The organism is Marinobacter mangrovi, from assembly GCF_016798325.1.
GTDB lineage: Bacteria > Pseudomonadota > Gammaproteobacteria > Pseudomonadales > Oleiphilaceae > Marinobacter_A > Marinobacter_A mangrovi.
Genome location: NZ_JAERVO010000006.1, coordinates 56,824 through 114,494 on the forward strand (window position 1 = coordinate 56,824; position 57,671 = coordinate 114,494).

General features: G+C 62.7%; 52 protein-coding genes (2 of these 52 only partly in view). 25 read left to right on the forward strand and 27 right to left on the reverse strand.

Going from position 1 to position 57,671, the window contains the following annotated elements; translation table 11 throughout:
- From metK to JL474_RS16935, 6 genes are all read left to right on the forward strand, one after another.
- Nucleotides 1-254, forward strand: partial view of a methionine adenosyltransferase gene (gene metK, locus JL474_RS16910; RefSeq protein WP_203143011.1) — the 3' end only. Its footprint begins 937 nt before the window's first position; the window shows 254 of its 1,191 coding nt (coding positions 938-1,191); its start codon lies off the left edge, out of view; it ends in the stop codon at nt 252-254.
- 203 nt (nt 255-457) lie between these two features.
- Nucleotides 458-1,852 (forward strand): adenosylhomocysteinase, encoded by a 1,395-nt coding sequence (ahcY, locus tag JL474_RS16915; RefSeq protein ID WP_203143012.1) that lies wholly within the window; start codon nt 458-460, stop codon nt 1,850-1,852.
- A gap of 96 nt (nt 1,853-1,948) precedes the next feature.
- Nucleotides 1,949-2,818: a methylenetetrahydrofolate reductase [NAD(P)H] gene (gene metF / locus JL474_RS16920; protein WP_203143013.1), complete on the forward strand. Its 870-nt coding sequence runs from the start codon at nt 1,949-1,951 to the stop codon at nt 2,816-2,818.
- 233 nt (nt 2,819-3,051) lie between these two features.
- Entirely contained in the window at nt 3,052-3,810 is a 759-nt protein-coding gene (locus JL474_RS16925; protein WP_203143014.1) for a transporter substrate-binding domain-containing protein, read from the forward strand.
- A 72-nt stretch (nt 3,811-3,882) separates the two neighbouring features.
- Nucleotides 3,883-4,554, forward strand: a complete 672-nt coding sequence (locus JL474_RS16930; protein ID WP_123635061.1) for an amino acid ABC transporter permease — start codon at nt 3,883-3,885, stop codon at nt 4,552-4,554.
- A gap of 12 nt (nt 4,555-4,566) precedes the next feature.
- Nucleotides 4,567-5,313: an amino acid ABC transporter ATP-binding protein gene (locus JL474_RS16935; RefSeq protein ID WP_123635060.1), complete on the forward strand. Its 747-nt coding sequence runs from the start codon at nt 4,567-4,569 to the stop codon at nt 5,311-5,313.
- 339 nt (nt 5,314-5,652) lie between these two features.
- On the opposite strand, the gene JL474_RS16940 is transcribed toward JL474_RS16935, so the two are convergent.
- Nucleotides 5,653-6,144, reverse strand: coding sequence for a DUF2505 domain-containing protein (locus tag JL474_RS16940; RefSeq protein ID WP_203143015.1), 492 nt, complete (start codon nt 6,142-6,144; stop codon nt 5,653-5,655).
- A gap of 239 nt (nt 6,145-6,383) precedes the next feature.
- On the opposite strand from JL474_RS16940, the gene JL474_RS16945 reads away from it, so the two are divergent.
- From JL474_RS16945 to JL474_RS16970, 6 genes are all read left to right on the forward strand, one after another.
- The gene (locus JL474_RS16945) at nt 6,384-7,733 is read left to right on the forward strand and encodes an adenosylmethionine--8-amino-7-oxononanoate transaminase (protein WP_203143016.1); all 1,350 of its coding nucleotides are present in this window, start codon (nt 6,384-6,386) and stop codon (nt 7,731-7,733) included.
- 10 nt (nt 7,734-7,743) lie between these two features.
- Nucleotides 7,744-8,487 carry a 16S rRNA (uracil(1498)-N(3))-methyltransferase gene (locus tag JL474_RS16950; RefSeq protein WP_203143017.1) on the forward strand — a complete coding sequence of 248 codons (744 nt, stop codon included), beginning with the start codon at nt 7,744-7,746 and terminating at the stop codon, nt 8,485-8,487.
- A 146-nt stretch (nt 8,488-8,633) separates the two neighbouring features.
- Nucleotides 8,634-9,905 (forward strand): efflux RND transporter periplasmic adaptor subunit, encoded by a 1,272-nt coding sequence (locus tag JL474_RS16955; protein ID WP_203143018.1) that lies wholly within the window; start codon nt 8,634-8,636, stop codon nt 9,903-9,905.
- Nucleotides 9,898-13,047, forward strand: a complete 3,150-nt coding sequence (locus tag JL474_RS16960) for an efflux RND transporter permease subunit (RefSeq protein WP_203143019.1) — start codon at nt 9,898-9,900, stop codon at nt 13,045-13,047. The genes JL474_RS16955 and JL474_RS16960 overlap by 8 nt, the downstream gene beginning before the upstream one ends.
- 175 nt (nt 13,048-13,222) lie before the next feature.
- Nucleotides 13,223-14,452, forward strand: coding sequence for a DUF445 domain-containing protein (locus JL474_RS16965; protein WP_203143020.1), 1,230 nt, complete (start codon nt 13,223-13,225; stop codon nt 14,450-14,452).
- Nucleotides 14,453-14,653: 201 nt separating this feature from the next.
- Entirely contained in the window at nt 14,654-15,607 is a 954-nt protein-coding gene (locus JL474_RS16970; protein WP_236012337.1) for an HDOD domain-containing protein, read from the forward strand.
- 16 nt (nt 15,608-15,623) lie between these two features.
- On the opposite strand, the gene JL474_RS16975 is transcribed toward JL474_RS16970, so the two are convergent.
- Nucleotides 15,624-16,937, reverse strand: coding sequence for a YihY/virulence factor BrkB family protein (locus JL474_RS16975; RefSeq protein WP_203143165.1), 1,314 nt, complete (start codon nt 16,935-16,937; stop codon nt 15,624-15,626).
- Between the two features lie 276 nt (nt 16,938-17,213).
- On the reverse strand, nt 17,214-17,972 hold the full coding sequence (locus JL474_RS16980; RefSeq protein WP_203143022.1) for a transporter substrate-binding domain-containing protein: 759 nt from the start codon (nt 17,970-17,972) through the stop codon (nt 17,214-17,216).
- 582 nt (nt 17,973-18,554) lie between these two features.
- Between JL474_RS16980 and iadA the strand changes: the two genes are divergently transcribed.
- Entirely contained in the window at nt 18,555-19,724 is a 1,170-nt protein-coding gene (iadA, locus tag JL474_RS16985; RefSeq protein ID WP_203143023.1) for a beta-aspartyl-peptidase, read from the forward strand.
- Nucleotides 19,725-19,773: 49 nt separating this feature from the next.
- Here the strand turns inward: iadA and JL474_RS16990 are convergent, their stop codons facing one another.
- From JL474_RS16990 to JL474_RS17005, 4 genes are all read right to left on the reverse strand, one after another.
- Nucleotides 19,774-22,179 carry a fatty acid cis/trans isomerase gene (locus tag JL474_RS16990; RefSeq protein WP_203143024.1) on the reverse strand — a complete coding sequence of 802 codons (2,406 nt, stop codon included), beginning with the start codon at nt 22,177-22,179 and terminating at the stop codon, nt 19,774-19,776.
- A gap of 117 nt (nt 22,180-22,296) precedes the next feature.
- Nucleotides 22,297-23,325 carry an acyltransferase gene (locus tag JL474_RS16995; protein WP_203143025.1) on the reverse strand — a complete coding sequence of 343 codons (1,029 nt, stop codon included), beginning with the start codon at nt 23,323-23,325 and terminating at the stop codon, nt 22,297-22,299.
- Nucleotides 23,326-23,531: 206 nt separating this feature from the next.
- Nucleotides 23,532-23,912, reverse strand: coding sequence for a DUF952 domain-containing protein (locus tag JL474_RS17000; protein ID WP_203143026.1), 381 nt, complete (start codon nt 23,910-23,912; stop codon nt 23,532-23,534).
- 47 nt (nt 23,913-23,959) lie between these two features.
- A complete protein-coding gene (locus JL474_RS17005; RefSeq protein WP_203143027.1) occupies nt 23,960-24,529 on the reverse strand; it encodes an NADPH-dependent FMN reductase in 570 nt (189 codons plus the stop codon).
- A 111-nt stretch (nt 24,530-24,640) separates the two neighbouring features.
- Between JL474_RS17005 and soxR the strand changes: the two genes are divergently transcribed.
- Together soxR and JL474_RS17015 are read left to right on the forward strand one after the other, a co-directional pair.
- The gene (soxR, locus tag JL474_RS17010; protein WP_203143028.1) at nt 24,641-25,111 is read left to right on the forward strand and encodes a redox-sensitive transcriptional activator SoxR; all 471 of its coding nucleotides are present in this window, start codon (nt 24,641-24,643) and stop codon (nt 25,109-25,111) included.
- Nucleotides 25,112-25,196: 85 nt separating this feature from the next.
- Complete coding sequence (locus tag JL474_RS17015) at nt 25,197-25,859, forward strand: DsbA family oxidoreductase (protein ID WP_203143029.1); 663 nt, start codon at nt 25,197-25,199, stop codon at nt 25,857-25,859.
- Between the two features lie 45 nt (nt 25,860-25,904).
- Here the strand turns inward: JL474_RS17015 and JL474_RS17020 are convergent, their stop codons facing one another.
- Nucleotides 25,905-26,915 carry an AraC family transcriptional regulator gene (locus JL474_RS17020; protein ID WP_328797840.1) on the reverse strand — a complete coding sequence of 337 codons (1,011 nt, stop codon included), beginning with the start codon at nt 26,913-26,915 and terminating at the stop codon, nt 25,905-25,907.
- Nucleotides 26,916-27,474: 559 nt separating this feature from the next.
- Here JL474_RS17020 and JL474_RS17025 point away from each other — a divergent pair.
- From JL474_RS17025 to JL474_RS17035, 3 genes are all read left to right on the forward strand, one after another.
- Nucleotides 27,475-28,650: an efflux RND transporter periplasmic adaptor subunit gene (locus tag JL474_RS17025; RefSeq protein ID WP_203143030.1), complete on the forward strand. Its 1,176-nt coding sequence runs from the start codon at nt 27,475-27,477 to the stop codon at nt 28,648-28,650.
- 70 nt (nt 28,651-28,720) lie between these two features.
- A complete protein-coding gene (locus JL474_RS17030) occupies nt 28,721-31,897 on the forward strand; it encodes an efflux RND transporter permease subunit (protein WP_203143031.1) in 3,177 nt (1,058 codons plus the stop codon).
- A complete protein-coding gene (locus tag JL474_RS17035) occupies nt 31,890-33,332 on the forward strand; it encodes an efflux transporter outer membrane subunit (protein WP_203143032.1) in 1,443 nt (480 codons plus the stop codon). Before JL474_RS17030 ends, JL474_RS17035 begins: the two co-directional genes overlap by 8 nt.
- A 179-nt stretch (nt 33,333-33,511) precedes the next feature.
- Here JL474_RS17035 and eat read toward each other — a convergent pair whose 3' ends face one another.
- From eat to JL474_RS17050, 3 genes are read right to left on the reverse strand one after another with little or no spacing between them, the layout of a single operon-like run.
- Nucleotides 33,512-34,954: an ethanolamine permease gene (gene eat, locus JL474_RS17040; RefSeq protein WP_203143033.1), complete on the reverse strand. Its 1,443-nt coding sequence runs from the start codon at nt 34,952-34,954 to the stop codon at nt 33,512-33,514.
- 29 nt (nt 34,955-34,983) lie between these two features.
- Nucleotides 34,984-35,817: an ethanolamine ammonia-lyase subunit EutC gene (gene eutC / locus JL474_RS17045; protein ID WP_203143034.1), complete on the reverse strand. Its 834-nt coding sequence runs from the start codon at nt 35,815-35,817 to the stop codon at nt 34,984-34,986.
- Nucleotides 35,814-37,223 (reverse strand): ethanolamine ammonia-lyase subunit EutB, encoded by a 1,410-nt coding sequence (locus tag JL474_RS17050; protein ID WP_203143035.1) that lies wholly within the window; start codon nt 37,221-37,223, stop codon nt 35,814-35,816. The genes eutC and JL474_RS17050 overlap by 4 nt, the downstream gene beginning before the upstream one ends.
- 173 nt (nt 37,224-37,396) lie before the next feature.
- Between JL474_RS17050 and JL474_RS17055 the strand changes: the two genes are divergently transcribed.
- Both JL474_RS17055 and JL474_RS17060 read left to right on the forward strand, forming a co-directional pair.
- Nucleotides 37,397-38,395, forward strand: a complete 999-nt coding sequence (locus JL474_RS17055) for a helix-turn-helix domain-containing protein (protein ID WP_203143036.1) — start codon at nt 37,397-37,399, stop codon at nt 38,393-38,395.
- A gap of 92 nt (nt 38,396-38,487) precedes the next feature.
- Nucleotides 38,488-39,099: an FMN-binding negative transcriptional regulator gene (locus JL474_RS17060; protein ID WP_203143037.1), complete on the forward strand. Its 612-nt coding sequence runs from the start codon at nt 38,488-38,490 to the stop codon at nt 39,097-39,099.
- Between the two features lie 88 nt (nt 39,100-39,187).
- Here JL474_RS17060 and JL474_RS17065 read toward each other — a convergent pair whose 3' ends face one another.
- Nucleotides 39,188-39,490 carry an antibiotic biosynthesis monooxygenase family protein gene (locus JL474_RS17065; RefSeq protein WP_131483792.1) on the reverse strand — a complete coding sequence of 101 codons (303 nt, stop codon included), beginning with the start codon at nt 39,488-39,490 and terminating at the stop codon, nt 39,188-39,190.
- A gap of 227 nt (nt 39,491-39,717) precedes the next feature.
- Here JL474_RS17065 and JL474_RS17070 point away from each other — a divergent pair, with 227 nt between their 5' ends.
- Nucleotides 39,718-40,632 (forward strand): glutathione S-transferase family protein, encoded by a 915-nt coding sequence (locus JL474_RS17070; protein WP_203143038.1) that lies wholly within the window; start codon nt 39,718-39,720, stop codon nt 40,630-40,632.
- An 11-nt stretch (nt 40,633-40,643) separates the two neighbouring features.
- Here the strand turns inward: JL474_RS17070 and lpoB are convergent, their stop codons facing one another.
- From lpoB to JL474_RS17085, 3 genes are read right to left on the reverse strand one after another with little or no spacing between them, the layout of a single operon-like run.
- Complete coding sequence (gene lpoB / locus JL474_RS17075) at nt 40,644-41,258, reverse strand: penicillin-binding protein activator LpoB (RefSeq protein ID WP_223807931.1); 615 nt, start codon at nt 41,256-41,258, stop codon at nt 40,644-40,646.
- Nucleotides 41,255-41,659: a DUF1425 domain-containing protein gene (locus tag JL474_RS17080; protein WP_123635036.1), complete on the reverse strand. Its 405-nt coding sequence runs from the start codon at nt 41,657-41,659 to the stop codon at nt 41,255-41,257. Before JL474_RS17080 ends, lpoB begins: the two co-directional genes overlap by 4 nt.
- A gap of 12 nt (nt 41,660-41,671) precedes the next feature.
- On the reverse strand, nt 41,672-43,144 hold the full coding sequence (locus JL474_RS17085) for a COG3014 family protein (protein WP_236012338.1): 1,473 nt from the start codon (nt 43,142-43,144) through the stop codon (nt 41,672-41,674).
- 166 nt (nt 43,145-43,310) lie between these two features.
- Here JL474_RS17085 and JL474_RS17090 point away from each other — a divergent pair, with 166 nt between their 5' ends.
- A complete protein-coding gene (locus tag JL474_RS17090; protein WP_123635035.1) occupies nt 43,311-43,589 on the forward strand; it encodes a peptidylprolyl isomerase in 279 nt (92 codons plus the stop codon).
- A 125-nt stretch (nt 43,590-43,714) separates the two neighbouring features.
- On the opposite strand, the gene JL474_RS17095 is transcribed toward JL474_RS17090, so the two are convergent.
- The 4 genes from JL474_RS17095 to JL474_RS17110 form a co-directional block, all read right to left on the reverse strand.
- Complete coding sequence (locus tag JL474_RS17095; RefSeq protein ID WP_203143039.1) at nt 43,715-45,472, reverse strand: methyl-accepting chemotaxis protein; 1,758 nt, start codon at nt 45,470-45,472, stop codon at nt 43,715-43,717.
- A 5-nt stretch (nt 45,473-45,477) separates the two neighbouring features.
- Nucleotides 45,478-46,737 (reverse strand): maltose/maltodextrin ABC transporter substrate-binding protein MalE, encoded by a 1,260-nt coding sequence (gene malE / locus JL474_RS17100; protein WP_203143040.1) that lies wholly within the window; start codon nt 46,735-46,737, stop codon nt 45,478-45,480.
- Between the two features lie 327 nt (nt 46,738-47,064).
- Nucleotides 47,065-47,541: a hypothetical protein gene (locus JL474_RS17105; protein WP_203143041.1), complete on the reverse strand. Its 477-nt coding sequence runs from the start codon at nt 47,539-47,541 to the stop codon at nt 47,065-47,067.
- A gap of 204 nt (nt 47,542-47,745) precedes the next feature.
- The gene (locus tag JL474_RS17110; RefSeq protein ID WP_123635863.1) at nt 47,746-48,708 is read right to left on the reverse strand and encodes a D-2-hydroxyacid dehydrogenase; all 963 of its coding nucleotides are present in this window, start codon (nt 48,706-48,708) and stop codon (nt 47,746-47,748) included.
- 212 nt (nt 48,709-48,920) lie between these two features.
- Here JL474_RS17110 and tmpT point away from each other — a divergent pair, with 212 nt between their 5' ends.
- A complete protein-coding gene (gene tmpT, locus JL474_RS17115) occupies nt 48,921-49,583 on the forward strand; it encodes a thiopurine S-methyltransferase (RefSeq protein ID WP_203143042.1) in 663 nt (220 codons plus the stop codon).
- A 66-nt stretch (nt 49,584-49,649) separates the two neighbouring features.
- Here tmpT and JL474_RS17120 read toward each other — a convergent pair whose 3' ends face one another.
- Both JL474_RS17120 and JL474_RS17125 read right to left on the reverse strand, forming a co-directional pair.
- Nucleotides 49,650-50,057, reverse strand: a complete 408-nt coding sequence (locus tag JL474_RS17120) for a hypothetical protein (protein WP_203143043.1) — start codon at nt 50,055-50,057, stop codon at nt 49,650-49,652.
- 156 nt (nt 50,058-50,213) lie between these two features.
- Entirely contained in the window at nt 50,214-51,212 is a 999-nt protein-coding gene (locus JL474_RS17125; protein ID WP_203143044.1) for a GlxA family transcriptional regulator, read from the reverse strand.
- 124 nt (nt 51,213-51,336) lie between these two features.
- Here JL474_RS17125 and JL474_RS17130 point away from each other — a divergent pair, with 124 nt between their 5' ends.
- Nucleotides 51,337-52,239, forward strand: coding sequence for an alpha/beta hydrolase (locus JL474_RS17130; protein WP_203143045.1), 903 nt, complete (start codon nt 51,337-51,339; stop codon nt 52,237-52,239).
- Nucleotides 52,240-52,280: 41 nt separating this feature from the next.
- On the opposite strand, the gene JL474_RS17135 is transcribed toward JL474_RS17130, so the two are convergent.
- The 3 genes from JL474_RS17135 to JL474_RS17145 all read right to left on the reverse strand — a co-directional run bounded on the left by JL474_RS17135 (nt 52,281) and on the right by JL474_RS17145 (nt 56,330).
- Nucleotides 52,281-52,739: an ATPase gene (locus JL474_RS17135; RefSeq protein WP_123635868.1), complete on the reverse strand. Its 459-nt coding sequence runs from the start codon at nt 52,737-52,739 to the stop codon at nt 52,281-52,283.
- A gap of 139 nt (nt 52,740-52,878) precedes the next feature.
- Nucleotides 52,879-55,776, reverse strand: coding sequence for an FAD-binding and (Fe-S)-binding domain-containing protein (locus JL474_RS17140; protein ID WP_203143046.1), 2,898 nt, complete (start codon nt 55,774-55,776; stop codon nt 52,879-52,881).
- A 95-nt stretch (nt 55,777-55,871) separates the two neighbouring features.
- On the reverse strand, nt 55,872-56,330 hold the full coding sequence (locus JL474_RS17145; protein WP_203143047.1) for an ATPase: 459 nt from the start codon (nt 56,328-56,330) through the stop codon (nt 55,872-55,874).
- Nucleotides 56,331-56,475: 145 nt separating this feature from the next.
- On the opposite strand from JL474_RS17145, the gene JL474_RS17150 reads away from it, so the two are divergent.
- On the forward strand, nt 56,476-56,817 hold the full coding sequence (locus JL474_RS17150) for a hypothetical protein (RefSeq protein WP_203143048.1): 342 nt from the start codon (nt 56,476-56,478) through the stop codon (nt 56,815-56,817).
- Here the strand turns inward: JL474_RS17150 and JL474_RS17155 are convergent.
- The 3 genes from JL474_RS17155 to JL474_RS17165 all read right to left on the reverse strand — a co-directional run.
- Nucleotides 56,806-57,180: a hypothetical protein gene (locus JL474_RS17155; RefSeq protein ID WP_203143049.1), complete on the reverse strand. Its 375-nt coding sequence runs from the start codon at nt 57,178-57,180 to the stop codon at nt 56,806-56,808. The two genes, JL474_RS17150 and JL474_RS17155, sit on opposite strands and share 12 nt — an antisense overlap.
- Before the next feature lie 104 nt (nt 57,181-57,284).
- A complete protein-coding gene (locus JL474_RS17160; RefSeq protein WP_123635873.1) occupies nt 57,285-57,605 on the reverse strand; it encodes an antibiotic biosynthesis monooxygenase family protein in 321 nt (106 codons plus the stop codon).
- Nucleotides 57,606-57,669: 64 nt separating this feature from the next.
- Nucleotides 57,670-57,671 carry a 2-nt sliver of an ABC transporter permease gene (locus JL474_RS17165; RefSeq protein WP_203143050.1) on the reverse strand. The gene runs 745 nt beyond the window's last position, so just 2 of its 747 coding nucleotides fall inside the window; its start codon lies beyond the right edge, outside the window — the gene reads right to left on this strand; the stop codon is cut by the window's right edge — 2 of its three bases fall inside, at nt 57,670-57,671.

Below are 57,671 nucleotides of genomic sequence, written 5' to 3' on the forward strand. Positions count from 1 at the left end.
CCATCAACACCTTCGGCACCGGCAAGATCACGGAAGACAAGATTGTCCAGCTGGTCCGCCAGCACTTTGACCTGCGTCCGTATGCGATCACCCGCATGCTGGATCTGCTGCACCCGATGTACCGTGCCACTGCAGCCTATGGCCACTTCGGCCGCGAGCCGTATGAGATGACGGTCGGCGGCAAGACCTTCACCGCCTTCCCATGGGAGAAGACGGACAAGGCCGCCGCGCTGAAGGATGCTGCGGGTATCTGATTCCAGCGTCTGAGCAACGCCCTTTAAAGCCCCTCTCCCCTGGAGGGAGAGGGGTTTGGGGAGAGGGGGGAGCAGGCCACTCTGCCGTTCGAATCCCCCCTCTCCCCCGGCCGCTCTCCCTCCAGGGGAGAGGGGAGCCAACAACGAATCATCGCGTTGCGGCGATTGTCGCGGCAACGTCACCAGAACCAGGAGCACAGACAATGAGCACACCGGCTGAACAACTGAATTCAAACCAGGACTACAAGGTCCGTGACATTTCCCTGGCCGACTGGGGCCGCAAGGAAATCATGATCGCCGAGAGCGAGATGCCCGCGCTGATGGCCCTGCGCAACAAGTACAAGGGCGAGCAGCCGCTGGCCGGCGCCAAGATCATGGGCTGTATCCACATGACCATCCAGACCGCGGTATTGATCGAGACGCTGGTGGCGTTGGGTGCCGAGGTTCGCTGGTCTTCCTGCAATATCTTCTCCACCCAGGATCACGCCGCGGCGGCCATCGCCGCTCAGGGCATTCCGGTCTTTGCCTGGAAAGGCGAAACCGATGAAGAGTACGACTGGTGTCTCGAGCGCACCGTGGGTGCAGACGTGGACGGCTGGGAGCCGAACATGATCCTGGACGACGGCGGTGACCTGACTGCCCTGCTCCACGAGAAATACGCCGACATCCTGGCCAACTGCCACGGCGTTACCGAGGAGACCACCACCGGCGTGCATCGCCTGCAGGAAATGCTGCGCGAAGGCACCCTGAAAGTGCCGGCGATCAACGTCAACGACGCCATCACCAAATCCAAGAACGACAACAAGTACGGTTGTCGTCACAGCCTGAACGATGCGATCAAGCGCGCGACCGATCACCTGATGTCCGGCAAGAAGGCGCTGGTCATCGGTTACGGCGACGTCGGCAAGGGCTCAGCCGCTTCCCTGCGCCAGGAAGGCATGATCGTGAAGGTCACCGAGGCCGACCCGATCTGCGCCATGCAGGCGTGCATGGACGGTTTTGAAGTCGTCTCTCCTTATGTCGACGGCATCAACACAGGCACTGAGGCCGCCATCAACCGCGACCTGCTGCAGAACACCGACCTGCTGGTCACCACCACCGGTAACGTCAACGTCTGCGACGCCAACATGCTGAAGAACATCAAGGCGGGCGCCGTGGTCTGCAACATCGGCCACTTCGACAACGAGATCGACACCGCCTACATGCGCAAGAACTGGGAGTGGGAAGAGATCAAGCCGCAGGTGCACCTGATCCACCGTGACAAGGCCGCCGGCGACTACCTGATCCTGCTCTCCGAAGGCCGCCTGGTGAATCTGGGCAACGCCACCGGTCACCCGTCGCGGATCATGGACGGCTCCTTCGCCAACCAGGTCCTGGCGCAGATGCACCTGTTCGAGCGTCGTTTTGCCGACCTGCCGGAAGACGCCCGTGCGAAAGGCGTTTACGTCCAGGTTCTGCCCAAGCACCTCGACGAGGAAGTGGCCCGCGCCATGGTGGAAGGCTTCGGTGGCACCATCACCAAGCTGACGCCGCAGCAGGCCAAATACATCGGCGTTGATGTGGAAGGCCCGTACAAGCCGGACTCCTACAAGTACTGATCCGGTCCCACGGAGTGCGGGTGCTGCGGCGCCCGCCTGCCCAACAGTGAAGTACGGCGCGGCCGCGGGCTGCGCCGACAGTGACAGAGCAATCCCATGGAATCCCAGAAACAGTTCAAGCGACGCTTCAGCTTCGAGTTCTTCCCGCCCAAGACGGATCAGGGCAAGGAAAAACTCCAGGTCGTCCGCGACAAGCTGGCCGAAGTGAATCCCGACTTCTTCTCCGTAACCTTTGGCGCCGGCGGCTCGACTCGCGACCGCACCATCGACACGGTGCTCAGCCTGCATAAACAGGGCATCTCCACCGCTCCGCACCTGTCCTGCGTGGGCGGTTCCCGCGAGAGCATTGCCGAGCTGCTGGACCTGTACAAGGACAACGGCATCAACCGCATCGTCGCTCTGCGCGGTGACCTGCCCTCGGGCATGGGGGCAGCCGGCGAACTGCGCTACGCCAACGAACTGGTGAGCTTCATTCGCGAGCATTCCGGCGACACCTTCAACATCGAAGTGGCCGCCTACCCGGAGTTTCACCCCCAGGCGCGCAGTGCCGAGGAAGACCTGAAGAACTTCGCCCGCAAGGTGGACGCCGGCGCCAACAGTGCCATCACCCAGTACTTCTTCAACGCCGACAGCTATTTCTACTTCATCGACCGACTGGAGAAGATGGGCATCACCATTCCGGTCGTGCCGGGCATCATGCCCATCGTCAACTACACCAACCTGGCGCGCTTCTCGGAGATGTGCGGGGCCGAAATTCCCCGCTGGATCCGCAAACAGCTGGAAGCCTACGGCGACGACAGCGAGAGCATCCGCCAGTTCGGCGAGGAAATCGTCACGCGCATGTGTGAGAAGCTGCTGGACGCAGGCGCTCCCGGCCTGCACTTCTACACGCTGAACCAGGCCAACGCCAGCGTGAGCATCTGGAACAATCTGGGCCTGGCCCAGCGCGACAAGATCGCGTTCTGATCGTCGCTATCCTGCGCCCGGCCGGGTCTCCATGGCCGGGCAATTTTCCTGCCAGAAAACCCGTCAATACGACTTCAGTCGATGTCTTCAAAATTGACTTTCCATACCCTTTGCCGCCATGGTCTAAACTATTCTGATTGGGAGAAATCCCCGTCCATCGCGAGACTTGCGGTCTCGTGACGTCGTTGCCAAAAGCAAAATCAGATCCCCAAAAAAAGAAACCAGGAGGAACTATGAGCGCCAAATGGCTGAAGACCGTGAGTGCGACCCTCGCCCTGACCCTGGGCACCACAATGGTCAGCGCAGAGACCCTGCGCGCAGTGACCGACCCGAGCTTCGTCCCGTTCGAGATGATGGACCAGGATTCCGGCAAGATGGTCGGCTTCGACATGGACATCCTCGCTGAAGTCGCCAAGCGCGCGGGCTTCGACTACAAACTCAACACCATGGATTTCAACGGCATTATCCCGGCCCTGCAGACCGGTAACGTGGATATTGCCCTGGCCGGCATCACCATCACGAAAGAGCGTGAGCAGATCGTCGATTTCTCCGACCCGTACTACGATTCCGGTCTGCGCCTGCTGATCAAGAAAGGCGACGACTCCATCAAGACCGTCGACGACCTGGAAGGCAAGAAAGTCGGCACCAAGATCGGCAGTACCAGCTACGACTACCTGACCAAGAACATCGATGACGACGACGGCGTGACGCCGTATCCCGGCAGTGCCGACATGTACATGGCCCTGATGTCCGGCAGCGTTGACGCGGTGTTCTACGACGCCCCGAACGTGGGCTACTTCGCCCGCACCAAGGGCAAGGATCGCGTGACCACCGTTGGCCCGCTGTACGAAGGCCAGCAGTACGGCATCGCCCTGAAGAGTGGCAGCAAGTGGCTGGGCAAGGTCAACGACGCCCTGGCCAGCATGAAGGAAGACGGTACTTACAAGGACATCTACGAGAAGTGGTTCGGCCCGATGCCGGAGGACCAGTAAATCCAATGAAAACAGCGCAGGGTACCTCGCGGTACCCTGCGTTTTTTTGTTTAGACACTGGAGAAACGAACCGTGGCATCCGGCTTTGAATTCGATTGGAGCGCCGCCTTTGGCTCGGTGCCCTATCTGCTTAAAGGCATCCCCTATACCCTGCTGATCTCCTTTGGTGGCCTGCTGATCGGCTTCCTCATCGGGATTTTCATGGGTCTGGCCAGCCTCAGCCGCAACCGCCTGTTGCGCTGGCCCGCGACCGCCTACATCGAGATTTTCCGGGGCACCCCGATTCTCGTACAGGTCCTGTTCATCTTCTACGGTCTGCCGGACATCGTCGGCGGCCCGATCAACGCGCTGACCGCGGGCATCGCGGCGATTGCGCTGAACTCCGGCGCCTATATTTCCGAAGTGGTCCGCGGAGGCGTGCAGTCCATCGACAAGGGCCAGACGGAAGCCGGCGTATCGCTCGGCCTGTCCCGCTCACAGACCTTCTGGTCCGTAGTCTGGCCGCAGGCCCTGCGCCGCATGATTCCGCCGCTGGGCAACCAGGCGATTGTCAGCATCAAGGACACGTCCCTGTTCTCCGTCATCGGTGTGGGCGAACTGGTCCGTCAGGGCCAGATCTACATCGCGACCACCTTCACCGCGTTCGAGGTGTATTTCATGGTGGCCCTGCTGTACCTCGCCATCACCCTGACCCTGTCGTTCCTGCTGCGCTTTGCCGAGCGTCGCGGACTGGCATCGAGCTGACGGAGGCTGACCATGGAAAAGATCGTGCGCATGCAGCGCCTGAACAAGTATTTCGGCGATCACCATGTCCTCAAGGATATTGATCTTGAAGTCCAATCCGGCGAAGTGGTGGTGATCATCGGCGCCAGCGGCTCGGGCAAGTCGACGCTGATCCGCTGCGTTAACGGCCTGGAAGAGTATGAATCCGGCGAATTGGTGGTGGATCAGCAGCCGCTGGAGCCCAAGGGCGGCAACCAGAAGTCCCTCGCAGCCATCCGCAAGGAAGTCGGCATGGTGTTCCAGCAGTTCAACCTGTTCCCGCACCTGACGGTGAAGGAGAACATCATGCTGGCGCCGATGAAGGTGAAAAGCACCGACAAATCCGCCGCAGCGGACATCGCCATGAAGCTGCTGGACCGGGTCGGCATCGCCAACCAGGCGGAGAAGTACCCGACCCAGCTCTCTGGCGGCCAACAGCAACGGGTAGCGATTGCCCGTGCCCTGGCGATGGAACCACGCCTGATGCTGTTCGACGAGCCCACCTCGGCCCTGGACCCGGAGATGATCGGCGAAGTGCTGGACGTCATGCGGGAACTGGCCAAGGAAGGGATGACCATGATGGTCGTGACCCACGAAATGGGCTTTGCCCGGGAAGTGGCGGACCGCGTCATCTACATCCACGGCGGTCAGATCGTCGAGGAAGGCAAGCCGGAAGCGGTCTTCGACAACCCGCAGAACGAACGCACGCAGTCATTCCTGTCACGGGTGTTGAAGCACTGACGACCGCCTGTCGAGAAATCAAAGAAGGGAGCCGATCGGCTCCCTTCTTCGTTTCAGCACGAGATGTCATGGCAGCCCGGGGTGACGACACAATGTAGCCGACGCTTCAGCTTCGGAGCAGGCCGGAGGCCTGCCAGGTTCCGTTAACGCCGGGGATTCATCGAAGCCAGTGGGGGTCCACTGGTTTCAGGCGTGAGTCGACATGCCTGCGAACAGCGCAGCAAACGCGCTCTGTTCTGACATCATGGGCTTCGATCTGAACTTGTCGGATAGTTCCGGGGCCCTGGCGGGCCCTCCGAAGCTGAAGCGTCGGCTACACGCCCTTGCCAACCGGGAAATTCAGAGCATGCCCCGCGTGGCGTCGTATTCCTGTTCGATCTTGATGCGAGTGTCTTCCACCAGAAACTGAGCGATCTTCTTCCCCAGCAGCGGGATTTCGCAGCGTACGTCCAGCGACACGTGGTTGGTGCAGGCCTCGCCGCCCGCGCCCTTGAGCTGCATATTGCCCTGGATCTTGGCGGGCACGCCGTCGATCCTGACGCGGAATTCGCAGTGCCATTCACCCTGATCTTTGCGGAACCAGTGCTCTTCCTGGCGAACGGCATTCCACTCCCGGTGAAAACCGGCCAGGGCGCCGGGCACCTTGACCGACGTGGTCATTTCCCGCTCCACCACAATCTTGCCCGCTGTGTCGTCGCACTTGAGCTCACGAACCTGAACATTCCGGTGCCCCAGGCGATCGTTCTTGTCCTGGATGTGCTGCTCGTCAAAGAAGGCACCCAGCACGGTATCCAGACTCGCATCGTACGGGTGCACCACGTCAAACTTCATGCTGTGTCTCCTGTCTTATCGTTCGCTCCATCTTCCACGACGGCGACTGTCTGGCCATTGGCCGCGGGTGACCCGGGATGGGGCAGATTGGCCAGCATAGCCATATGGTTAATGCTGTGTACTGGCCCCCACCCCCTCGGCACCAGTATCATTGCGAATCCGAATTTTTCGTTGCCGGGGCCATAACAAAGGGACCGCTCACACGCCCCGCCTGCCCCGAGCCGTCAGAGGAGAGCACCATGCGCAACGCCGACATCGTCAAGCGGGACCTCAAGACCGTCTGGCACCCCTGTACCCAGATGAAAGATCACGAGAGCCTGCCGCTGATTCCCATCAAGCGCGGCGAAGGCGTCTGGCTGGAAGACTTTGAAGAGAATCGTTATATCGATGCGGTCAGCTCCTGGTGGGTCAACCTGTTCGGCCACGCCAACCCGCGGATCAACGCCGCCATTCGCGAGCAGACCGAGCAACTGGAACACGCCATGCTGGCCGGCTTCACCCACGAGCCGGTGGTCAATCTCTCCGAACGACTGATCGAAGTCACCCCTGACGGCCTGAGCAAGTGTTTCTACGCGGACAACGGTTCCTCCGCCATCGAGGCCGCGCTCAAGATGAGCTATCACTACTGGCGCAACCACGGCAAACCGGGCAAGAAAAACTTCGTCAACCTGGGCAACAGCTACCACGGCGAAACCCTGGGCGCCCTCGCCCTCGGTGACGTGCCGCTCTACAAGGACACCTACGAACCGCTGCTGATGGAAGTCATCACCGCGCCCTCGCCGGATGCGTTCAACCGCGAGGACGGCGAAAGCTGGGAGGACTACGCCCTGCGCCAGTTCGAGGCGATGGACAGGATCCTGGCCGAACGCCACGATGAGATCTGCGCCGTCGTCGTCGAGCCGCTGATCCAGTGCGCCGGCAACATGCGCATGCACCACGCGATCTACCACACCAAGCTGCGGGAAGCCTGCGACAAGTACGGCGTTCACCTGATCGCCGACGAGATCGCCGTGGGTTTCGGCCGCACCGGCACCCTGTTCGCCTGCGAGCAATCCGGCATCACACCGGATTTCATGTGCCTGTCCAAGGGCCTGACCGCCGGTTACCTGCCGCTGTCCGTGGTGCTCACGACCGATGACGTCTACGACGCCTTCTACGACGACTACGAAACCATGAAGGCCTTCCTGCATTCCCACAGCTACACCGGCAACCCCATTGGTTGCGCGGTCGCCCTGGCCACGCTGGATATTTTCCGGGACGACAACGTCATCGAGAACAACCGTCGCCTGTCCCAGTGCATGGCCGATTCCGTGGCGCACCTGGCCGATCACCCGCATGTGGGCGACATCCGCCAGCACGGCATGACCCTGGCCATCGAAATGGTCAAGGATAAGGCCAGCAAGACGCCCTTCCCCTGGCAGGAGCGTCGCGGCATCAGGGTCTACCGTCACTCCCTGACCCGTCAGGCGCTGCTGCGGCCGCTCGGCAACGTCATCTACTTCATGCCGCCTTACGTGATCACCGAAGAGCAGATCCGGCATCTGGCCCAGGTGGCGACGGAAGGCATCGAGATCGCGACCCAGGACTGAGGTACACGACTTGCGCATCCCTCGTATTTATTCGCCGGTGATCCTGGTCGCCGGCCAGACCGTCGAGCTGGACGCCCACGCCGCCAACCACGTGGGCCGCGTCCTGCGTATGCAGCCGGAACAGGCGATCGAGCTGTTCAATGGCGATGGCTACGACTACCCGGCGACCCTGACCGACGTCAGCAAGAAAGCGGTGCAGGTGCGGGTCGGCGAACCGGTCGCCAACGCCGCCGAATCGCCACTGCGAGTGCATCTGGGTCAAGTCCTGTCCCGGGGGGACCGCATGGACTACGCCATCCAGAAGAGCGTGGAAATGGGCGTCGACCGTATTACCCCGCTGGTCAGCGAGCGCTGTGAGGTCAAACTCAAGGGCGACCGGGAAGACAAGCGGCTGCGCCACTGGCAGCAGGTGGCGATCAGCGCGGCCGAACAGTGCGGTCGCGCGATGGTGCCGACCATCGAACCGGTGATGACGCTGGACGACTGGTTTGTCACGACCGGCGAGGACGACTTGCGACTGGTGCTGCATCACCGCACGGAACAGTCGCTGACCGGCCTGGCCACGCCCACTCGCCTGGCCCTGCTGATCGGACCGGAAGGCGGATTGAGCGAATCGGAAATCGCCGCCGCCGAGCAGGCCGGCTTTATCGCGGCCGCGTTGGGCCCGCGTGTCCTGCGCACGGAAACCGCCCCGGTCGCGGCGCTGTCCATATGCCACTGGCTGTGGGGCGACGGCCAGCAACATCACAGCTAACGACAAATATTCGATATCCCTTGCGCCCAATCATGCGGCGGCGAGCAAAACCCTCTAGAATGCGGCGTATTGGACACAAAGAGTCCAATCACTGAGACACCATAAAAACAGCCCGGGCATCACCCGGGTCATAGAGAGTTCAGGCCGTGCACGCATCCACTCGATTCCGCTTCAATCGGCGGCGATTGCTCCCTGTCCTGCTGGTCCTTGTGGCCATCGGTATCGCCAGCCTGTTGATCGCCCTGCGCCCGACGCCTCCGGAGAGCAACCCGGAAGAAAAGGTCTGGCCGATCCAGACGACCGTCGTCCAATCCGCCAGCCGCTCGCCGCAACTGCGCCTGTTGGGACGGGTGGAGACGCCGTTCCGCCCCACGCTGAGCGCCGCTGTGACGGCCGATGTCGCCCGCCTGGTCCATCTCGAGGGCCAGCACGTCAGCAAAGGCGACGTCATTCTGGAACTGGCGGACGACGAGGTCGGCCTGCTGGTGGATCAGCGTCAGGCCGACGTGGCGGAACTGGAAAGCCAGATTGCCCAGGAGCGCAACCAGTACGATGCCGATAAAAAACTGCTGGAGCGGGAAACGTCCCTGGTGGCCCTGGCCCAGCGCGCGCTGGATCGCGAGCAACGACTGTCCGAATCCAACCTCAACAGCCAGACCCGTCTGGATCAGGCCCGGGAAGCCCTGCAGGGCGCCGAGATTTCCCTGGTCAACCGCCAGCTTGCGGTGGCGAATCACGACAGCCGCCTGAAGTCCCTACAAGCCAAATTGGACCGCGCCAATGCCTTGCTGGCTCAGGCCAGGCTCGATCTGGGCCGCACGCGCATCCACGCGCCCTTCGACGGCACCATCACCGAGATCGACGTCAGCCCCGGCGAACGGGTCCGGCCCGGCGAGCCGCTGGTCAGCCTCTATGCCAGCGACGACCTGGAAGTCCGAGCGCAGATTCCCATGAACCGCATCGTCACGATTCAACAGGCCCTGGCGAACGATCAAGAACTGACAGCCACGACGCGCCTGGGCGGTGCCTCCCGGAAGCTCCACCTGACGCGCCTGTCAGGACAGGTGAACAGCGGTGCGGGCGGCATGGACGGACTGTTCCGTTTCACGGACGACGCCCCGGCTGCGGCGCTGAACCGAACCCTGGACATTTCCCTGGAACTGCCCCAAGAACCAAACCTGTTCTCCGTGCCGGTGGCCTCGCTTTACGATGAGCACACCCTGTACCGGGTGAAAGACGGTCGTCTGGAATCGATGGATGTGCAGGTGATGGGCGACCGCTTCGAGCAGGACCGCCAGTTCCTGCTGATTCGCACAGACCAGCTGCAGGACGGCGATCGCATCCTTGCGACCCAGCTTCCCAATGCCATTACGGGCCTGAAGGTCAGCGTCATGGACGGAGCACCGGACCATGGCTGATCCGCGCAGCGAGCATCGCCAGGATCTGCTGGGCCGGTTTGCCCGGCACAAGGTGGCCGCCAACCTGCTGATGCTGATCATGGTGCTGGCCGGCGTTTACGCGCTGACCGGCCTCAACCGCCAGTTCTTCCCCAACTTCGCCACCGACTTTATCACCGTACACGTGGTCTGGCCCGGCGCCAGCGCCGAGGACGTCGCCCGCTCCATCACCACCCCGCTGGAGCAGGAACTGCGCAACCTGGATAACGTGAAGGAGATGCGCTCCACCTCCTCGCTGGGCTACTCGAACATCGTTATCGAGTATGAGGAAGGCTCGGACATGGGCATCGCGCTGGATCAGGTCAACGAGCACGTCGGCCTGGTCCGCAACCTGCCCAGCGATGCCGAGCGCCCGGAAATCAGCAAGTTTATCCGCAACGAGGCCATCGCCAGCGTCATCCTGACCGGCCCGGTGCGGCTGGAAGCCCTGCGTCCACTGGCCTACCGGTTTGAAGATGAGCTGCTCAACCGTGGCGTGGCCAAGGTGGAAATGACCGGCCTGCCGGATCGGGAAATCGCCATCGAGGTGGGCAGCGACCGCATCGCCGAGCTGCACCAGTCCCTGCCCCAGTTGGGCCAGCGGATCCTGGGTCAGAGCCAGGATATTCCGGCCGGCACTGTGGGCGAGGAAGAATCCGCGCGGGAAATCCGCAGCCTGGAGAAGGGCCGAACGGCCGCCGAATTCAGCCGCATGCCGATCATGACCACCGCCGACGGCCGCCGCCTCACCCTGGGCGACATTGCCGACATCAGTCTGCGCCCCAAGGACAACGCGGTGGAGGTGTTCTACCAGGGCCAGCCCGCCGTGCTGATGCAGCTGCAAAGGGCCGAAACGAGCGACGCCCTCAGTTCCGCGGACATCATGCTCAACTGGCTCAAAGACACCCGCCCCTCGCTGCCGGACGGCGTCAAACTGATCACGTTTGACGAGAATTACGAGCTGATCGTCGACCGCATCAACCTGCTGCTCAAGAACGGCCTGAGCGGTCTGATCCTGGTGGTGGGCATCCTCTTCATTTTCCTCAACGGCCGCATCGCCTTCTGGGTGGCGGCGGGGATTCCCATCTCGTTCATGGGGACGCTCGCCATCCTCTGGCTCAACGGCGGCAGCATCAACATGGTCAGCCTGTTCGCGCTGATCATGGCGCTGGGGATCATCGTGGACGACGCCATCGTGGTGGCCGAGGATGCGATGACCCACTACCAGAAAGGCGAGCGATCCCTGCAGGCCGCCGAAGGGGGCGCCCGGCGCATGCTGGTCCCGGTCATGAGTTCGTCCCTGACGACCATTGCCGCCTTCCTGCCCCTGATGATGGTCAGCGGCATCATCGGCCAGATCCTGAAGGACATTCCGTTCGTGGTGATCTGCGTGATCATCGCCTCGCTGATCGAAAGCTTCCTGATCCTGCCGGGACACCTGCGCGCGTCGTTCCACAAGCATCATCATCGCGAGGAAGGCCCGCTGCGCCAGAAACTGGACCGGGCCTTCAACCGCTTCCGCGACCACACCTTCCGGCCTATGGCAGAGTGGAGTCTGAGAAACCGCGCCACGGTTCTGGTCGGGACCGGCTGCGCCCTCGCACTGAGCGTGGTACTGGTGGCCTCGGGCCACGTGCGCTTTACCTTCTTCCCCACGCCGGAATCCACCCGCATCGTCGCCAGCGTGAAATTCGCTGCCGGGACACCGCCGTCAACGGTGAAGGCCTATGGCCAGCAAATGGAAGACGCGCTGTGGCAAACCAGCGATGCACTGGGCAAGGACAATCCGCTGGTGAAAATGGCGGTGCTGGAGCTGAACCGCGGCTCGTTTGACGGCGGCCGCTCCACCGAACGGGGCGAGCAGTACGCCATGGTGTCGGTGGAACTGACCGAGCCGGACGCCCGCGAGATCCGCAACCCCCGGTTCATTGCCGCCTGGCGTGACGCCCTGCCCAAACGGGCCGGCATCGAGCAGCTGTCGATCACCAGCCCCCAGGGCGGGCCGCCGGGCAAACCGCTGGATATCTTCATCACCGGCGCCGATGCCGGCACCCTCAAGCAGGCCGCCGAATCCCTCAAGACCAGCCTGGGCCAATACCAGGGACTGACGGACATTCTCGACGACCTGCCCTGGGGCAAGCAGCAATATATCTTCACGCTCACGCCTCTGGCCCAGAGCCTCGGGCTGACCATCGACGACGTGGGCCGCCAGATGCGCGCCGCCCTGGACGGCCAGCTCCTGCAAGTGTTCTACGACAGCCACGATGAAGTAGAAGTCCGTATCATGCTGCCCAAGGCGGAGCGGGACCTGCAGCGCACCCTGGACACGCTGCCCATTGTGACATCGTCTGGCGATACCACGCCGCTGGCCAACGTGATCAACCTCGAGTCCCGACGCGGGCTGGCCCTGCTGCGCCATACCGACGGTCAGCTTGGCGTCCATGTCACCGCGGACGTGGACAACAAGATCACCAACGCCAACCAGGTGCTGGCCGAGCTTCAGCAGAAGGCCATCCCCCAACTGCAGAGCCGGTACGGCGTGCGCACCACGTTCAAAGGCAAGGCCGAAGAGCAACGCGAGACGGGCCAGGACATGGCTTCGGGCGCCCTGATCGGCCTGGCGATGATCTACATCATCCTGGCCTGGGTGTTCGCCGCCTACACCTGGCCGCTGGCGGTGATGATTGCGATTCCCTTTGGGCTCTGTGGCGCCATTCTCGGGCACCTGCTGCTGGGCATCGACCTGACCATCCTCTCACTGTTTGGCATGTTCGGGCTGTCCGGCATTGTCATCAACGATTCCATCATCCTGGTGACCTTCTACCAGGAGCTGCGCGAGGGCGGGATGCCGGCACGGGAAGCGCTGGTGGAAGCCTCCTGCCAACGCCTGCGGGCGGTGCTGCTCACCTCCCTGACCACCATCGGCGGCCTGCTGCCCCTGCTGTTCGAGACCTCGCTGCAGGCCCAGTTCCTGATTCCCATGGCGGTGAGTATTGCCTTCGGCCTGGCCACCGGAACCTTCCTGATCCTGCTGGTGGTGCCTGTGTTGCTGTCGCTGATCGAGGGGGCGACCGAACGACTCCGGAGCAAACCCACCGAAGCGGCACACGGCGAAACGCTTTGATCGTGCTGACCGCACGTTCCTGCGCCAGCGTCATTGACACTTTTGGGGCGGATGCAGAAGATGCCAGAGCGCATCCCCGCCCGGTGACCCACCGCCAAGGATGAAGCACCGCGATGGCACCACCGAAATGCCTTGCCCTGGACCACAACGATAACGGACCAAACGAGTCGTACGCATGAGCGAATTGCTGCACAGCACCGAATTCTGGCAATACCTCAGTATCCCCGTTATTGCCGCCTTGATCGGCTGGGTCACCAACTGGCTGGCTATCAAGATGACGTTCTACCCGCTGGAGTTTATCGGTGTCCGGCCCATCTGGGGCTGGCAGGGCATTATTCCCTCCAAGGCGCGGAAAATGGCCGCCAAGAGCGTCGATGCCACCATCTCCAAGATCGGTACGGTGCGCGAAATCTTTGAGCAGATCGACCCGCAGGTCCTGGCCGAATACGTGATCCAGACGGTGGAGCCCCGCACCGAAGAATACGTCGACGAGCTCATGCTGCGGGAATACCCGACCTTCTGGGAAAACCTGCCCGCTTCAGCCCGCAAGATGGTCTACGACCGGGTACGCCGTTCCACTCCGCAACTGGTGGACAATCTGGTGGACGACCTGTCGCTCAACATCGAGAGCCTGCTGGACATCAAGGGCATGGTCATCGAGCAACTGGCGACGGACAAGCGACTGCTTAACCGTATCTTCCTGGAGTGCGGCGAGAAAGAATTTCGCTTCATCGTCAATTCCGGGCTCTATTTCGGCTTCCTGTTCGGGCTGGTTCAGATGGCGGTCTGGTATTTTTACCAGTCCTGGTGGGTCCTGCCGTTCTTCGGCCTGCTGGTGGGCTGGGCCACCAACTGGATCGCGCTGAACGTCATTTTCCGGCCGCTGCACGAGCGCAAGGTAGGCCCGATCCGATTGCAGGGCCTGTTCCTCAAGCGCCAGCGGGAAGTGGCGGAATCGTTCTGCTACATCGTCACCCACGAAATTCTCACCGTCGGCAACATCATCAATGCGGTTCTGAACGGTCCCAACGGCGACCGCGCCAAGAACATGGTACGCAAGCACATTAAACCGCTGGTGGATGAGACTGCCGGCATGGCCAAGGCGCTGACCCAGATGGCGTTCGGCCCCACCGGCTTTGCCACCCTGAAAAACCAGGTCGGCGAAAAGGCACTGGAGATCTCGTCCTCTTCATTCAACAACCCCGTGTTCGAGAAGGACCGGGCTGAGGCGGTGGAGAGCATCATGGTCGAGCGCATGGTGGCGCTCAGCTCCGAGGAATTCCAGGACCTGCTGCGCCCCTGCTTCCAGGAGGACGAAATCAAGTTGATCCTGGTGGGGGCGGCACTCGGTTTTGCCGCCGGTGTGGCCCAGTTTATCTTCGTGTTCGGCGAGCAGTTTTTCTAACACCAGCATCGCCCCGTCGCCTTTTACCGGGGCAACCTCGTGTAGCAATATCCTACGGTTTTAAAACGTGACGCCTTTCACGGTGCTATGCTTGGGAAAGAGTCGCAACTGCTTGAGGCCGTAGGGATGTGGCGCCTGTTTCAATGGTTTAAACCCAAAACTGAAAACCCGCCGACAGCGCGCCGTCAGAACAGCGGGCTGTTGAACGCGGCGGGTACCGATCCCGCGGATGAGGAACCCACCCGCGGTGCCCTCACCCAGCTTGAGAACCATCTGTTCTGCTGGCTGCTGGACGCCCCACCGGCCGAGCTGGCGCGGGATACGCCCGACGCCCCCGGGGTGCTGACACAGCTGCAGTCGCGCCTGGATGACGGCCATCTCATGGAACTGCCCCGCCAGCCGGCCGTCCTGCCCATGCTCATACGGGCGCTGTCTTCCGAAGACATCAGCCGCCACGAACTGGCCAACATCATCCTGGGCGATCCCGCCCTGACCGATCAGCTCATGCACGTGGCCAACAGCCCCTTCTTCCGGCCCAGCGACCAGCCGATCGAGTCCGTCGAACACGCGATTTTCCTGCTGGGACTGGATGGCGTGCGCAGCGTGGCCGCCGCCGCCGTGATGCGCCCGATGATGACCGCCCGCTCCAACCAGGAGGCGCTGTTTACACAACGGGTCTGGCGCTGGGGGTTGGCCTGCGCACGGGCGGCCGAACTGATCGCTCGCTCGCAGGGTGCGGATGGCAACGCCTTCTTCCTGGTCACCCTGGTGCCGGCGCTGGCCTACATCACGCTTCGCCGCGAGGTAACACGCATCTACCGGGGCCAGGATCAGGCCGCTCTGCCGGAACCGGCCGTCATCCGTACCGCCCTGAGAAACCATGAGTGGGACGTCGCCCGACTGCTGTCAGTACGCTGGGATCTGCCACCGCAATACCAGGCCTACCTGATGACTGCCGAGCGCCCGGCGCCCAACGGACCGCATACGCCCATCAACGACGGCATCATCCTGGGAACCCGGGAAGTACTGCGCCATGCCCACCAACGGAACCTGCCGGAAGACCAGCTGTTACGCGCGCTGCAGATGGACGAGCCGACTTTCGTCAAAATCCGCACGGCCCTGCTGACGATGCTCCGCGAGGCCCCTCATCCCTGAAGCCGGCTGACGCCTGTCAGGTGCGGGATTCCAGGTCCTGAGGGACCGGTGACTGGTGCAACACCTCGGACATGGTGCGGGGATCCCGGCTGTAGTGGGCATGCAGCTCCGGCGGCAGCACCTGGGGCAATCGCCGCGTCAGGTGATCTTCATCCGCCCGGACGGTTTGCAGGATGTCGTCGATGGTAATCAGGTCCAGTGCTCGACCGGGAAGCAGGCAGTCGCCGCCGCTACCGGCCAGATTGAGCAATCCGCCCCGGATCAGTTTGTCACTGACGCGACGGGTGATGTCCGCCGGCACCGCCATCAGGTGCTCCAGCTTCTCCTGTTGGGGCGCCGGCCGACCTTCACTGAAGGGCTTGCAGACCATCCACATCAGCACCAGAGCCACCTGCTCCTGCAATTCAGGCGAATAGCGGACCCGATACCGCTTGGACACGGCCTGCTGGTTCTGCAGGTAGTAAACGATGCTGGCCCCAATGAGCAGCAGCAACCAGTTCAGATAGAGCCAGATCAGCAGGACAATACCGATCGCAAAGCTCGAATAGATCGCCGCGTACCGGGCGGAGCCGGCCACGAATGAGGCAAACAGCATCCCGCCAGCCTGCCAGGCAACGCCTGCCACCAGTCCGCCAATCGCAGCGTAGCGGAATTTCACACGGGTATTCGGGATGAAGATGTACACAAACGTGAAGGCCATCACCACCAGGAAGAATGGCGTAAAGCGGCTGGCAAACAGGATCAGTGAGCCCAGCGGTTCCACCGCCATGAGTGCCTGGACGTAGGTGGAAGAGAAAATGGTGGCCGTAATGCCGATGGCGCAGACGATCAGCAGCGGCCCAACCGTGATCACACTCAGGTAGTTGCTGAAACGCTGGGTCAGCGAGCGCATCTGGGGCACCCGCCAGATCATGTTGAACGAGCGCTCGGTCTTCTGGACCAGAGAGATCACCGTATAGACCAGCATGGCCAGCCCCACCGAGCCCAGCACCCCGACCTTGATATTGTCGACGAAACTGAGGATCTTCTCGGCCATCTCAATCCCCTGCGGCCCCATCGGCTCAAAGAACTGGAACAGCAACGGCTGGATGCGCTGGTGCACGTCCAACGCTTTGAGCACGGAAAAACTCAGGGCCAGCAGGGGCACAATACTGAGCAGCGTCGTGTAGACCAGGCTCATGGCATGGAGCGTCAGCTGACCGTTGATCACATCCCGGGTGACGGCATAGGCGGTACGGCCTGCCCGATAGAGCCAGGTCCAGGGCCAATGCCGTGGGGGATTGGGATTGGCCAGGATCCACTTTTCCACCGCCTGGATGCGTTCCTTCATGTCCGACAGGTTCACGGAAGCTCCCTTGATGCTGTAGTCGAAGCCTCATCGGCATCGCTTTATCGGTGACAGACCGATACGTACGACAAGGCGATCTCGACGTTCAGTATGGCGCATTTTTACGCACTGCAGAAATGAAACGCCCCACAACCATCGATAAAACAGAGCGTTATCACGGGAACGGGGCGGTAACCAGGAGCATTCGGGGCCATCCCGGGCCGGTGTGGACGGCCCGGCGCACGGTATCGGCACCGGGCCCCACACGGGGACGGGGGATCAGAGTTTCACGTTGAAATCGAAGTACTTGTCCATGATGCGGTCATAGACCCCGTTCTTTTTGAGCTTCTCCAGCGAGGCGTTGACCTTTTCCTGAAGCGCCTTGTCACGCTGGCGGAAAGCGGCGCCGACACCCATTCCGAAGATCCGGTCCGGCGTCTTGATGAAGTCGCCCACCCGCTTGATGTCGCCATCCGCTTTGGCCAGATCGATCCCCACCGGTGCATCGACGAACATGGCATCCAGTCGGCCGCCACTCAGATCTAGAGCCACGTCATCGGTCTTGGTGTAACGCACGATGTCAGCGTCCGGCAGGAACTCTGTGACATAACGATCCTGGTTGGTGGCTCGCTGCACACCAATCCGCAATCCCTTGGCATGGTCCGGATCGAATTCCGTGGACTTCCGGACGAAGAAAGCGGACGGCGTCGTGTAATACGGGTCCGAGAACAGCACCGCTTTCTTACGCTCGTCGGTAATCGCCATCGAGGAAAAGATCATGTCGTACTTGCGGGCCAGGAGACCCGGAATGATGCCGTCCCACGCCTGTACCACCCAGTCACAGGGTTGGTTCGTGATGTCCTGGCAGACGGCATTCCCGAGTTCCACCTCGAAACCGCTCAGGGAGCCATCGGGCTGGATCATGCCAAAGGGTGGGTAAGGCGCGTCCATGGCCACGCGCAGGGCATCGCCATCACGGGCCTGAACGACGGTTGAGGCCAGGGTCAGGGCTAAGAGAAGAGTCGCAGTTTTTTTCATGGTGTGTCATCCATCTGTTCACGGTGTACGAGCGTCCTTCTGAGTCACAGGACGTCATATGGGTATCAATTCGTGTGAACAGTGGCGGGCTACTCGTTGTACCACTCGCTGAGGGCGTGGCGGGACAGCCGGTAAAAACCCACCTGAATGCGGGCACACTGGCACTCGGGCAAACGATAGCCCGCCGGTAGTCTGCAACGGTTGTGATGGCTGTGGTTGACGCCCAAGCGACGATACCTCTTCCCGGAAACCGGGCCACCGCATACGCCGCAGCCTCGGAAAATCAGAGATTGAGCCAAAAGCATATGCCAATTCCCTCGATGCTGACCAGTACTTTTCTGAAGCCACTTTCGAGCATGCGACGCAATTTACAGCGTTGCGACATGGCGGCAGACGATCTATGGAACCGGAACAGGCGCGCGGAGCTCTGAAGAAACTGGCCCGAGCCTCATCAGCCAGACACATCGGCGAGCGTACACGGACTTACAGATATGCGACGCGACAAGAGTCCGCCTCTTGGTCCGACACAGGGCGCTGCGTATGATGTCGCAGAACGAAACTGGACGGGATACGACATCAATCATGCTGACGCTTATTCGGGGTGCCCATGTCCTGGCACCGGAAGATATGGGAATTCAGGATGTTCTGGTTGCTGGCGACACCATCCTGGAGACGGGTCGGGACATCCGGCTCAGTGGCAACGTCGCGATTGAAGAGATTGATGGTTCAGGGCACTACCTGACTCCGGGCCTGGTGGACACCCTGTCCCATATCATCGGCGGCGGTGGCGAAGGCGGCTTCCACACCCGCACACCGGCCATGAATTTTTCCGACGCCATTCGTGGCGGTGTAACGACGGTGACCGGTGTGCTCGGCACCGATGCCATTTCCCGCACGCTACCCGATCTGCTGGCCAAGGCGGCCGGTCTGGAAGCCGAGGGATTGAGTGTCGTCTGCCATACCGGCTCCTACCAGGTACCGGTGCGCACGCTTACCGGCAGTATCCAGCAGGACATCATGCTCATCGAGAAATTCGTCGGCGTGGGCGAGGTGGCGATTTCCGATCACCGTGGCAGCCAGCCCGACTGGCGTGAGATGGCCCGCATCGGCGCCGAGGCCCGGGTCGGTGGACTGCTCAGTGGTAAAGCGGGGGTTGTCAGCATCCACGTGGGCGACAGCGAGGACCGCCTGGACCTGCTTTTTGAGGTGGCCGAGAAGTCGGATGTGCCGCTGGGCCAGTACTACCCCACTCACATCAACCGGTCGACGGCGTTACTCGACGCGGGGCTCCGCTTCATCCAGGGCGGCGGCACCATCGACCTGACGGCCAGCCACACGCCGGAAATCCTGGCCGCCGGCGAGATCAAGTGCGCCAGCGCCCTGCGTTACCTGCTGGACCATGGCGCCGATGAAAACCGTATTACCTTCAGCACCGACGGGCATGCAAGCCTGCCGCACTTCAATAGCGATGGCGTGCTGGAAAGCCTGAAAGTCGGTGCGATGACGTCCATGCTCGAGGAATTCCGGGATGCGGTGTTCGAAGACGGCGTCAGCCTGACCCGGGCACTCAAGGCGGTCACCACCAACCCGGCGCGGGTGCTGAAACTTCCCAACAAGGGTGCCATCGCCTCCGGGAAGGACGCCGATCTGCTACTGCTCGATCAAGACAGCCTCACCCTGACACACGTCATGGCCCGCGGACGCTGGTGCATGGAAAGCCAGGAGATCACTCGAAAGGGCACATTCGAGTGATCCCTGAGCCGGCATTCGTGACTCTGAATGCCGGCTCACGCCTCATCCCTCACAGATTTTCGTAACGATTCACGTCGAAAATGCCCGCCTGGGACGGCTCCGTCTCTTCGACATACGCTTTGAAGTCAGCAATCACGTCCCAGAACTTCGGACTGGTCCGGCGCACGCCCCAGCGGGCGGCCAGGTCGTGCAGCGTTTCCGGCGACTCAACCCGCTCCAACGCCGAGACGAACACATCCAGATCCGACAGCGGGACGTCGAAGCTGAAGTTGGGGTACGTGCCCAGCGTGCCTTCCATGACCGAAACCGTGTCCTCCTCCGGCAGCAGACGACTTTCCTCGGCGAACATGAAGGCCACATTCTCGTGCATGCGATTGTGAACCAGCGTGTAGATCCAGCGCTGGTCACCGTCCGTTACCCGCAGGAAGGTCACTTCCGGCAGGAACTTGATCGCTGGCAATGTGGCGCCGGTCTCGCGGGCGAGCGGTCGCAGGATGGCTTCCGCCCGGCGCTGGGAGGGGCTAAGGTCGGAGCGATCGCAGTCATCGTCCGACATGCAGCGGTTCAGGGTATCCGGCGGCCCCATCACACGCGAGGCGCGCTGCGACAGCAGTTCGGTAAAACGCCGCATGATGGCCCGCTCGTCGCCCAGATTCTCCACGCTGCTGTAGTCCAGCATGGTGGGCGTCTCGGTATCAAGGCCGGTGTAGGTGATCGCGTCCTTGATCTTGGCCAGCCCCTGGTACCAGTGGTCGTAGATCGGCTGACGCGACTCGGCCGGCACGAAGCGCAGGAAGTTGTCCTCCGAGCCGTTGCGGATCAGGTCGAAATACAGCCGTGTCTGGGCCTGGTGGGACACGCTGCCAAACACGTTGAAGTTCACCACCAGCTCGTAATAGGTGCGTTCGAACAGCGGATAGTCCATCACCCAGATGGTACGCGGCACCTGGCCGTGCAGGCCGCGGCGCACTGAAGCGCTGTCGTGATGGCGGAAAATGGTCAACAGCGCGTCCCGGTTCCAGTTGTCGCCGTCCCAGATCTCATCAAGCGTGGCGCCGCCGGCCCGGCGCTTGGCGTATTCGGCCTGACGCTGTTTCAGGTAGTCGTTACGCTTGTCCTTGTAGTCCAGCCACTGCGGCCCCAGCGCCAGCAGATCACTGTCCTGACCGGGCAGCCCCAGCAAGGGCGACACCTTGCGGCGATAGTCTGCGTCGTTGACGTAGATTTCCTGATCCGGGTCTTCGAACACCGTCCAGAACTGATCCCGGATCACGTCCGTCGCGATCTGCCCGCGACAAACCGGCCCGCGAATGAAATTGCGCACGAAATACTCCGCGTCGTCGAGCATGAACTGGTAGCGGGATTTCGCCGGAATCGACTCGAATGTCTCGAAGGGGTTGGCGCGGTCGGCATAGTCGTAACCGGGCATGTCCTTCACCTGCCAGTCGGTGTCGAAGAACAGCGACTGGTAGCGCTTCATGCGGGTGTCGCCGAGCGGATAGGTGATGTGGGTCTTGGCCACGATCGAGCGGGTAATCGGCCGCAGACGATAGTAGACCGGAGCCCCGGCATCGCCGTTCGGCCGTACCGTATTCACCGGCAGGATCTTCTCGCCCGGCGCCGTCCAGGACCGGATCAGCTCGTAGAAATGACGGCCCGAGATGTCCGGGAAGTACAGGTGCGCGGCAAACAGGTGCTCGAACAGGTAGCGCGACACCAATTGGTGCCGGTTGCCCGATTGGTTGAAGAAGGTTTCCCAGCGCTGGACCGCCGCCTGTTCCGCCTGGCTGGGGTTGAAGTCCGGTGCGTCCGTTACGGCGCCCTCTTCGATCCAGGTCTCCAGGGTATGGAACTCCTTATCCGTCAGACCGGCCGCGGCAAACGGCATCCCGCCATGAGGGTTGGCGTCCGCGTAATCGTCAAAGCCTTCCAGGGTCGGACAGCTCAGAGGCCGGCCCATGCCCATCTTCACGCTGTCCGGTATCCGGCTGTTCGGTGCCAACGCATGCTGGCGCCCGTGTTCCAGCATCTTGTAGAGCACCGAGGTATCCCGGGCGTCCAGGGCGCCCCCGTCGACGTTACCGTGCAATACCGAAAAGAACCCTTTACGCCGCCAGTCCGCAGTGGTCAGCGCGTCGATACCCAGCCGGGTGGGCGCCATGTCTTCCAGGCGACCGCCGTCGTAGACCGGCAACGGCGATGCCCCGCGATCCAGCCCGTCGGCACTGGTCAGCTTGAGTTGGCAGGGGGAATCGTAGCACCCGTGACAGGCGATGCATTTGGCTTCAAAGATCGGGCGGATGTCTTTCTGATAGTCGTAGGTCTGGTTCACGGCGACCAGCGGTTTCGGGTTGTCGTAGGTCGGCACCTGGCTGCAGGCGTAGACCAGCATCGACACAACCACCAACAGCAAGACGGAGAACAGGGTACGTGGGCGAGCGTGGGCACGGCGCATATGACATCCTTTTCCCGGAAAATGGCACGACCAGTCATACGTGCCCGGCTGACAGATCGCTCATTATAAAGGGGAAAAGCGACAGGATCAGGACGTTAGCGTGACCTATCGACGGTTTCAGGAAATCTGGCGGAACCAGGCCATACGCCGCAGCATGCGGATGATCACGAAAGACAACACCGCCACGACCGCGACATCCAGCACAATGAACAGCCACAGCATGCCCTCGAAGTAGCGTGACAGCGGCATGGTGGCGAAAATCAGCAGCGGATGGATCAGATAGATGCCGAAAGACGCATCCGACCAGGCGCTGATGCCCGGGCGCGCTCTCAGGTGCTCCGCCTGTTGGCGCAGCAATAGGAAGATGGCGAAGGTACAGAGGATGACCAGCGGGCCCAGATTATTCAGGATCAGGAAGTCCTCATGGATCCCGAACCTCCGATAAAGCACCGCATTGAGACCGGCGCCGACCAGTACCGTCGTCACCACCACACCCCACAGCGTGGCCGGAGAAAACCGGAAACGTTCGGGATAGCGGTCGATCACGTAGCCGCCGACAAAATACAGGATGTACAGCGGAAACACGGCGTACCAGGTGATGTCCGAGTCCACCACAGCCTTGACCAGCAGTGAGCCCTGGTCCAGGGCGGCGAAGACGAAGAACAGGATCGCCAGGGCGGCAAAATCCGCCAGCCCTGGTTTCTCGCCCCGGATGTACTGGTTCAGGAACGGCGCAAACAGCATCAGGCAGGCAAACATCGTCAGGTACCAGAGATGGCCGTAGCTGTGGCCGGCGCGGATCATGGTACCGGTCAGCGCCAGCAGGGAGCGGTGATCCGGGTTCCACAGGAAGTAGCCCAACACCAGGTACACCAGGTTCCAGACGATGATCGGTGGCAGCAACCGCCAGGCGCGCTTGCGCAGGAATTCAGGGGGCTCGATCGCCCGCCCCAGCAACACGACGCCGGACGCCATCACGAATAAAGGCACCGAAAAGCGACTGGCGGCATCCATCAGGTTGGCAAACCACCAGTCAACGTCACTGATGACGCCGTATTGCTTGTAGAAAACCGTGCTGACATGAATGGCGATTACCGCCAGGATGGCGATAACGCGGAGATAGTCGATCCAGACTTTGTGTGGCATGCACGTCCCTGAGGCTGGCATGCGTCAGACCAGAGGCACAGCGAACCCCGTCCAACGGCGCATTCAAGACAGGCAGGCCCCGCTTTCACGTCGTCTTGGCGGCGTTCGAAGGGATCCTGCGAGACAAAGCCCATTATTTTGTCAGGGATCCGCCGGGGCGAATATATCGCGCGTCCGTATACAGGCTTCAGCGACACATCTGCGCCTCATAGACCCCAGTCCAGTCGTTCTGCCTTCATGGTGCAGCGGGGGTTTCCGTTTTGCTCCGAGAACAGCAGCAGGTGAAGACCACTCACCCACCCCATGTCGATGCAGGAACCGCGCAGCATGGGCGAGCCCCCGGGCAACGACATCGTCGGGGCCTGCCAATGCAGATCGTCCCGGAAATGATCCACATCCAGCTCCACCACGACGGGAAACTCGCTGGCGCTGAAGTGCTGGACGGCCACCGCTTCCACCTGATCGCGGGTGCTGAGATGCATCAGGCCCGCTCGACGGTCCGCCTGACAGGGCTCGATGACACCGCTGCGATGCGCTCTCCACCAGCCTTTTGCGCTGATCACCCGATACAGGTGCCTGACTTCCATTCGTGATTCCCCCTTTGGCTCAATCCCCTCTGTCCCGCCGGACGCCGTCAGCCGACCTGGTCGTAGGGCTCGACCGATCTCGCATCACGGGTGGCCATGGCCCACCAGCGCAGTCGCGACACCATCCGGCGCAGCGCAGCGTCAGTCCGACCCGGCTCGATCAGTTCGCCCAAGTCATCGAACCGGCTCCAGATGTCGGTCAATGCCACGCCATCGCGCAGGGTCACCGCATGAAGCTCGGCAAAAACCTGACGTAACTGCTCCACCGCGCGGATGCCACCGGACATGGCGCCGTAACTGACGAACCCCACCGGACGCGTCTGCCACTCGTCGTAGGCCGAGTCGATCAGCTGCTTCAGGGCAGCCGGAAAACTGTGGTTGTATTCCGGCGTGACCACAATGAAGCCGTCCATACCCGCGAGCAGTTGTTTCAAGGCCTTTGTCGATTTGCCGCTGCCGTTTTCGACAGCGGGCAACGCCGTCCGGGGGTCAATGACCCGAAGCTGTATGCCGTTTTCGCCCTGCAGGGTGCGGACCACCCAGGCCGTCACCCGATCGCACAGGCGTCCCTCCCGGACGCTTCCCATGATCACCCCGATACGCAGTGTTGCAGTCATCGCCTTGCTCCTTTCGTTGCGGTTACACGCGCTCTGTGAGCGCCAGGTTGGAAAGAAGCCTAAGACCTCAAGTAAACTTTAGGTAAAGCCCGCCACCCATTAAGGCTTGTTATGCCGACCATTAAACCGATCAATCGTCACCAGCCACTGAGCGTTGGCGAGGTCAGCCGCCGTAGCGGGGTGGCCGTTTCCGCCCTGCACTTCTACGAGCAGAAAGGGTTGATCCACAGTTGGCGAACCGATGGCAATCAGCGCCGTTATCACCGGGATGTCCTGCGGCGCATCGCCGTGATCAAGGTGGCCCAGCGTCTGGGCATCCCCCTGGCGGAGATCGCGAGTGCGCTGGAGACGCTCCCGGAGGGTCGCACCGTGACCGCCGACGACTGGCAGCAACTGTCCAATCGCTGGCGCGCCGAACTCGACGACCGTATCGACAAACTCTGCCGACTACGGGACCAGTTGACCGACTGCATCGGCTGCGGCTGCCTTTCGGTCGACGCCTGCAGGCTGCGCAATCCATCCGACGCCCTGGCGGAAGACGGCAGCGGACCACGCCTGCTGGATCCCGACGGCCGAGACTGATCAAAAGATGAACAAAAGCTCACTTGTCGGTATCATGAGTTATTGACTCTTCGCACTGACATTTTTCAGCATCAGGAGTAACACCATGAAAACCATGAGGATCGACATCGTGTCGGATGTCGCCTGTCCGTGGTGTGCGATTGGTTATGCTCGTCTGGAGCAGGCCATGAAGCAGCTTGCGGGCGAGCTGGATTTCACCATCGAGTGGCACGCGTTTGAGCTGAATCCCGACATGACGCGGGACGGTGAGCCGATTCTGGAACATCTGAGCCGCAAATACGGCCGCAGCCCGGAAGACATGGAGGCCAACCAGGCGCAGATGATGACCATTGCCGAGGCGCTTGGTCTGAATTTCAGCGGCCTGCAGCAACGCTATTCCCGCAATACGTTCGACGCCCACCGCCTGCTCAAGTGGGCCCGCGAACAAGGCCGTCAGACCGAACTCAAGCTGGCGTTCTTCGAGGCCTATTTCGGCCGCGCGGAAAACATTTCCGACAAGGGGGTGTTGAGGGCCTGTGTGGAAGCTGTGGGACTGGACGGCGAGATGGCCAGCCAGGTTCTGGACTCCGACGAGTACGGTGTTGCCGTTCGGGCCGACGAGGAGCGCTATCAACAGGCCGGTGTCACCGCCGTGCCGGCGTTTATCGTCAACCAGCGCTACCTGATCGCCGGTGCCCAGGAACCGGACACCCTGGTCAATGCCTTTCGTGAAATTGCCGAAGACCGGATCGAAACCTCTCCGGTGTAGTGCACTGACCCGCCAGCGGTGTCGCCCCTGGCGGGCCCTGTTCCATCAAGCCAGCGCGGTGGTCCGCTGCTCGCCACGCAATTTGATGACATCGGCCCGCGGCGGCGCCCCGAACAGCCGGCTGTATTCACGGCTGAAGTGAGACGGGCTCTCATACCCTACCCGGTAACTGGCCGTCGCCGCTTCCAGCCCCTCCGACAGCATCAACCGGCGCGCTTCGTGCAGACGCAGCTTTTTCTGGAACTGCAGGGGCGACATCCTCGTGACCTGTTTGAAGGTGTGGAACAGCGCCGACTCGCTCATATTCACTTCGCCGGCGAGATCCTTGACCCGCAGACTCTCAGTAAACCGGTCTTTCAGCACGTCGATGACACGCGACACCCGGTGGACCTGAGAATCCGCCACCGCGAACTTACGCATGCGCGCGCCCATTTCTCCAATCAGCGCCCGGTAAATCACCTCGCGCCGGATCAGCGGGGCCAGAACGCCAATGTCCTGCGGTGTATCCAGAAGGCTGGTCAGCCGGGTGACGGCATCCAGCATGCCCAGATCCATCCGTGCCAGACACAGACCGCAGCTGGCCTCCGGACAAGCCTCGGCGGCCGCGTCCAACGGGAGCTGACTGCCCATTTCCAGGACCAGGTTACTGACTTCCTGTGGATCGACAGTGATCTTCATCGCCAGGTACGGCTCCTCCTTAGAGGCATGGAGCACCCGGCCCAGTACCGGCATGTGAACGGACGAGACCAGATAGGACAGCGGGCCGTAGACCAGCTCGCGATCTCCAAAGTTCACCGTTTTGCTGCCCTGGACGATAAAGGCCAGCGATGGATCGTAAACCGAGGACACGCAACTGGTGGAGGAATCGGACCCCACCATCTCCAGTCCGGGAATGGCCGTCTTGCGGAGTTGGCGGTCTACGGGCGTGGCCCGCAGCATGTTGTCGACGAGCTTCAGACGCAGTCGCTCCAGCTCGGGATCCAGGCCCGTGGTCGTGTTCAACGAAAAATCGAGATTCTGGTCCTGGACGGATGGTGCAAGATCGGAATTGGGCACGGTGCATTCTCCTGCCGGTCGGTGGCATCGCCAAAAAACGAAATCCAGTATACCGGGACGGCAAGGCGGATGAGCGTTTATTGAGCAAGATTCACAGAAATAGGCAACCACCCAACAGAAATAGGCAAATAGGCAACAGCACTTGCCTGATCCTGCACGTTTATAGCCAGATCCTCTTTAATTTGCACGAGCCACCCACACCTCGGGACATCCGTCTTAAAACCCTCTTAAAAGAGTCATCTGCATGCAACATTGTGCATGTAACGCCCATAACAAGATCCGTTCGCACAAAGCTTGCGCGCCGGACTCCGGCGATAGCTCACCATAAAATTCACATAAGCAACGATAACCAAAAACAGAATCAGGCAATCAAGTCGTAGGAACTGGATACCGCCTTTTTGCCCCAGCCCCTAAAGTAACCTCACACCTTCGATGAAATCCCCGATCACTGTCCCCGCCAGTAGTGGCACCCCCAAGAAAGGACAGAGCCGGGTGATTCAGTCAGTGCCAACCCGCGACGTTTGCTGGAAAACATCCATATACCAGGAGAGAACACCTGATGGACTCATTTAAAGAAGGAGCCCGTATTACCGGCCTGACCCTGCTCGTCATTCTTATGATGACCGTTGGACTGGCCGGCTGCGACGCCCACAGCGAGGAAGCCGCCGCGACACCGCCGCCACCCGCCGTCGACGTGGCCCAGGTGGAGCCGGCGCCCATCACCCTGTGGGACGGATTTACCGGCCGCATCGCCGCACCGGAAAGCGTGGACTTACGCCCCCGGGTCAGCGGTTACATCGACAAGGTCGCCTTTGCGGAAGGGGAAATGGTCAAGCAGGGTGACCTGCTGTTCCAGATCGATCCCCGCCCCTACCAGGCACGCGTGAACGCCGCCAACGCGGATCTCGGCCGAGCCCAAAGCCAGCTGAAGCTGGCGAAGAGCGAAGCCGATCGCGCCCAGCACCTGCTGGATGGCCACGCCATCTCCCGGGAGGAGTTCGACCAGCGCCAGGCCGCCCTGGCCGAAGCCCGCTCCAATGTGGATGCCGCCCGGGCGGCTTTGGATAGCGCGAAGCTGGATCTCGAATACACCCACATCCGCGCGCCGATTGACGGTCGAGTGAGCCGGGCGTACGTCACCCGGGGCAACCTGGCCACCAGTGACCAGACCCTGCTGACCCGCGTCGTCTCCGTGGATCCGATGTACGTGTACTTCGAAACCGACGAACAGACCGCCCTGAACAACCTGGGCCGGCTGGATGGCGACACCCCGCCGCAGGTCAAGGTCAGCCTCGCAGGCGAACCGGGGTTCGAACACACCGCCACCCTCGACTTCGTGGATAACCAGTTGGACGCCAGCACCGGCACCCTGCAATACCGAGCCGTGATGGCCAACCCGGACGGTCAGTTCCGTCCAGGCCAGTTCGCCCGGGTACAGATGCCGGTGGCCGACCTGAGCCAGGCCCTGCTGGTGGACCAGAAAGCGGTGATGGCCGACCAGGACCGTCGCTACGTCTACGTCGTCGGCGATGACAACACGGCCAGCCGCCGCTATGTCGAGCCGGGCCGGAGTTCCGATGGCCTGCTGGTCATCAAGGATGGTCTGAAGCCCGGAGAGCGCGTGGTGGTCAACGGCCTGCAGAAAATCCTGATGCCGGGCATGCCCGTCGCCCCGGAACAGGTGGCCATGCGGCCTGACCAGCGCAAACAGGCGCAAGTCGCCAGCGCCCAGTAATACCCCCGACTTTCCGTAACTGAACAGGAACTGGCCTGCCCCGTCGGGGCAGGCCCAGGGAGGCTTTTGCATGAATATTTCCCGCTTCTTCGTGGACCGGCCGATCTTTGCCTCGGTGCTGTCCATCATCATCTTCGTGGTGGGGTTGATCAGTATTCCCGGCCTGCCGGTGAGCGAGTACCCGGACGTGGTGCCGCCCAGCGTCCAGGTCACCGCCCGCTACCCGGGCGCCAACCCCAAGACGATCTCCGAGACCGTCGCCACGCCGCTGGAGGAATCCATCAACGGCGTGGAAGACATGATCTACATGAAATCCGTCGCCGGCAGTGACGGCACCCTGTCCCTGACCGTCACCTTCAAGCTCGGCACCGATCCGGACCGGGCTCAGGTGCAGGTGCAGAACCGGGTGACCCAGGCCCTGCCCCGGCTTCCCGAAGACGTGCGTCGTCAGGGCGTGACCACCAAGAAGCAGTCGCCCAACCTGATGATGGCGGTGCACCTGCTCTCGCCGGACAACACCTTCGATGCGACCTACATCCGCAACTACGCGGTGCTGCACATCCGTGACGAGCTGGCCCGGATTCCAGGCGTCGGTGAAGCCGGTCTGTTCGGCGCGGGCGACTACGCCATGCGACTGTGGATCGACCCGCAGCGGGCTGCCGCCCACAACATCACCGCCAGCGATGTCGCCAAAGCCGTCCGCGAGCAGAACATTCAGGTGTCCGCCGGCCAGATCGGCGCCCAGCCGATGCCGGGCAAGAACGACTTCCTGATCTCCATCAACGCCCACGGTCGCCTGAAAACCGCCGACGAATTCGAGAACATCGTCATCAAGACCGACGATGACGGCCGCGTCGTGCGACTGCGCGATATTGGCCGGGCCGAACTCGCCGCCTCCCAGGATTCCCTGCGGGCGCTGCTGAACGGCAAGCAGGCGGTGGCGCTGCCGATCTTCCAATCGCCGGGATCCAACTCGCTGGAAGTGTCCGCCGCCGTGCGGGCCAAAATGGCCGAACTGGACGACAACTTCCCCAAGGGCCTGACCTGGGAAGTGGCCTATGACCCGACCGTGTTCGTCAGCAGCTCCATCGAAGCGGTCATCTCCACCCTGCTGGAAGCGGTCGGCCTGGTGGTGCTGGTGGTCATCCTGTTCCTGCAGACCTGGCGCGCGTCGCTGATTCCACTGCTGGCCGTGCCGGTGTCGATCATCGGGACGTTCGCGGTGCTGTCGGTGCTCGGCTTCTCGATCAACACCCTGACCCTGTTTGGCATGGTGCTGGCCATCGGCATCGTGGTGGATGACGCCATCGTGGTGGTGGAGAACGTCGAGCGGAACATCGAGGAAGGCCTCAAGCCCATCGCCGCGGCCCACCAGGCCATGCGCGAGGTGAGCGGACCGATCGTGGCGATCTGTCTGGTGCTGTGTGCGGTGTTCGTCCCCATGGCGTTCCTGGACGGCATCACCGGCCAGTTCTACCGCCAGTTTGCCGCCTCCATCGCCATTGCGACCGTGATCTCCGCGATCAACTCGCTGACCCTGTCGCCGGCGCTGGCCGCCACGCTGCTGAAAAGCCGCGGCGCGCCCAAGGATCTCCCGGCTCGCCTGATCGACCGCCTGTTCGGCTGGCTGTTCCGGCCGTTCAACCGCTTCTTCGATCGGAGTGCCCACGGCTACCAGGGCTTCGTGAAGCGCAGCCTGCGTACCCGCGGCCTGGTGTTCCTGATCTACGTGGCGATGCTGGGCGGTACCTTCTACCTGTTCAACCAGGTGCCCGGCGGGTTCATCCCCACCCAGGACAAGACCTACCTGGTGGGCAGTATCCGCCTGCCGGAAGGCGCGTCGCTGGACCGCACCGAAGACGTGGCCCGTAAAGTGAGCGACATCGCCATGGACACCGACGGCGTGTCCTACGCGGCGGCCTTCGTCGGCTTCAACGCGCTGCAGGGCACCAACACGCCCAACATCGGTACGGTGTTCATCCTGTTCGACGACTTCGACAAGCGGGACAAGACCGCCCAGCAGATCGCCGGCGAGATCAACGCCAAGCTGGCGGGCATCAAGGAAGGCTTTGCCGTAACCTTCATGCCGCCGCCGATCTTCGGTCTGGGCGCAGGGTCGGGGTACTCGCTGTACGTGCAGGATCGTAACGGCGCGGGCTACGGCGCACTGCAGAACGCCACCAACCAGCTCGCCGGCACCCTGAGCCAACAGACCGGACTGAGCTATCCGTTCAGCTCCTACCAGGCCAACGTACCGCAGCTGGATGCGGACGTGGACCGGCGCCAGGCCAAGGCACAGGGTGTCAGTCTGGACGAACTCTACGGCACGCTGCAGTTCTACTTCGGCTCGCTGTACCTGAACGACTTCAACCTGTTCGGCCGCACGTACCGCGTGGTGGCCCAGGCGGACGCGCCCTACCGGGACGACGTCAGCGACCTGGAGCACCTGTTCGTGCGCAACGACCGCAATGAGATGGTGCCGCTCAGCTCCATGGTCACCCTCAAGCGCAGCTTCGGTCCGGATCCCGTCATCCGCTACAACGGCTACCCGGCGGCCGACCTGATCGGCCAGTCCGATCCGTCGATCCTGTCCTCCGGCGAGACGCTGGAGAAGGTCGCCGACGTCGCCGCAAAAACGCTGCCCCGGGGCATGGACATCCAGTGGACAGACCTGAGTTTCCAGCAGATCACCCAGGGCAACGCGGCGATGATCGTCTTCCCGCTGGCCGTCCTGCTGGTGTTCCTGGTGCTGGCCGCACTCTACGAGAGCTGGGTGCTGCCGCTGGCCGTCATCCTGATCGTGCCGATGTGTCTGCTGGCTGCCCTGTTCGGCGTCTGGCTCACCGGGGGCGACAACAACGTGTTCGTCCAGGTGGGGCTGGTGGTCCTGATGGGACTGGCCTGCAAGAACGCCATCCTGATCGTGGAGTTCGCCCGCGAGAAGGAGATGGAAGGCATGGACACCATCAGCGCCGCGCTCGAAGCCTGCCGCCTGCGGCTGCGCCCGATCATCATGACCTCGGTGGCCTTCATCGCCGGCGTGGTGCCGCTGGTGCTGGCCTCCGGCGCCGGCAGCGAAGTGCGCAACGCCATGGGCATTACCGTGTTCAGCGGCATGATCGGCGTGACTCTGTTCGGCCTGCTGCTGACCCCGGTGTTCTACGTGGGCCTGCGCCTGCTCAGTGGCAAGTCGCTGGCCGTTGAACCGCCTGCCCTGACTCATCAGACCGGAGACAACCATGCGTAAGCGTTTCCTGGCCCTGGCGCCCCTGCTGCTGGCAGGGTGCGCCGTCGGCCCCGACTATCAGGCGCCGGATGTGCAGGCGCCGGAGCAATTCACGGAATCCGACAGCACGGCCGCCTTCTCGGCGGCCGACGAGGCCCGCTTCTGGGGTGGCTTTGACGACCCCCTGCTGGCGTCGCTGATCCAGGATGTCCTGACCGACAACCCGAGCCTGCAGGCCGCCCTGGCCCGCTACCAGCGTGCCGATGCCCTGGTCCGCGGCAGCAAGGCCGAACAGTTGCCCGAGATCGGGGCGAGCGCTTCGGCAGCGTCACAGCACCTGGCCGTTGCCGAGCGTTCGGGCAGCTCGGACGCCAACATCGACCTCTACGAGGTGAACGCCAACGCCAGTTGGGAGCTGGACCTGTTCGGTCAGCTGCGGCGCGCCAGCGAAGCCGAAGTGGCCCGCCTGCAGGCCGCCGGCTCAGAGGTGAACGCGCTGAAAGTGTCCCTGGCGGGAGAGATCGCCGCCAGCTACTTCGAGCTGCGCGGGCTGCAACAGCAGCTGTCGGTGGCCCGGGGCAACGTCCGGATCCAGCGGGATTCCCTGGACATCGTTCGTTCACGCCTGGAGGCGGGACGCAGCACCCGGTTTGACGTCCGCCGCGCCGAGGCGCAACTGGAACGCACCCGCGCCGCCCTGCCCCAACTGGAAGCGGACGTGCGTGTGCAGATGCACCGGATCGCCGTGCTGACGGGACGAGCACCGGGCGAGCTGATCCCGCGACTGTCGGCGCCGGAAGCGTTGCCGACCGCGTTGCCGGCGATCCCGCCGGGCACGCCCGGAGACGTCCTGCGTCGACGCCCGGATATCCGTGTCGCCGAACGCCAACTGGCCGCCGCCACGGCGGATATCGGGGTCGCCACGGCGGACCTGTATCCGCACTTCAGCCTGAACGCGCTGATCGGCTCCGTCGCCCTGGACAGCGGTAATCTGTTCACCGGCTCGGCGGAATCCCGCTCGATCGGGCTGGGCATCGACTGGTCGTTCCTGAACTTCGGCCGGGTCCGCTCCCGGATCGATGCGGCGGATGCGGGTGCCCGGGCGGCCCTGGCAAACTACCGGCAGGTCATCCTGGACGCCCTGGAAGAAACCGAGAACCGCCTGGTGCGTTACCAACGCGCCCAGCAGCGGACCCAACGGCTGGCCGCCAGCGCGGACGCTGCCAGGCAGTCCGCAGAGCTGGCACGCATGCGCTATGAGCAGGGTTATACCGGGTACTTCGAGGTGCTGGATGCCGAGCGCGAGCAACTGGACAGCGAGAACGCCCTGGAACAGGGCCGGACCGCCTCGGTGCTGGCAATGGTGAGTCTGTACCGGGCGTTGGCGGGGGCTCCGGGAAGCGCCGAACAGGCCACGGCCTCAAAAGCGCCGGCGGAGTCCGACGGACCGGCTTGAGACCCAAAGGTACCCTCAATGTCGCGGATGCTTTAGCTTCCGAGCCGTCCCGTGGGACGGCCGCTTTGTGGACATAGGGGACCCTGACGGGTCCTCCGAAGCTGAAGCGTCGGCTACATGACTCCCCAAACAAAAAGGCCGGCAGGTTTCCCTGCCGGCCTTTTTGTTCATACTGCCCTTCAGGCCTGAGCCACCCGCACCTCCGGACTCGCCTCATCCTCTTCATCCAGTGCATGCTCGGCATCCAGCACCAGCGCCAGTTCTTCCTCGGCCGTCTTGGCCACCAGGTGATTCTTGCCGTAGACGAAGTAGTACACGGCACCAATCACGAACAGTACGATGGTGTAGTTGAAGGCCCGCGGATCGAACGCGTACACACCGGTCATGGCCACCAGGGACAGCACCAGCGCGATGCCGGAAGTGACCATGCCGCCCGGCGTCTTGTAGGGGCGCTCCAGATCCGGCTTACGCAGGCGCAGCAGGATGTGGCTGCCCGCCATGAGCGCGTAGGAAATGGTGGCGCCGACCACGGCCATGCCCAGGATCAGGTCGCCTTCCCCGGTCAACGACACCAGGAAGCCGAACAGACCCGGTACGATCAGCGCCCAGACCGGTGCCTTGCGTTTGCTGGTCAGCGACAGCGCCTTGGGCAGGTAGCCAGCCCGGGACAGGGCAAACACCAACCGGCTGTAGCCGAAGATGATCGAGAAGAAGGAGGCGATCAGACCCGCCAGGCCCAGCACGTTGATCACCGTCGCCAGTGTGCCCTGCCCGGTCGCCTTCAGCGCATCCACCAGCGGCACGCCACTCGCGCCGATCATCTCGGCCCCGGACGCCCCGGCCAGCAGGAAGACCACCAGAACCGCCGTGAACAGCAGGAAAATCATGGCGCCAATGATGCCGCGCGGCATGTCGCGGGTCGGATCCTTGGACTCCTCCGCCGCCAACGGAACACCTTCCACGGCGAGGAACAGCCACATGGCGAACGGCAGCGCCGCCCAGACCCCGTACCAGCCGAACGGCAACACATCGCTGGCGCCCGCGGCGGCCGACGGTGCGATGTCGAACAGATTGGCGGCATCGAAGTCCCCCACCAACGCGACGGCCGTGGCGAGAATGGCAAACACCGCCAGGCCGCTGATCACCATCATCACCTTGAGGGCCTCGCCCACGCCGGCCAGGTGAATGCCCACGAACACCGCGTAGAACAGCGCGTAGACCCACGGGCCGTTCACGCCGAGCAGTTCTTCCACCGCGGCGCCGATAAAGATCACGATGGCGGCGGGCGCCAGCGCGTACTCGATCAACACGGCCAGGCCGGTCAGGTAGCCGCCGGTCGCGCCCATCGCATGGCGGGCGAAACTGTAGCCGCCGCCGGCCGCGGGAATGGCCGCGGACATCTCCGCCAGCGACAGCACCAGCGCGAAGTACATCACCGCCATCAGGACCATGGCGATCGCAAAGCCGCCCCAGCCCGCCTCACCGATACCGAAGTTCCAGCCGGCGAAGTCGCCGGAAATCACATAGGACACGCCCAGACCGGCCAGCAGGATCCAGCCGGCCGAGCCCTTCTTGAGCTGGCGCTTGGCCAGGTAATCGTCGTCTACATGGGGTGTTGTCATTGCCTATCTCCGAGAAGCTTTACATTGGTTTAGTGAGTGAGGAAGTTCTTGTTATCAGAGGACGCATCGACCACCGCCGCCTCTTCGGTCCGATCCTTCAGACCGACCCCGGACAGCTTGAGGCGGAACGCCTCGCGCACGAGGTAGAGGAGACGCTGGCTGGCGGATTCAAATCGCAGCCCAGCCGGGCGCACGTTGGAAATACAGTTACGGTCGGCGTCGTTGAGGCCGGGCCGGGGATTCCAGGTGAGGTACACGCCGAGACTGTCCGGCGAGCTGAGCCCCGGGCGCTCCCCGATCAGGACCGCCACCGCCCGGGCATTCAGGGCCTCGCCAATCTCATCCCCGATGGCGACGCGGCCCTGCTCCACGACGGTGATGGGGGCCAGTTTGAGATCCGCCGGTTCCCGATCCAGATCCGTCAGGAACGCGCGAATGAACGGCACGGCGTTGTTCTGCACCGCGGAGGACGACAGACCATCGACCACCACCAGCGCCAGATCAAAGGCTTCACCGATATCGTCGGCCAAAGCCACCACTTCGTTGCGGGAAGCCTCGGACAGCTTTCGCCCCTGGTCCGGCCGCTGCAGGTAGGTGAACCGATCCTCCGCCTGACTGTGCAGACGAATCGGCAGCCCGGTGAGGTGTTTGTCTTCCAGCGCGGTGAGCTCGGCCAGCAGCGGTTCCACATCCAGGGGAAAGTGCACCGCGTCCCGGGCCCGGGCGTGGGCCAACTGGAACTCGAGCATCTCGGACGTGGGCAGGCTGATGCCGGCGCGCCCCAGGCCGATGCGGGCATCGGTGTACTGGCGCAGCACGCGCCAGGGGTTATCGATCACGGGCGGCTTGTGTTGATCGCTCATGCGGCACCTCCACCGGTCAGGCCCTTGAGACTGGGGCCGAACAGGCCGGGCACGCCGGCGCTGGGTTCGTGGCGGCGCACGTCATCGAACACGCCCATTTTTTCCAGCCAGGCTTCGAATTCCGGTGCCGGGTGCAGGTCCAGGGCCCGGCGCGCGTAGAGCGCGTCGTGGAAGGAGGTGGTCTGGTAGTTGAGCATGATGTCGTCCGACCCCGGAATGCCCATTATGAACGTGCAACCGGCCACGCCCAGCAGGGTCAGCAGGTTGTCCATGTCGTTCTGGTCAGCCTCGGCGTGGTTGGTGTAGCAGATGTCACAGCCCATGGGCACGCCCATCAGCTTGCCGCAGAAGTGGTCTTCCAGCCCGGCGCGGATGATTTCCTTGCCGTCGAACAGGTATTCGGGGCCGATGAACCCCACCACCGTGTTCACCAGCAGCGGATCGAACGCCCGGGCCACGGCGTAGGCGCGGGCCTCGCAGGTTTGCTGGTCCAGGCCGTGATGAGCATCGGCGGACAGGGAGCTGCCCTGACCGGTCTCGAAGTACATGACGTTCTGACCCACGGTGCCGCGCTTGAGCCCCAGGGCCGCATCGCGGGCTTCCTTGAGCGTGGACAGGCCGAAACCGAAGCTGCGGTTGGTGGCCTCGGTGCCGCCGATGGACTGGAACACCAGATCCACCGGCGCGCCCTGCTCGATGGCCTCCAGCGTGTTGGTCACGTGGGTCAGCACGCAGGACTGGGTGGGAATCTCATATTTCCGGATGACCTCATCCATCATCCGCATCAGCTTCGTGGCCTGGGCCACATTGTCCGTGGCCGGGTTGATGCCGATCACCGCATCCCCGTTGCCATAGAGCAGGCCGTCGAGAATGCTGGCGGCGATCCCGGTCATGTCGTCCGTGGGATGGTTGGGCTGCAGCCGCGTGGACAGATGGCCTGAGAGACCGATGGTGTCCCGGAACGCGGTTTCGACCCGGCATTTGCGGGCCACGAGGATGAGGTCCTGGTTGCGCATGATCTTGCTGACGGCGGCGACCATCTCCGGCGTCAGCCCCGGACGGATGCGGGTGAGCATCTCGCTGGAGGCGGCATCGCCAAGCAGCCAGTTCCGGAAATCGCCCACGGTGAGGTGACTGACCGACGCAAACGCCTCCGCATCATGGGTATCGAGGATGAGCCGGGTAATCTCATCGTCTTCATAGGGCACCAGCGCCTCGGACAGGAACGTCTTCAGCGGCACCTCCGCCAGGCACATCTGGGCGATGACCCGCTCTTCCGCCGAGGCGGCCATAACACCCGCCAAACGATCCCCGGACCGGGCCGGCGTGGCCTTGGCCATCAGGTCGGCCAGGTCCCGGAACTGCCAGGTCCGCGGGCCAAGCGTGTAGGAATAAGTGTGTTGCATAGCGTTGTCCTGCGTCTTGGTTCCCCAATCGGTGCGGCGACTGGGGAACGGAACTTGCCTGTCATTTCAGGGTAACGCCGGCCCCGGAGGCGGGTTATCGAAATTTGGCAAAGTTGAAATGGCACTAAAGTGCCATGTCATTAGGCATAAAGGCGCGGTGGCGGAGAGACGAGATGACGACCATGCTGGAAGGGGCAAGCGAGCCCTCGGAGGTGATCGTGCACCACAAGACAGACAAGGTCGCACCGGTTCGGTGCACCGCCATTACCGACGATGCCCATGAACAGGCCGACAACCTGACCAACTGGGACCAGCAATACGACCAGGTCAGCCCCGGCCGTTTCTACGGCCGCATCGACGAGCTGCACCTGGGTGCCATGCAGGTCTATAACGAGCACAGCAGCCACGCCCTGCGCCAGCAGTGCCTGGTCTGGCCCGATGCCATCTGGTTCGGTATTCCGAGCAATTGGGAGGATTGCCGGGTCAACGGCCAGAGCCTGGAGGCGACCGACATTCTGTGCCGGCCCGGCAGCACCCAGTTCGAGCTGGTGACGCCGGCCGCGTTCGACATGCTGGGTATCGTCGTGCGCGAGAAGGACCTGATGGCGGCGGCCGCCGCCCAGGGCATCGACATCTCCACCGAGGACGCCCGCCAGGTGGCCCGCCTGCGACTGCCTGAACAGACGCTGACGAACGTGCGCTACCTGATCCGTCGGATCGTGCAATCCAACCCGGAACGCCTCGACGGCTGCATTCACCGCGATCTCCTGATGATGGCCCTGCTGGAAACCCTGGAGCGGGAAACGCCGAACGGCGCGGTGCCGCCCAGCTACCTGCACCGCAAGGCGGTGGTGGAGCGCATCAAGGATTACGTGGAGCAGGCCTGCGACCTGCCGGTGACCATGGCGGAATTGTGCGAACTGGCCTGCGTTAGCCGCCGCACCCTGCAGTACAGTTTCGAGTCCATTCTCGGCATCAGTCCCCTGCAGTTCCTGCGGGTCACACGCCTGAACCGGGTCAAGCGGATGCTCAGCACCGGCGGTTCCGATTCAGTCTCCGACGCCGCGGGTTACAACGGCTTCTACCATCTCAGTCAGTTCTCGGCGGACTACAAGCAGTTGTTCGGCGAGTTGCCCTCGCAGACACTGGCCCGGCACGCGGCGCCGGCCTGACTGTCATGGTTCTGGAAACATCCAGCTGTCCCTTAACCGAGAGCCGAAGACTTTCTATACTCGCCTGACCACCATTCGTCAGGGAGCCCATCGTGTACACCCCGAAGCACTTCGCCGAGACCGACACTGAACGTTTACAGGGTTTCATTCGAAGCCGCGGCTTCGGAACGCTGGTGACCGTCAGCCCGGATGGCCCAGACGCCAACCACATCCCGTTCCACCTGGACGCTTCCGGCAGGCTTCAATGCCATGTGGCCCGCAACAATCCCGTCTGGGAACAGCTCGTCGAGTCACCGAACGTGCTGGTGGTTTTCCAGGGGCCGGACGCCTATATTTCGCCGAACTGGTATCCCACCAAGCAGGACACCGGCAAGGCCGTCCCCACCTGGAATTACCAGGTGGTGCATGCCTACGGACGCGCAATCCCCATTCAGGATCCCGAGTGGCTGCACGCCCACCTGAATCGTCTGACCAACCAACACGAGCAGGACCGCCCGGACGCCTGGTCCGTAAACGATGCCCCGATGGATTATCTCGAGAAAATGATGGGCGCGATCGTGGGGCTGGAAATCACCATCGATCGCCTGGAAGGGAAAACCAAGGCCAGTCAGAACCAGCCGGAGCGGAACCGGGAAGGCGTGAAAGCGGGGCTGGCAAACGACGGTGGCGAAGCTGCTCTTGCTATGGCCCGGGAAATTCCCTAGGTCGCGCTCGACACGGAAGTCGAGCACACCCGGGAAGAGCTGACCGGATGCGCCCAACGGTGGGCCATAGCGGTTAATCCAATCGTGGCTACAGCACGGACTTGAAACCTTCGAACTGCGGCGGCCCCAGATAGATGTCCTTGGCTGGCTTCGCATTGGCGTGCGCTTTACGGAAGGCCTCGGACTTGGTCCAGTTGATAAAGGCCTCTTCCGATTCCCAGACGCTGTGGGAGGAAAACAGCGTGTGATCCTCGTGGCTTGGTCCCTGCAGTAGATTGAAACTCTTGAAACCGGGCACCTCGTCGAGATGGGTTTCCCGGTTGCGCCAGATTTCGATGAATTCCTCCTCTTTGCCCGGGGCAATGCGGAAGCGGTTCATGGCGATGTACATAGGCGTCCTCTCTTTTGAGTTCATTGAGTCCGTGGATGTGCGTCACGGTAACAAGTGTGCCGACGTGTTCGAACGATCGGTCATCGCCAATCGTTATAACGGCGTATGGGAATGGAGGCCAAAAACGGCGAATCGTTCAAAAATCGGGGCAAACCGTCCCGGGAACGGATGATTCCCGCGTTGGTCCTGTGTAATGTCATCGACCCATACCATCCCCGGAGCACACCATGTCTGACCTGATCCTGCATCACTATGCCCTGTCCCCTTTCTCGGAAAAGATCCGGGCCATGCTGGGCTACGCAGGTTTGAAATGGCAATCCGTCACTGTGCAGGAGATGCCCCCGCGACCGGAACTGGAACCGCTGGCCTCCGGCTACCGCAAGATTCCGGTGGCCCAGATCGGCGCGGATGTGTTCTGCGATACCCGCACCATTACCCGCGAAATCGCCCGCCTGGCCGGCAAGCCGGAGCTGGCGCTGGACAACAATCCGGCCGAGGTTCAGGACTTCGTCCGGGTGGTGGACCTGGAAGTCTTTCTCGCCTGCGTGATCTCTGCCAGTGGCGGCGGCCTGCTGTTCAAGCTGGTGCGCAGCACGTCCATCCTGCACACCTACCGCTTCCTGAAGGACCGCATTGCCATGGGCAAGCAATCCCGGGTGCGGGCGATGAACCCGAAACAGGCCAAGCAGCGGGTGGCGGAGCATGTGGCCGATCTGGAGCACCGGCTGACCCATGACTTCCTGTTTGGCGATACACCGTGTGTGGCCGACTTTTCGGCGTATCACGGGCTCTGGTTCGTGGTTGACCTGGCGGGCAAACCGGTGCTGAAGGACGCGCCCCGCGTCCGGGCCTGGATGGATCGTATGCGCGCCTTCGGGCACGGCACCGAGGAGGCGATCAGCGCCGAAACCGCCATTCGCGAAGCTTACAAGAGCCAGCCCCGCGCGCTGCCGGAATCACAGGCCAACGCCGCCATTGGCCAGGCCGTCACCATCACGCCGGACGACTACGGCCGCATTCCCGTTACCGGTACCCTGGTGGCGGACGACGGCCACGGCTGGATCGTCGCCCACGACCATCCCCGCATAGGGACGGTGAATATTCACCTGCCCCGGCAAGGCTTTACGCTCGAGACCGCCTGAGACGTCGCCGATTACCAGGCGACGGTATCGTTGGGACCGCGTTTGATGATCGGCGTTTCGTTTTCCCAGATGGCCAGGCCGCTCTTGAGGTCGGTCAGGCTGAGCTGGAAGTAGTATTCCACCTGCTGCTCGTCCTCGACCTTATGGTTGCGCTGGATGATCTTGCCCGACAGGCTCAGATCCGGCGCTTTCAGGGTGCCTTTCTGCTGCACGCCGGACTGGTCGAACTCGTCGTTGTTGCGCAGCTCCCGGGCCTGCTGGTTCATCTGGTCCTCGGCACCGTCCACGCCGACCGCCGTGGTGGTCACGACCTTCCCGGATCGCAGCAGGGCCACACGAATTTTCTTGGTGAGCTGGTCGGTGTCGATGCGCTGCATGGTGTCGTTGGTGATGCGGCTGACCGCCATGATGTACCGCTCACCGGAGGGGTTATCCACGGCGCCACTGGACAGCAGATCCTGCACCGCGTTGTCGGCGGCCCGCTCGAAGTCCCGGTAATCCAGGGTCATCGCGACAGGACCATCATCCGCGGCCGGATCCACATAGCGGGTGTGCGTGGCGCAGGCCGACAACATCAACGAGGCCACGGCGGCCACCATCAGGCTTCTGGTTCCATTCAACATCATGGTGCTCTGTCCTCACGCAGGTGCAACTGGTAGCTGACGGCCTTTTCCTGTGGCGCCGTCGCGGTAAAGAAGCGGGTCTGGTCCCGCAGGATGCGGACCGGACGGTAGCCTTCGCCGACGCCCGGCACCACCATGCCGTCCTCGTCGAACCAGGTGACCGCCCATTCCATGTTGGTGTCCTGATAGGCCTGGACCGAGAACTGGATGCGCAGCAGACTGCCACCACTGGGCAGGCTGACCCGCTTATCCAGCAACTCCTGGACCTGGACCGACTGGCGAATCTCCGGGTCCACCTTCAGGTCGTCCCGCTGGACGTATTCCCGTTTCGGCTGCACCGGGGCGCAGGCCGCCACTAAAAACGACAGGCAGATGATGCCGATCAGGGCTTTCATTCGTGTCATGAGATCCTCCAGTCAGGATGCACAGGGACGGGCCGGCGTACCGCCGCCGCTCAGTTGCAGGCATTCGCCCGGCCGTTTTCCCTGCAGGTCCAGTAACATTACTGTAGCCGGCGCTTCCGCGGTAGGCCGTTTCACGTAGATCAGGGTGTAGGGTTGATCCGGGACACTCACCGTTCCCAGATCCCCCCGCAAGGTGTCCGTCAGTTCGACACGTCCGTCCGCCGGACGTTCCAGCCGGGCGACCTCCCAGTGGTCGGGCATCGCCTGCCAGCCCCGCAGGTCCGCCTGGGTGGTGGCCAGGGTATAGATGATCGACCCGAGCTGACCTGCGGCACCAAACGACTCCGTAGCCTTGTGCTGGATCAGCCCTTTCACCACCGCCGCCGAGATGGCGCGGGTCAGGACGCTGGGAAACCGCTCCTGCATTTCAGTACGAATCACTTTGCCCATCTGGGCAAAATCCGCGGTCGTCTGCGCGTTGGCGCTCAGGTGTCCACTGACGGCCGTCCGGTCCCGGTAGCGTGGCAGCGCGATGCCGGTGAGGATGACCTGCGCATCGCCGTGATAGGAATAGAACAGCGGCACGTCGAACCGGACTTCCTCCAGCACCGGCCCCAGGCCATTCTCGTAGACCACCCAGACCCGATCCGGCTGGTCTTGCCGAGACAGCTTGCCGGACGCCAGACCTTCGGCCAGTTCGGCATCGGCTTTCACCGTCGCATTGCCCGGCGCCATATCCGAGACCCGCTGCAAGGACGTCACCGCGCGCTGGACGTCGGAGCCGCCGTTCGCAAGGAAGTAGAGCCCGTAGAGATAGGTGCTGGCCGGCACGATGTAGTCGGGGTAGACGCTCCAGGCGGAGGGATCGCCGTAGTTGCTCTGGATGACGGAGCGCATGCTGCCGCTGTCGATGCTCCGCTGGACGGTGCGGGCGTTGGCCGGGTCGTTCTGTAGGGCGCGTTTCTGCTCGGCGATCTCCTCGGAGAAGAAATCCACGGCCCGGCGCGTGCGATCGTCGGCCCGGTTGAATTCCACGCGGGCGTAGTCGTCGTTGCCCAGGGCCAGGAAGGAGAGCGCCTTGTAGGTGTTCACGAGGATGGCTTCGGACATGAGCGCACGGTAGTCGCGGGTCGAATCGTTCACCAGCACCGACATCACGTTTTCCGAGGCTGCCGACGCAAAACCTTCGGCGTCCAGGTACTTCATGCCAGCTTCAGCCCGGTCGAACGCGTCGATGGATGGCTGGTAGTCTCCCTCAAGCCTGAGCGCTTCGCCGCGATGGAGGTACTGCAACACGTGCTTGCTCTCGGAATCGCTCTTGTCACTGACCGCCATGACGCTGGCCGCCAACCCGTAGTCGCCGCGGTCGTAGGCGCTGTTGAAGCGGGCCATCTCGTCCCGCTGCTGGAACACAGAGCAGCCGGACAGCAGGCCGATCAGCGCCAGGGCCGCCAGCAAACGGTGTGATCTCGAGTAAAACGTCATGCTCGGGTGATCCGGGTCCTTCGGCGTTGATTCCGGGAAATGGGCGATTTATCAGGTTGCTAGACAGCCAATCCACGTTATTGGTTCACAAACCGCTTGCCACTGGCGCCATGGCGCGGCAGCATTCCCGGTTCAACCAGCAACGATCGAGAAAAGGTACCTCATCATGGCACAAGCAACCGCACGCCACATCCTCGTCGACACCGAAGCCCAGTGCAACGACCTGAAAAAGCAGATTGAAGACGGCGCCGATTTTGCCGAAATCGCCCGTGCCCACTCCAACTGCCCTTCCGGCCGCAACGGCGGCGACCTGGGCTCCTTCGGCCCGGGCCAGATGGTACCGGAGTTCGACAAGGCGGTCTTTAACGGTGAAGTGAATACGGTTCAGGGGCCGATCAAGACGCAATTTGGCTATCACCTTTTGGAAGTGACCAGCCGTACCTGATTCATCGGATTCTCCCCCCTCTCCCCAACCCTCTCCCGCCAGGGGAGAGGGAGGTCATCCCCGAGTTAGGCGCATAAGCTCCCCTCGCCCCCGCGGGAGAGGGGGAGTCGACCTGCTCCATATTTTCAATACCTGAACTGCGACACTGCTGCCTGCAACTCATCTCCCATTGACGCCAGCCTTTCGGTCCTTGAGCCCGTATCCGACGCGTGCCCGTTAATCGCTTCAATCTGGCGCGCCAGGTTGGTGAGGTTGCGGTCGATGCTCTGGATGGCGTCGCTCTGTTCGGCGGTGGCCTGGGCCACCTGCTGGTTCAGGTCCTGCATCTGACCGGCCTTGGATTCGATGTCGGTCAGGCTACTGCGGCAGTGCCGGATGCGGTCGACGGTGACCCGACTCTCTTCGAGGCTTTCCCGGATCTCCGCCACGGCGCGCTGGGCGTCGGCCTGGAGGTTTTCCACCAGGCTCTGGATTTCCACGGTGGAATCCCCCGTGCGACTGGCCAGCCCGCGCACTTCGTCGGCCACCACGGCAAAGCCCCGGCCGGATTCGCCCGCGCGAGCGGCTTCGATGGCGGCGTTCAAAGCCAGCAGATTGGTCTGCTCGGCGATGCCCCGGATCACATCCAGCACGGTGCCGATGGATTCACTGCGCTCGGCCAGTTGATGGATCACGCCGCTGGCCGTGTCGATGCGGCCGGTCAGCGATTCCATCGCTCGCACGGACTCTTCGGCCGCCGCACCGCCCTGCCGGGTCAGTTCGCTGACCGCTTCGGCCAGGCGCGCCGCATCACCGGTGCTGGTCTGAATGCCTTCGGCCGCTGCCGTCATCTGGTTGGTGGCGGTGGCCACCAGGCTGGTTTCCTGCAATTGCTGATCGACCTGAGTAGCCAGGGCCTGACTGCCCTCGCGTCCCGTCGTCGCGACCTCGCCCAGTTCGGAGGTGGACAGTCCCAACTGGCGGATCAACTCTCTGAAGCGGGCCAACATGCCGTCAAAGGCCTGACTGATCACCTGCAACTCGTCATTGCGACGATAATCGAGACTGGCCGTCAGGTCGTTGTGGGTCTGGATATGCTCGATGCGCCGGCCCAGCGCGCGAATCGGACGCAACACCGAGCGCAGGAAGATGCCGCCGAATAGCACGGCAAAACCCGCCATCGCGACCATCATGCCGAGACTGACCGTGGTGGCCTGATCGATGTCGCCGCGGATGGCCGCAACCGAATCCGCCACCGCGCCGCTGGCGGCTTCCACGTCATCGCCGGCGCCCAGCACGCCGTCGCCGAGCGCCTGCTCCTGCTGCCGGTAATCCTCGCGGATGCCATCCAGCTGTTTGGTCAGGGTGACCGCCCGCTCCCGGGCCGCCTCCCCCATCGAGCGACCCATCAGCATCATCGACTTCTCGAAGAAGTTGAACATCTTCTCGCCGAGCATGCGGTATTCCTTGAGGGTCTTTTTCATGGACTCGACGGTTTTACCTAGATCCACATTGTCCGCCACCAGACCGTCCAGCGCGGCCACAAACGCCTTGTCCGCCGCGTGGGCGTTGTCCAGGGATTCTTGGTCGGCGGTCAGCGCGGCGTGGGAATACCAGTATTGCAGCGCTTCCAGCTGGCGCTGGGCTTCGTTGACGCCCTGGGCCCGTTGCGCCAGCTCCCGCTGCTGGCGGATCAGCTCACCCTGGTGGCGAGTGGCTTCCAGTTGGCGGGCAATGCTGGCCTGTTGCCGATCGACACTCTGGCCGATGGTTTCGATACGCTGGATCACCAGACCCGACGCCCCCACCGCGATGGCGGTCAGCAGCGCAAACAACACGATTACTTTGGTCCGAATGGACAGCGTGCGGCGACCGAACGGCGCTGAAGCGGCAGACAGACGCATGACGATTACTCCTTCTCGTGACCACGAGCAGATGACTGAACCAGATAGTGGCGACGGTTCCAGCCGCGCATCGAATCCAGGCGTCGCAGCAGGTCACCGGCGTGGTTAAGGGTGGGACGAACCGGCTTCTCGCCGGCCATCATGTCCGCAAAGCGGCGCGTGAGCAGGTCCCAGAAACGTTTCATTTCCGGCACGTTGGGCATCATTTCGCCGGTACTGGCCGACTCGAAGGTGTGGCGGATGAACGGATCCTGAGCCAGGGTCTGCTCCATCGCCAGGTGCGTAACGGCACCCAGGGGCTTGTCGTCATTGACGGCTGTCAGCCCGTCGATGGTGAGCAGGTAATTCTCGATGAATCGCTGGGCGAGTTCCGCGTTCGGCGACGCGGCACTGATGCCGGCGGCCAGCACGCCCACGAAGGGCTGGCCCGGATGCTTGGCATCGATACCCGGCACATCGGCGATACCAATGTCGATGCCGGCCTCGCGCAGCTCGCTCCAGGCCCACGGACCGTTGATGATCATGGCGGTATCGCCGGCCTTGAAGCCCGTCATCATGCGGCCATAGTCGTCGTCCTCCCGGATGACGCCCTGACGCAGCAGCGCCCGGATCTTGTCGACCGCCGCGATGGCGCCCGGCTGGTCCACGCCCACCTTGGCCAAGTCGTAGTTGCCGTCGGTCTTGCCAAAGCTGAAGCCGCCGGCACCGGCGATGATCGGCCAGGAAAAATAGACGTTCTTGTAATCCCAGGCGATCGCCCGCTTACCCTTCTTACGCAGCGTGCTATCCAGCGCGGCCACGTCATCCAGGGTACGGGGCGGCTGGCTGACCAGCGCCTTGTTGTAGATGAGACTGACCACCTCCGTCGCGATCGGGTAGCCGTAGACCTTGCTGCCCACGGTCACGGCATGCCAGGAAAACGGCGCCAGGGCGTCCTTCACGGACGCAGACGGTTTGACCGCCTCCAGCAGGCCTTCGTTGATCCAGGACCCGAACCGGTCGTGCGGCCAGATGATGATATCCGGCGCCTCGCGGGTGTAGCCGGCGTGATCGAACTTGCTGGTCAGGTCTTCCGGGGTCTCAACGACAACGGGAACGCCGGTATCGGCCTCGAACCGCCGGCCCACCTCAGCCAACCCGTTGAAGCCCTTGTCGTTGTTGATCCAGATGTGCAGCGTGCCGCGCTCCACGGCCCATGCAGGCTCGGTGAGCACGCTGAAGAGAATAAGCAGAACACAGGTAAAACGGATGCTTGCGATACGCATGGTCGACTCCACCGATAGCCGGCGATCCAGATGCGCGAACGCGGAACGGCTCAAGTGGAGGTCTTGCACCATCCCCGGCACAACGGTCGCCGTGGTGTGGCGGGCAGGCCCGGACACACCGGTCTTGTTATTGTCATGGGAGCGCAAAGCCAGGCGTTATCGTCCCGGAGTGCGCCAGGGAGTCAGTGTATGGGGCGACACACAAGACCCGCGTCATTCCGGGAGGACAAAAGTGGGGGGTAGGTTACCGGCGTAGAGTCTCGTCGCCGGGGCGCAACCCCGGATCATCACCAGTAACGCCGCAATGACCCAGGACTGGAGGAAGTCCTATTCGGGCTGCCAGAGGAATTGCAGGCCCAGTTCGGACTGACCGTCACCGTCGACATCCTGCTCAACCGAGCCGGCGCTGATGGACCGTTGATTGTGGAGGTTCGAGTAGATCTGACGAAAATAAAGGCCAAACTGAAGCGTTTTCAACTGTGGATCCAGAGGCGCCAGGGATTGCAGGTAACCCGCTTCGACACCGAGAGCCGAACTGAGCGTTGCATCGTCGACATCGTGATCGGCCATGTGTGAGGCGCCCACCCGCGGCCCGATGTAGACACCGCCGCTGGTATTCCGTTCCCGCCAGACCAGATCGGCACCGGACTGCTGCGGCAAATAAAGAGTGTGACTGCGTGACCCGGTGAATTCGCTGAGCGTGTAGTCCGTATTCACTTGCGTCCGCATTTGGACCTGATCGCCAGCAGCCTGGACGAAGGGCGCGACCAGGCAACCCAGTAATGGCCAAATCATCCGCTTCACACGCGTTTCTCCTGTGGTGGTCCGTCAGCACCGAAGGCCTGACCGCATCATTCAACGGGCAGCGTAACAAATCCGGAATGAAAGAATGACCCGTCTTGGATTCCGTTACGATACTGTCCTGTGTTGCCAAGTCTAGCGTTTGAATGCAAATTTTGCGCAAAAATCACCCAGGGGGGCTGTAACAGGGTCGCCTCCCGATCCGTTTCACACCACCCAGCGGGACTGGGTGCCGTTGCTGATCCCTTCCAGGTTCTGCGCCGTCAGCTGCACCATCCGCTGCCGGGCTTCCTTGCTGGCCCAGGCGCAGTGCGGCGTGACGATCAGGTTGGGAATATCCGGTGACAGCAACACGTTGCCATTGGCGGGCGGCTCTTCGGTGAGCACGTCAAAACCGGCCCCACCGATGCGGCCCTTGCGCAGGGCATCCGCCAGCGCCTTTTCGTCGACCAGGCCGCCGCGGCTGGTGTTGATCAGCAAGGCGTGCTTCTGCATTTTCGACAGGGCATCGGCGTCGATCAGGTTGCGCGTGTCGTCTGTCAGCAGACAATGCAGCGACAGGACGTCCACCCGTGGCAGCAGCTCTTCCAGAGGCATGCGCGGCATGCCATCCACTTCGCCGGCCTCCTGCCCCGGCCGGGCGGCCAGCAGGATATTCATGCCAAAAGCCTTGGCCAGCTCGGCCAGGCCCTGGCCCAGATCGCCGTAGCCAACGATGCCCAGCGTCTTGCCCTCCAGCTCCATGATGGGGTGGTCCATCAGGCAGAACTGGCGGCTTTGCTCCCAACATCCGGCACCTACGTCCTGGTGGTAGTCGATCAGCCGGGTGGCCAGGGCCAGGATCAGGGTCATGGTGTGCTGGGCGACGGACGCGCGACCGTAGCGGATGGCATTCACCACTTTGATGCCGCGCGCTTTGGCCGCCTCCAGGTCGATGTTGTTGGTGCCGGTGGCCGTCACCACGATGTGGCGGATGTCCGGGTGGGCTTCAAAATGGGTTTCGCCCAGCACCACCTTGTTGGTGATCACGGTATCGAAACCGGCGATCCGCTCTTCGACCTGGTCCGGTGCGGTCTGCTCGTATTGGACCAGCTCGTCGACGGCCTCGCGGATCGGAGCGAGATCGACATCATGACCCAGGGTGGCGGCATCGAGGAAAACGGCTTTCATAAGCAGGTGTCCTTGGCGGCAAATGTCAGTGTTGCCAACAGATTACACGCTCGCCAGGCCGGCTTCACGTCCTCCATCATGACAAAGACGACAGACGAGTCCGTGACAGGAACGTATGACCATGCTGTTGATCTGTATGTTCAGGTACCCACTGACACCGGACGCCATCCCGGTCCATACTGTTTGGCAAATAACAGGCAGGAGGTTCGCCGATGGAGCACGAATTCTGGCACGCCCGCTGGAAAAACCAGGAAATCGGTTTCCACGAGGGAACGGTCAACCGTTATCTTCACGAGCACTGGCCCGAGATGGCCCACCACGGTAACGAGACGGTTCTCGTGCCCCTGTGCGGCAAGTCGAAAGATTTGTGGTGGCTGCACGACCGGGGCCATCCGGTGATGGGTATCGAACTCAGCGCCATCGCCTGCAAGGACTTCTTCGAGGAGGCCGAAGCCAAGGCGCGGGTGCTACCCGGCCAGCCCTTCACCCGGTACATCCACGACGATGAGCTGGAACTCTGGTGCGGCGACTTTTTTCAGCTGGTGCCCGACGATGTCCGCCATGTGCGTCTGGTCTATGACCGGGCGGCGCTGATCGCCCTGCCGCCCGAGATGCGCCGGGATTACGCCGATCACCTGGAAGCCATCCTGCCGGATCAGGCGGCCATCCTGCTGATTACTCTGGATTACGATCCGGGCGAGATGAAAGGCCCGCCGTTCAACGTGAGTAACGACGAGGTGCATGCCCTGTTCGGCGATGAATTCGAGATCGACCGCATACTGACCAACCCGCTGGAAAAGGACCATCCCTTCGCCAAACGCAAAGGCCTGAACAACGGCTCTGAAAGCGTGTTTCGTCTGCGCCGCAAGAACTGAACGGCAGGCCGGATTCACGCTCCGGCCTGCATTCACTGCACGTGTTGATGAACGGTTGGAGCCGGATCAGACGTGGCTCAAGACCTGAGCCAGCGTGACCGCGGGATAGGCATTGGGGTCATTGGGATCCTCACTCAACCAGACGTCGGTGGGCCACTCGGGAATCGCGCAGATGACCTCATAATCGCCGGAATCCCCTTTACCCAGCACATAAAACGCCGAGGGCAGCCAGGCGTCCCCCTCATTGGGCGGCTCGGTACTCAGGTTGATATCGGCCGGTGTGATCTCACTGATGGTTTTGGTGCCGGAAGCCGGCATGGTAATGACTTGTGTCGAGCCCTGCGATCCGGGCAGAGATACCTCAGAGGCCGCCACCTGCGGAATCAGGACCTCCACGAACATATTGGACCCGGCATTGGCGACGGTGGACGTCGAGGCGACAACCAGAATGGATGTAACGGGAACATCGGACATGGCAACCACTCCTTTTCCGTGGAGGATGTACGGTGACATGGTGACAGTATTGGTGCGACTGCAGGCAACTTCCCCTCTGCCTGTTCAGGAAGATTAGGCCGCCGCTGTCGTCAGCACAACCCCATTCAAACATCCAAATCGCTGCGCCCTTGGCAGCTATGCCGTCAGCGGCACGACGTAGCTGAACCGCTTGCGATACTGCTCCATGGTGCAGCCCACGGAACGCTTGAACAGGCGTCTGAAGGATGAAGCATCCTCGTAACCCACCCGCCAGATGATCTGTGCCGTCTGGTCGCGGCTCGATTCCAGGAAATGCTTGGCGGCTTCAATCCGCAGCTGCTGCAGGTAACCAATGGGCGTCTCCCCGGTGGCATCCTTGAAACGGCGTTTGAACGTGCGCGGCCCCAGCGCGGCGATGTCGGCCACCTGATCGATGGCCACCGGCTCGGCGTAATGGGTCTCCAGCCAGGTCTGCGCCTTGAGGATGGACGCGTCCTGATGCGCCTTGTGGCCATAGAATCGCATGTAGGGCGTCTGCTCCATGCGCCGGTTGTCCAACACGAGCAGTTTGCTGCACGCCAGCGCCACCGCCGGTGAAGCCAGCCGTTCCACCAGGTACAGGCAGAGGTCGGAAAACGCCGATGCCCCGCCGGCGCATATCACCGGGCCGTTATCCACCAGGAGCTGATCCACCTCCAGCCGCACGTCGGGATAGCGTTGCTGAAACAGGTTCGCGGCACGCCAGTGTGTCGTGGCAGCCATGCCGTCCAGCAGCCCGGCTTCCGCCAGCACGAAGCTGCCGGTACAGACGCTCGCCAACAGGGCGCCCCGATCCGCCGCCGACCGCAGCCAGCCGAACAGCGGCCGGGCGGCGTCCAACGCGCGCTCGACGTAGGTATCGACCACCACGGCCTCCAGCGCCGACCCCACCACAATCAGATCCGGCTTGAGATCGTCAAGGCGCGCCGTCGGCGTGACCAGCGCGCCGCTATAGCCTCGCACCGGCTCGCTGTCGGCCGTCACGATGTGGCACTCAAACAGGGGCTGTTCGGACATCTTGCGGCCGCAGTAGTTCGCGGTGGCGAAGAAATCCATCACGCCATGGACGCCGCTGGCATGGCAGTAAGGTTGGGCAACGATGGCAACCGTGATCATGACGCAATGACCTATTCAGCACTTTATATGTCAAATATGACACTCCTGGCGAATCGGGGCAAGCCGTAACCTGATCCTGTCATCCACCGGGATCCGCCGACGATCCCTGCCAGGAGTGCTGATCATGAACGTTCCCGTCAAAGCCTTTCCGGCCGTCACCCGTCTCCCTGACACCCCCCGATCCGCGCGGCCGGGACTGAACCGCTCATTGCGGCGACTAGGCCTTTCGCTGTACGCCCGGGTTTCGCCGACCGGAGCCGCCAGTCTGGTGAACCGGCAATTCTTCCGTCCTTCGCGACTGCCGATGCCCTCCCGCTACGAGTACTTGCTGGACGAAGCCGACAGCCACACCCAGCTTCACCACGGCAGCAATACCATCCCAATTTACAGCTGGGGTGAAGGGCCGACGGTGCTGGGCGTGCATGGCTGGTCCGGTGCGGGTATCCAGTTCGGTGCCTATGTCAAACCGCTTGTGGCCGCCGGCTATCGGGTGGTGCTGTTCGATGCGCCGGCCCATGGCCGGGCCCAAGGCTCACAAACCGATCTGTTTGAAATGGCGGAGGTGGTTCGGCGTGTTGGCCAGAGCACCGGGCCCGTGCATGCCGTCCTGGCCCACTCGCTGGGTTCACTGGCCGCCGCCCGGGCACTGACGCACGGCCTGAACGCAAAGCATCTGGTTCTGCTGGCGCCGCCGTCCGACTTATCATCGGTGGTCAATGGGCTGGGGGCTACGCTGGGCGTTCCCGCCAGCGTCCTGCGCGACCACCGCCGAATGATGGAAGACCGTTTCGGGGAGGACCTGTGGAACCAACTGTCACTCCCGCATCTGGCGTCGGGGCTGCCCGGCAACGGGTTGGTGGTGTACGACAGCGATGACCGGCATGTTCCGCCGTCCCAGAGTGAACGGGTCCGGGTCAGCTGGACGGTCGCCGACGTGCTTCAGACTCGCGGTCTGGGCCATCATCGCCTGCTCTGGCATCCCGACGTGGTGGACGCGGTGGTCACCCGAATCACGAACACCCATTAATCTCAGCCCTGGCGGAGCACCTGGCTGTCGCTCCGCCAGGATCAGACATCATCCATGCTGAGCACCTGTCGGGCGAGACGCATGTACTCATTGGTTTCCATCGCCAACAGCGACGTCATGAGCTCAGCGACTTCGGGGATTTCAGCCTTGCGGACGAGCGACTCGTAAAGGGCGATCAACTCATCGTGGAAGGCGAAGATTTCCCGGGCAATGTCGTCGAAACCCAGCGTGGCGTAGTGGGCATCGGTCTTGCGGTCGGTCTGGAAGGCATGATGGCGGACGAAGTCGTATAACCGCGTCTTCAGCGCCTTGGGATCGGCCTGACGCTCGAACTCGGCCGTGATGCGTTCCAGCTCCGCCTCATGCTCAGAGAGATAGTGGAGCAAGGCGCTGGCGCGTTCGTTTTCGTTCCGGCCGCTGCACTCGTCCAGGCTGCGGGACAGATGCCCGTGGAGTTGCCTCGCCCAGTCGATGAGGTCTTCAAAGGTCCTGATTTCCATAAGAAGCATCCCCGCCGTAGTAGCGCCCCGCGCGCCATCGAAGTCTGACGAGATCGCCAAGGGGCTGATCGGTTGATGCTCTCACAGCGGCCGGGCTCCCGGTATGACGCTGGTCAAGCCAGCCGCATAAAGCCGCACGCTAGCCTTCCCTGCCCAGCATGGCCCGGTCCAGCAACTGGGCCGTATGCAACGCCGTGCGACCACTGCCGTGCCGGATCTGCTCGCGACAACTGAAGCCGTCCGCAATCAGATACGTGTCCTGTGGCGTCTCCCGAAGTGACGGCAGCATGGCCGACTCGGCAATGCGCATGGAAACCGGATACTTGTCGGCATCGAAGCCGAACGCGCCCGCCATCCCACAGCAACCATTATCCGGCAGGCTCACCTTGAGCCCCAGACCTTCCAGCAGCGAGCGGGTGCCTGCCATGCCAACCAGAGCCTTCTGGTGACAGTGACCATGCACCCAGGCGTCCCCATCGAGACTCGGCAGCGACAGATCCGTCTGCTGCGCCAGGAAGTCCGGGAACAACCAGGTGTTCTCCGCCAGCCATTGGGCGCGCCGGTCGTCCGGGAAGAAGTTCAGCAGTTCCTCGCGGAACGTGCTCATACAGGAGGGCTCCAGCCCCACGACCGGAATGCCGGCCTCGATCGCCGGTGCCAGCGTTTCCAGCACCTGCCTCAGGCGCCAGCGGGCACGCTCGAGCATGCCGTGGTCGTACAGCGGCCGGCCGCAGCAGACCGGTCGCCCCGGCAACTGGACGGCATAGCCCAGGCGCTCCAGCACCCGAGATGCCGACTGCAGACAATCGGATTGCAGGAAGTTGTTGAACGTATCGGGCCACAGCATCACCGCCGGGCGCCCTTCCGGCATCGATACCGATCGATAATTCCGGGTGAACGGATGGGGCGAAAATGACGGCAGATCCCGTTCAGCGGTCATACCGGTCAGTTGGCGAACGACGGCGGCGGCGCCGGGCAGCCGCGTCAGCCCGTTGAAGAGGCGCGGCGCCTTTCCCGCCACCCGGGACCATTCGTGGATCAGCCCCAGCGTCCAGGCCTGGCGCGGGCGCCGGTGATGTTCGTAGTAGTGGGCCATGAACTCGGCCTTGTAGGTGGCCATGTCCACTTGCACCGGGCACTCCTGCCGGCAGGCTTTGCAGGCGAGGCAGAGGTCCAGGGCTTCATGCACGGACTCGTTGTTCCAGACACCCTCCAGCGTGTCGCCGTGGAGCATCTCGAACAGCAGCCGCGCCCGTCCCCGGGTGGAATGTTTCTCTTCCTGTGTGCCCCGATAGCTCGGGCACATGGTGCCCCCGGCGTAGCTGCGGCACTTGCCCACGCCCACACAGCGATGGGCCGCGGAGGAGAAGCGCCCCTCGTCCCGGTGAAAACTGAAATACAGCGGTTCCGGTTCGACGGGGTCATGGTCCGGGCCGGTTCGCAGGTGCTCGTCGATGCGGTACGGATCGATCAATTTGTGGGGATTGAGACGGCCCTGCGGGTCCCAGATCGTCTTGAATGCCCGGAAAGCATCCATCAATTCCGGGCTGAACATCCTGGGCCAGAGCTCCGCCCGTGCCTGCCCATCGCCGTGCTCGCCGGACAGCGACCCGCCATAGGCCACCACCAGGTCGGCGGCTTCATCGAGGAAACGGCGCCATGTGGCAACGCCCTCGTGGCTGGACAGGTCGAACGTCATGCGGCCGTGGATACAGCCGTCGCCAAAATGCCCGTAGAGTGAGGACCGATAGCCGTAGCGGTCCAGTAGCTTGCGGAAGTCGCGCAGGTAGTCGCCGACCCGTTCGGGGTCCACCGCCGCATCTTCCCAGCCGGGATAGCTCTCGTCCTCGCCCGGCAGTGCGTTGGTAGCGGCCGAACCGCTCTTGCGAACGTTCCAGACCCGATTGGCCTCGTCGGGGTCCGTGTAGAGTTTGCTGTCGACGCAGTGAGCCTGCTGGCTGTCGATGGCCCTCTGTGCAGCCCGGGTCGCCTCTTCCATGGAATTCCCGCCAAACTCCGACAGAATCCAACCATTGCCGTCCGGCAGCCCCTCGATGGCGTGCAGCCCCCAGCCTTTCTTGCGCATGTCCCCGACGATGCGCTCATCGAGGCCTTCCACCGAGAGCGGCCCGGTTTTCAGGATCGCCGGTGCCTGGTCCCCGGCCTGGCAGATGTCCTCATACCCGAGCACCACCAGCACCCGGTGCGGCGGACTGTCCACCAGTCGCATTCGGGCCGACAGCGTGACCGCACAGGTGCCTTCGCTGCCAACCAGCGCGCGGGCTACGTTGAAGCCGTTTTCCGGCAACAGCGCGTCCAGGTTGTAGCCCGACACCCGTCGCCGGATGTCGGGAAAACCGCTGCGGATGTGATCGGCGTAGCGGTCCCGCAGATCGCGCAGAGCTTGGTAGATCTCACCTTTGCGGCCACCGGCCTCAATGATGTCGGCCAACTCGTCCTCGGACGTGGGCCCGACCGTCATGCGCACACCGTCGTAGGTCAGGATCTCCAGGGATTCGGTGTTGTCGTCGGTCTTGCCGGCCATCACGGAATGGGCGCCGCAGCTGTTGTTGCCAATCATGCCGCCCAGGGTGCATTGGGTATGGGTCGAAGGGTCCGGCCCGAAAGTCAGGCCGTGCTGCTCGGCGGCGTCCCGAAGGACGTCACAGACAACCCCGGGCTGGATGACCGCGGTCCGATCGTCCGGTTCCACCGCCAGCACACGATTCATGTATTTCGAGGTATCCAGGACCACAGCGGCATTGCAGGTCTGGCCGGCCAGGCTGGTCCCTGCCCCACGCATCAGGATGGGCGCGTCGAACCGGCGGGCCACGGCCACCGCCTGCTCGATGTCCTGCTCGTGACGGGGAATGACGACGCCGGTCGGTACCTGGCGGTAATTGGAGGCGTCGGTGGCGTACAGGGCTCGACTGCCCATTTCGAAACGGACTTCACCGTCGATGACCGACTCCAGGGCGGTCACCAATGAATCGATGTCAGCCGTATGGTCGGCGGCGACTGCGGTTTCTCTGGCCATGCGCGCTCCTTACGGTGCGTGCAGGAGTGAATGGGCGGCCCCGTCTCACCGGCACAGGAAAGCGGGCAAGACGGGCCTGATCCGGTCGGACGCGTTCAGACGTCGTCCATACTGCGCACCTGGCGGGCCAGGCGCATGGATTCGTTCTGCTCCATGTCCAGCAGCTCCTGAACCAGGTCGGCGACTTCACGCAGCTCGGCCTTGCGCAACAAGGCCTGATAGAGCGCCATCAGCTCATCGTGGAAATGGAAGATTTCCTCGGCAATCTCGTCAAAGCTGAGTTTGGCGTAGTAGTGATCGGGCTTGCGGTAGGAGTCGAACGGTTTGTGGTTGTAGAAATCGTACAGGCGGGTCTTCATCGCCTTGGGATCCGCCTGTTTCTCGAACTCCGCGGTAATGCGTTCCAGCTCCGACTCGTGTTCGGACAGGTAGCCGAGCAGAGCGCTGGCCCGCTCGTTCTGGTTGCCTCCGGCCGATTCCTTCAGGGAACGGGCCAGGTGCGCGTGAAGTTGACGCGCCCAGTCGATGAGGTCCTCAAACGTCTTGATTTCCATTCGGCGTCCTCCGTAGTCTGACGGCGACGTTTGCCGGCCACCTCAACCGATGGCCGACGACCTGACCCTCAGTGTAAACCACAAACCGGTGCACACCTGAACGGTTCACCTGACGATTCTGTCATGGATGCGAGGAAGAGCCACGATGCCAGCGCTGAAAACACCGGATGATCGTTACATCGTCGTACGGGGCCGGCTCTGGCGTGCCACGAATCCAGAGCTGCCGGCCAGCGACCGCGAGTACTGGACGAAGCAGTTGATGTCGGCCCGCCGCGAGGTTCGAGATGCGAAACAGACCGATGACAGCAGGGCGTTAAAAGCAGCACGGGCATCGGTGGACGAGGCGAAACGCGCACTGGGTGAGCGCGGTGAGATCTGGTGGACCGATGGGGCGCCGGACTATAATCGCTGCCTGGTCGCGAACACGCCCTACGCGGCTTGGTATCAGCGGCTTCCGGCCAGTGACGGCAATCAATCAGGCGGATGACGTGTCGCAGCGGCGGGCCAGCAACGCAGCGACCGACGGGTAATCAGACTGTCGGGCGGTTGCCTCGGGCTGACTCGACGCGGGTTTCGGCTGTATGTCTGCCGGCGGGGGTACGACCGGGACAGGTTCCGGCAGAGCGAGTTCAGGCAGCGGCGCCTGCGTGCCGGCCATCAGCTCACCGATGTAGTCCGCCAGAATGACCTCCGGTTGACCGGAAAGGTCGGCAGGTGCCTGCGTCATCGCTTGGCTGGAAACCGCCGGCCGCTGATCGGCGCGCCAAAGACGGCAGATCTGCCCGCCCAACAGGCCCAGCAAAATCAATGTGAGTATTTCAGCAGCCTTCACCAGCAAGCTGACGGACATGTCGCATCCCTGTGAAATCACCACCCCCGGCGGGCGGCTCGTCAGTACCATCGGAAACTATCGCAATAGTACACACAATTTACCAAATGTCCGTGAACTGCTGTTCAATTTTTCGACTTGTCCGGCATCACCACCCATTCCGGATCTTCGAACTCACCGATGCGGCGGATCTCCACAAACGGCGCCGCGCTGCGGATGATCGCCCGAATCTCTTCATTGGGCTCGCCCTCCATCGCGTCCCGACTGGCCTTACTGTCCCATTGGGCAATGGCGATCAAACGCATCGGATCGCCGATCATCCGGTGCAGCTCGGTACCCCGGGCACCCGGCGCCTGCTGGATCAGCTCGCTGGCACGCACCCAGGCATCCGCGTATTCCTCGGCGGTGTGCCCTTCCTTGATGCGGACTTCGAAGATGTATTTCATGGTGGTCTCCCTATCAGCTGAACACTCCGCCATCATAGGCGCTGGTTGCCGGCGCGGGAACGGTTC

Bases quoted from the DNA above. Each gene is read 5' to 3' on its own strand.
- JL474_RS17080 (WP_123635036.1), bottom strand. From the start codon at position 41,659: ATGACACGAATGAAAGCCCTGATCGGCATCATCTGCCTGTCGTTTTTA.
- malE (WP_203143040.1), bottom strand. From the start codon at position 46,737: ATGCGTATCGCAAGCATCCGTTTTACCTGTGTTCTGCTTATTCTCTTC.
- JL474_RS16925 (WP_203143014.1), top strand. From the start codon at position 3,052: ATGAGCGCCAAATGGCTGAAGACCGTGAGTGCGACCCTCGCCCTGACC.
- JL474_RS16940 (WP_203143015.1), bottom strand. From the start codon at position 6,144: ATGAAGTTTGACGTGGTGCACCCGTACGATGCGAGTCTGGATACCGTG.
- JL474_RS16975 (WP_203143165.1), bottom strand. From the start codon at position 16,937: ATGAAGGAACGCATCCAGGCGGTGGAAAAGTGGATCCTGGCCAATCCC.
- JL474_RS17135 (WP_123635868.1), bottom strand. From the start codon at position 52,739: ATGGAAATCAGGACCTTTGAAGACCTCATCGACTGGGCGAGGCAACTC.
- JL474_RS17035 (WP_203143032.1), top strand. From the start codon at position 31,890: ATGCGTAAGCGTTTCCTGGCCCTGGCGCCCCTGCTGCTGGCAGGGTGC.
- JL474_RS17055 (WP_203143036.1), top strand. From the start codon at position 37,397: ATGACGACCATGCTGGAAGGGGCAAGCGAGCCCTCGGAGGTGATCGTG.
- eat (WP_203143033.1), bottom strand. From the start codon at position 34,954: ATGACAACACCCCATGTAGACGACGATTACCTGGCCAAGCGCCAGCTC.
- JL474_RS16960 (WP_203143019.1), top strand. From the start codon at position 9,898: ATGGCTGATCCGCGCAGCGAGCATCGCCAGGATCTGCTGGGCCGGTTT.
- JL474_RS17000 (WP_203143026.1), bottom strand. From the start codon at position 23,912: ATGGAAGTCAGGCACCTGTATCGGGTGATCAGCGCAAAAGGCTGGTGG.
- JL474_RS17090 (WP_123635035.1), top strand. From the start codon at position 43,311: ATGGCACAAGCAACCGCACGCCACATCCTCGTCGACACCGAAGCCCAG.
- JL474_RS17095 (WP_203143039.1), bottom strand. From the start codon at position 45,472: ATGCGTCTGTCTGCCGCTTCAGCGCCGTTCGGTCGCCGCACGCTGTCC.
- soxR (WP_203143028.1), top strand. From the start codon at position 24,641: ATGCCGACCATTAAACCGATCAATCGTCACCAGCCACTGAGCGTTGGC.
- iadA (WP_203143023.1), top strand. From the start codon at position 18,555: ATGCTGACGCTTATTCGGGGTGCCCATGTCCTGGCACCGGAAGATATG.
- metF (WP_203143013.1), top strand. From the start codon at position 1,949: ATGGAATCCCAGAAACAGTTCAAGCGACGCTTCAGCTTCGAGTTCTTC.
- tmpT (WP_203143042.1), top strand. From the start codon at position 48,921: ATGGAGCACGAATTCTGGCACGCCCGCTGGAAAAACCAGGAAATCGGT.
- eutC (WP_203143034.1), bottom strand. From the start codon at position 35,817: ATGAGCGATCAACACAAGCCGCCCGTGATCGATAACCCCTGGCGCGTG.
- JL474_RS16945 (WP_203143016.1), top strand. From the start codon at position 6,384: ATGCGCAACGCCGACATCGTCAAGCGGGACCTCAAGACCGTCTGGCAC.
- JL474_RS17120 (WP_203143043.1), bottom strand. From the start codon at position 50,057: ATGTCCGATGTTCCCGTTACATCCATTCTGGTTGTCGCCTCGACGTCC.
- JL474_RS16965 (WP_203143020.1), top strand. From the start codon at position 13,223: ATGAGCGAATTGCTGCACAGCACCGAATTCTGGCAATACCTCAGTATC.
- JL474_RS17155 (WP_203143049.1), bottom strand. From the start codon at position 57,180: ATGTCCGTCAGCTTGCTGGTGAAGGCTGCTGAAATACTCACATTGATT.
- JL474_RS17015 (WP_203143029.1), top strand. From the start codon at position 25,197: ATGAAAACCATGAGGATCGACATCGTGTCGGATGTCGCCTGTCCGTGG.
- JL474_RS17070 (WP_203143038.1), top strand. From the start codon at position 39,718: ATGTCTGACCTGATCCTGCATCACTATGCCCTGTCCCCTTTCTCGGAA.
- JL474_RS17030 (WP_203143031.1), top strand. From the start codon at position 28,721: ATGAATATTTCCCGCTTCTTCGTGGACCGGCCGATCTTTGCCTCGGTG.
- ahcY (WP_203143012.1), top strand. From the start codon at position 458: ATGAGCACACCGGCTGAACAACTGAATTCAAACCAGGACTACAAGGTC.
- JL474_RS17050 (WP_203143035.1), bottom strand. From the start codon at position 37,223: ATGCAACACACTTATTCCTACACGCTTGGCCCGCGGACCTGGCAGTTC.
- JL474_RS17145 (WP_203143047.1), bottom strand. From the start codon at position 56,330: ATGGAAATCAAGACGTTTGAGGACCTCATCGACTGGGCGCGTCAACTT.
- JL474_RS17130 (WP_203143045.1), top strand. From the start codon at position 51,337: ATGAACGTTCCCGTCAAAGCCTTTCCGGCCGTCACCCGTCTCCCTGAC.
- JL474_RS16990 (WP_203143024.1), bottom strand. From the start codon at position 22,179: ATGCGCCGTGCCCACGCTCGCCCACGTACCCTGTTCTCCGTCTTGCTG.
- JL474_RS17110 (WP_123635863.1), bottom strand. From the start codon at position 48,708: ATGAAAGCCGTTTTCCTCGATGCCGCCACCCTGGGTCATGATGTCGAT.
- JL474_RS16980 (WP_203143022.1), bottom strand. From the start codon at position 17,972: ATGAAAAAAACTGCGACTCTTCTCTTAGCCCTGACCCTGGCCTCAACC.
- JL474_RS17025 (WP_203143030.1), top strand. From the start codon at position 27,475: ATGGACTCATTTAAAGAAGGAGCCCGTATTACCGGCCTGACCCTGCTC.
- JL474_RS17140 (WP_203143046.1), bottom strand. From the start codon at position 55,776: ATGGCCAGAGAAACCGCAGTCGCCGCCGACCATACGGCTGACATCGAT.
- JL474_RS17065 (WP_131483792.1), bottom strand. From the start codon at position 39,490: ATGTACATCGCCATGAACCGCTTCCGCATTGCCCCGGGCAAAGAGGAG.
- JL474_RS17005 (WP_203143027.1), bottom strand. From the start codon at position 24,529: ATGACTGCAACACTGCGTATCGGGGTGATCATGGGAAGCGTCCGGGAG.
- lpoB (WP_223807931.1), bottom strand. From the start codon at position 41,258: ATGATGTTGAATGGAACCAGAAGCCTGATGGTGGCCGCCGTGGCCTCG.
- JL474_RS16995 (WP_203143025.1), bottom strand. From the start codon at position 23,325: ATGCCACACAAAGTCTGGATCGACTATCTCCGCGTTATCGCCATCCTG.
- JL474_RS17085 (WP_236012338.1), bottom strand. From the start codon at position 43,144: ATGACGTTTTACTCGAGATCACACCGTTTGCTGGCGGCCCTGGCGCTG.
- JL474_RS16935 (WP_123635060.1), top strand. From the start codon at position 4,567: ATGGAAAAGATCGTGCGCATGCAGCGCCTGAACAAGTATTTCGGCGAT.
- JL474_RS17125 (WP_203143044.1), bottom strand. From the start codon at position 51,212: ATGATCACGGTTGCCATCGTTGCCCAACCTTACTGCCATGCCAGCGGC.
- JL474_RS17150 (WP_203143048.1), top strand. From the start codon at position 56,476: ATGCCAGCGCTGAAAACACCGGATGATCGTTACATCGTCGTACGGGGC.
- JL474_RS17160 (WP_123635873.1), bottom strand. From the start codon at position 57,605: ATGAAATACATCTTCGAAGTCCGCATCAAGGAAGGGCACACCGCCGAG.